Genomic DNA, 52,320 nt, shown 5'->3' with positions numbered 1-52,320 from the left:
GCACTAGGGTGCTGCCCCAGGCAGTGCATAAAGGAAGGACCCCGCCGCGGCGGGGTCCTTCCTTTATGCACTGCCTGGGGGTGGGCCCGTTTTTCAGTTCAGGCGGCGATGTTGCCGTAGGACATGATAAGTCCCAGCCCAATGATGACGGCTCCCCAAACAACGCCCAGGATCACCGTGAAACGGTTCAGGTTCCGCTCGGCCACACCTGAGGAGCCAAGGCTGGAGCTCATGCCGCCGCCAAACATGTCGGAGAGTCCGCCGCCACGGCCCTTGTGGAGCAGAATCAGCAGGGTCAGCAGCAGGCTGGTGACTCCCAAAAGGATCTGCAGGGCAATTTGTAATGCTTCCACGTGTGGCCTTTCAGCATGGTGAGGGTTGATGCAAAAAAAGTTTGCTCGTTGTACCGCACCCCAGTCTAACCGGGTGCGCACGTGCGGAGCGAATGGACACGTGCCGGGGGAAGATAACCGCTAGTGGCTCACCAGGTGCTGTTCGAAGCGTGCAATGTTGGCAAATTCCCCTGCATCCAGGCTCGCTCCGCCCACCAGCACGCCGTCGACGTCGCGTTCGGCCATGATGGCGCCAACATTGTTGGCCTTGACCGAGCCGCCGTAGAGCAGGCGGGTCTTGTCGGCGGTGGCGGCGTCGAACAAGTCCGCCAGCTCCGCACGGATGGCGGCGCACATTTCCTGTGCATCCTGCGGTCCGGCAACTTCACCGGTGCCGATGGCCCAGACGGGCTCGTAGGCGATGACCAGCTGCGCTGCCTGCTCGGCAGTGAGTCCGGCGACGCCGCCGCGGACCTGGGCGAGGGTGTGCTCAACGTGGTTCCCGGCCTTGCGGACCTCCAGGCCTTCACCGGCGCACAGCACGGGGGTGACCTCGTGGCGGAAGGCCGCCTTCACCTTGGCGTTGAGCAGCTCGTCGCCCTCGTGGTGGAATTCGCGGCGTTCACTGTGGCCCACCAGCACGTAGCTACAGCCCAGCTTGTTCAAAAAGGCTCCGGAAATGTCCCCGGTGTAGGCTCCGGAGTCCTTGTCGGAGAGGTCCTGGCCGCCGTAGACGAGGTTGAGCTTGTCGCCCTGGACCAGTGTCTGCACGCCGCGCAGGTCGGTGAACGGGGGGAATACGGCTACTTCAACGCGGTCGAAGTCGTGGCGGGCGTCGGAAAGCGTCCAGGCCAGCTTTTGCAGCAGTGTGATGCCCTGGACGTGGTCCATGTTCATCTTCCAGTTGCCGGCAATCAGCGGTGTCCGGTCAAATGCCCCGTTGGTTGAAGTCGTCATTGTTCTCTCGTTTCTTGCGTCACTGTTATTCCAACAGCTGTGGATCGGGTGCCGGCTGCGTGCCGGCACGAAAGGTGGCGGCGGGTTGACACCCGCCGCCACCGTTGCGCTTAGCGGTCCAGCGCCACCAAGCCGGGCAGTTCCTTGCCCTCAAGGTATTCCAGGCTGGCGCCGCCACCGGTGGAAATATGCCCAAAGGCGGTGTCGGCGAAGCCCAGCGAACGCACGGCCGAGGCGGAGTCCCCGCCGCCGACCACCGTGAAGCCGCCGTTGGCACTGTTGGCCTCCAGAGCCGCGGCGACAGCCCGCGTGCCTTCGGCGAAGGCAGCGAACTCAAACACACCCATGGGGCCGTTCCAGAACACCGTCCTGGCGGCCGCAATGGCCGCCGCGAACGCCGCACCGGATGCGGGGCCGATGTCCAGACCGAGGCCCGCGGCACCGAAGGAACTGCCCTCGATGGCGTCCGCGGGCACCACCTCGTGGGCGGCGTCGGCGGCAAAGCCGGCGGCCACGACCACGTCGGTGGGCAGCACGAAGCTGGTTCCGGCGGCTTCCGCGCGGGCCAGATAGTCCTTCACCACGGGGATCTGGTCAACCTCCAGCAGTGAGGCACCCACCTTGTGGCCCTGGGCTGCCAGGAATGTGAACAGCATGCCGCCGCCCACCAGGATGGAGTCGGCCTTGCCCAGCAGGTTGTCAATGACCGCCAGCTTGTCGGAGACCTTGGAACCGCCGAGCACCACCACGTAGGGGCGTTCGGAGTCGGTGGTGAGCTTGCGCAGCACCTCGAGTTCGGTGCGCACCAGGTCACCCTGGTACGACGGCAGTGCCTTGGCAATGTCATAGACGCTGGCATGCTTGCGGTGCACGGCACCGAAGGCGTCGTCCACGTACGCGCCGTTGCTGCCCGTGAGGGCGGCGAGTTCGGCGGCGAAGGCGCCCCGTTCGGCGTCGTCCTTGGAGGTTTCGCGGGCGTCAAAGCGCACGTTTTCCAACACCAGCACCGAACCGTCGGCCAGGGCCGCCGCTGCCGCCTGCGCAGCCGGTCCCGTGGTGTCCGCGGCCAGGACCGCGTTCAGTTCCGGGGCCAGTTCGGCCAGGCGGGCCACGGCCGGCGCCAGGGAGTATTTGGCTTCCGGGGTGCCCTTGGGACGGCCCAGGTGGGCGCTGACCAAAACCCGCGCCCCGGCCCCGGCGAGGGCCGAGATGACGGGCAGGGACGCCTTGATGCGTCCGTCGTCACTGACGTTAGAGCCGTCAAGCGGCACGTTCAGGTCACTGCGGACCAGAACGTACCGCCCACGGACACCTTCATCGAGGAGTTCGCTGAGGGTGTGCAGTGTCATGCTGACGCCTAGCCCAGCTTCGATGCAACGAGTTCGGTCAGATCGACCAGGCGGTTGGAGTAGCCCCACTCGTTGTCGTACCAGGAAACCACCTTGACCTGGTTGCCGATGACCTTGGTCAAGCCCGAGTCGAAGATCGAGGAGGACGGGTCGGTGACAATGTCCGAGGAGACGATCGGGTCTTCGGTGTACGTCAGGTAGCCGGCCAGCTTGCCTTCGGCTGCGGCGGCCTTGTAGGCGGCGTTGACTTCCTCCACGGTGACTTCGCGGCTGACGGTGGCGGTCAGGTCGGTGGCTGAACCTGTGGGGACGGGGACGCGGATGGCGTAGCCGTCGAGCTTGCCCTTGAGTTCGGGCAGGACCAGACCAATGGCCTTGGCGGCACCGGTGGAGGTGGGGACCATGTTGATGGCCGCCGCACGGGCACGGCGGAGGTCCTTGTGCGGGCCGTCCTGCAGGTTCTGGTCGGCGGTGTAGGCGTGGATGGTGGTCATCAGGCCACGCTCCAGGCCGAAGCTGTCGTTGAGGACCTTGGCCAGCGGGCCGAGGCAGTTGGTGGTGCAGGAGGCGTTGGAGATGATGTGGTGCGCGGCCGGGTCGTACAGCTCGTCATTGACGCCCATGACGATCGTGATGTCTTCATCGGAGGCCGGTGCCGAGATCAGGACCTTCTTGGCGCCGGCATCAAGGTGCTTCTGCGCGCCTGCGGCGTTGGTGAAGAAGCCGGTGGACTCGATGACAATGTCAACATTGTGCTCGCCCCAGGGGAGGTTGGCGGGATCGCGCTCGGCGAAGACCTTGATGGTCTTTCCGTCCACCACGAGGTTTCCATCGACGACCTCGACACTGGCGGCCAGACGGCCGGTGACGGAGTCGTACTTGAGCAGGTGCGCCAAGGTTTCGGGGCTGGTCAAGTCATTGACTGCCACAATGTCGAGGTCCGCACCCTGGGCCAGGGCGGCGCGGAAGTAGTTGCGGCCGATGCGGCCAAAGCCGTTAATACCAATACGAGTAGTCACTTGTTCTCTCCTTGGTGCTCAGGTGGAGCACACGTAGTCAAGTTGAAGGTCACCTTCAACCATGGTTTCCCGCACGACGTTGGGCAGAGATTCTTTACATGCACGGCGTCCATTTTCATTCCGACGCCGTGATCCATATTACATTCAGTGGGGCCCGCCCCGGTAATATTGGGAGGCGGGCGTCCACATGATGGTCCACCACGGGTGGCCCACCGGGTTTCCGGGTGCAGCGGCCAGGGGCCGCTGCACCCGGAAGTCTTTCAGCGCAGCTGTTCGAAGCTGTTAGGGCAGGATCAAGCCCGTGGCGTTGGCGCGGGCTGCGTCAAAGCGCTTGGCGACGTCGGCCCAGTTCACAATGTTCCAGAAAGCCTTCACGTAGTCGGCCTTGACGTTGACGTAATCCAGGTAGAAGGCGTGCTCCCACATGTCCAGCATCAACAGGGGCGTGGTGGCCACGGGGACGTTGCCCTGCTGGTCGAAGAGCTGCTCGATGACCATGTTGCCGCCGAGGCCCTCGTAGGACAGCAGCGCCCAGCCGGAGCCCTGGATGCCCATGGCAGCCGCCGTGAAGTGGGCGCGGAAGGCGTCGAAGGAACCGAAAGCGTCGTCGATGGCCGCTGCCAGCTCGCCTGTGGGCTTGTCGCCGCCTTCAGGGGAAAGGTTGTTCCAGAAGATCGTGTGGTTGGTGTGCCCGCCCAGGTGGAATGCCAGGTCCTTGGAGAACCTGTTGATGTTGGCGAAGTTGTTGCTTTCGCGGGCCTCGGCAAGCTGCTCCAGGGCGGTGTTGGCGCCGGCAACGTAGGCTGCGTGGTGCTTGCTGTGGTGCAGTTCCATGATGCGGGCGGAAATGTTCGGTTCCAGCGCAGCATAGTCGTAGCTGAGTTCCGGAAGTGTGTACTTGGTCACGGTTCCTCCATTGCGTTTCTTCTTGGGGTGGGTCGGCGCGAACCGTCCCGGCGGGTCTGCCGGAGGCAGCCCCGCGCTCTACTCTTCCATACTAGGCACTTTAGCCATCGAGCATGTCAAAGGTGACGTTGAACTCAGTGCCGGGAATGCCCAGGTCCTTGGCCTTTTTATCCGCCATGGCCAGCAGGCGCCGGATGCGTCCGGCAATGGCGTCCTTGGTCAGGGGTGGGTCCGCAAGGCGGCCCAGTTCATCGAGGCTGGCCTGCTTGTGGGCCACCCGCAGCGCACCGGCGTACTTGAGGTGCTCGGGCACGTCCTCCCCCAGGATTTCAAGTGCCCGCTCCACCCTGGCTCCGGCGGCCACTGCGGCTTGGGCGGAACGGCGCAGGTTGGCGTCGTCGAAGTTCGCGAGCCGGTTCGCCGTGGCGCGGACCTCCTTGCGCATGCGGCGTTCCTCCCAGATGAGGAAGGTGGCGTGGGCGCCCATGCGCACCAGCAGCTCGCCAATGGTGTCGCCGTCGCGGATCACCACCCTGTCAATGCCGCGCACATCCCTGGCTTTGGCGGCTATGTCCAGCCGGCGGGCAGCGCCCACCAGGGCCAGGGCCGCCTCCGGTCCGGGGCAGGTGACCTCCAGCGCTGAGGAGCGGCCCGGTTCGGTGAGGGAGCCGTGGGCCAGGAACGCCCCGCGCCAGACGGCTTCGGCGTCGGCGCTGGAGCCGTTGACCACCGCCGAGGGCAGGCCGCGCACCGGCCGTCCGCGTCCGTCCAGCAGACCGCTTTGGCGGGCCAGGGCCTCACCGTCACGCACCACCCGCACCACATAGCGACTGCCCCGGCGCAGCCCGCCGCCGGAGACCACCACGATCTCGCTTTGGTGCCCGTACATTTCCGCAATGGCCACCCGGAGCCGGCGCGCCGTGGCGGCGGTGTCCACCTCTGCTTCAATGACTATCCGTCCGGAAATGATGTGCAGGCCCCCGGCAAAGCGCAGCAGCGCCGAGACCTCGGCCTTGCGCACGGACGATTTTTTAACATCAAGCCGGGACAATTCCTCTTTTACCGCCGCCGTCAGCGCCATGGTCTGCCCTTCGCTTTCACGTTCATTTATTGATTCCCAAAAATATCCCTGTAGGCGGCGGCAAGACGCAAGGGGTCATGCACGGCGCTTTCGCCGGAGCTGCCCACTTTACCGAACACCACCCGCGCACCGAGCATTGCCGCCGCTGCCTGGAACTGCCGGGCATCACCAATGGAATCCGGATCGGCAAGCACCACGTCCACCCGGAAATCGGGGGCATACTGGGCAATGACGTGCAGGTGGTCGGCGGCATTCATGCCCGTGGCCTCCAGGTCATTGGTGTCCAAATTCATGGTCAGCAACCGCCGCGCCGTGGTGCTGCACAGGGCCTGGCGCATTTCCGGCAGCAGCAGGTGCGGCAGCACCGAGGTGTACCACGACCCCGGACCCAAAACCACCCAGTCGGCCTGGCAAATGGCGGCCACCGCCTCGGCGCAGGCCGGGGCGTCCTCGGGCAGCAGGCGCACATTGGCCAGTTCACCGGCCTTGGCCAGCCGCGACTGTCCACGGATGAGGGCGCCTTCCCCCGTGCCCTGGCGGACGCTGCCTTCAATGGTCAGCGGAACACTGGCCATGGGCAGCACCTCGCCCCGCGCCCCCAGGAGCGCGCCGGCCCACCGCAGCCCGGCCACGGTGTCGCCCAGCAGCTCCCACAGGGTCACAATGAGCAGGTTGCCCAGGGCATGGTTGTCCAGGGAACCCTTGACGCCGTCGCGGGAGGCGAAACGGTGCTGCATGACATCGCGCCAGGTGCGCCCCCAGTCCGTGTCGTCGCACAGTGCCGACAGCGCCATGCGCAGATCCCCGGGCGGCAGGACATCGAGTTCCTCCCGCAGCCGGCCGGAAGAGCCGCCGTCGTCGGCGACGGTGACAATGGCTGTGACCTCACCTGTCACCAGGCGCAGCGCGGACAGCGACGCGGCCAGCCCGTGCCCGCCGCCGAGTGCGGCGACCCGCACCCCGCTCTCGGGGGCGGACAATTTGCTGGCGGCCGGGATGATCGGCAGGATTCCGGTGTACACGGCTACTCCCGGCCCAAATCACGGTGCCGGATGCTGGCAGTGACGTGCGGCAGCTGTCCCAGCCGCTTGGCCAGTTCAATGGCCACCGCCACGGAGCGGTGCTTGCCGCCCGTGCAGCCCACTGCAATGGTGGCGTAGTGCTTGTTTTCCCGGCGGTAGCCCTCCAGCACCGGCTCCAGGGCGTGGACGTACCGGTCCACAAATCCGGCGGCGCCGTTGTCCTGCAGCACAAAGTTGCTCACTGCCTCGTCCTGGCCCGTGAGCGGACGCAGTTGCGGGATCCAGTGCGGGTTGGGGATGAAGCGCACATCCGCAACATAGTTGGCGTCCATGGGCAGCCCATATTTGAACCCAAAGCTCATCACTGTCAGGCTCAACACCACGGGGCCGGATTCGGAAAAGAGCTCCGTGACGGCGGTGGCCAGTTGGTGGACGTTCATCACGGAGGTGTCCAGCACCATCTCCGCCTGCGCCTTCATATCCGCCAGCAGCAGCCTCTCGGCGGTGATGCCGTCGGTGATGCGCCCGTCGTTTTGCAGCGGGTGCGGGCGCCGGCCCTGCTCAAAGCGGCGCACCAGGGTGTCGTCGCTGGCATCCAGGAACAGCACCCGGTAGGCCACACCGGCGGCGGACAGGGCCTTGAGGGAGTCACGGATGTCGGCGAAGAGCGCCTTGCTGCGCACGTCGACGACGACGGCGAGCTTGGGCAGCGCCGCCGGCATCCGGGACGCGAGGTCGGCAAGGGTGCCAAGCATTTGCGGCGGCAGGTTCTCAATGACATACCAGCCGTGGTCCTCCAGGGCGTTGGCGGCAGTGCTGCGCCCGGCCCCCGACATGCCGGTGATGACCAGCAGCTCCGCCTCCACGGGTTTGACCGGCGTCAAGGCATTGTCCGTTGCGGCCGTGGCGGCCGTTGCGTCGTGCTGTTCAGTCATTGCTCATCCCTGTCCCTAAGTGGCTGTTCCGGTGCCTGCCGTTGCCCGGCATGCGCGCGGGTGGGGCCACCCACCATCCTGCCAGATGCTGCGCCACGGTGGCGGCTGCACCGGCCCGTCCCGCAGCGGCACGGGCCGGCTTCAGTCAAGAATTTCACCCGTGGTCATGTTCACTGCCGGGGCCTGTTCGGGTGCGGCGGCGCCGTCGGCATGCAGGGTGGCGAAAATGGACTGCGCCAGCACCGGGCCCACGCCCTTGGCCTGGCCCAACTCCTCCACGGTGGCGGCGCGCACCTTCTTCAAGGAGCCAAAGTGCTCCAGGAGGGCCTTTTGCTTGGCGGTGCCGAGCCCCGGCACCCCGTCCAGCACCGAAGCGGTCATGGCCTTTCCGCGTTTGGCGCGGTGGAAGGTGATGGCAAAGCGGTGCGCTTCGTCGCGGATCCGCTGCAGCAGGTACAAGCCCTCGGAGGCGCGCGGCAAAATGACGGGGAAGTCGCTGCCTGGAACCCATACCTCCTCCAGCCGCTTGGCCAGGCCCACCACGGCAACATCGGTGATGCCCAGTTCCGCCAGGGCCCGGGAGGCGGCGTTGACCTGGGGGATGCCGCCGTCGACCACCACCAGATTGGGCGGGTAGGCAAACTTGGCCTTGTTGGCCTCCGCGCCGGAGCCTGCCGCCGGGTCGACGCTGCCTGAACCCGGCATGGACTGTGCACGTTCGGCCTTTTCGCTCAGGTAGTTGCGAAAGCGCCTGCTGATGACGTCATACATGGACGCGGTGTCGTCAATGGCGGCTTCACCGGTGATGGCGAACTTGCGGTATTCGCTTTTCTTCGCCAACCCGTCCTCCACCACCACCATGGAGGCCACCACATTGGTGCCCTGGACATGGGAAATGTCAAAACACTCGATGCGCAGCAGCGGCATGGGCAGCTCCAGGGCTTCCTGCAGCTCCTGCAGGGCCAGGGAACGGGTGGTGAGGTCTCCGGCGCGGCGCGATTTATGCAGCACCATGGACTGGCGCGCATTGGCCTGCACGGTGCCCATCAGGGCCGCCTTCTCTCCGCGCTGGGGGACCTTGATGGCCACCTTGCCCCCGCGCAGCACGGCCAGCCAGCTTTCCAGCTGTTCATGGTTGGCCGGCAGCTCGGGCACCAGGATCTGGCGCGGGATGCTGCCCTGCTCGCCGTCTTCGCTGCCGTACACCTGTTGCAGCAGGTGTTCCCACAGTTCGGCGGTGGTGGTGTCCTCCACCTTTTCCACCACCCAGCCGCGCTGTCCGCGGATGCGCCCGCCGCGGACGTGGAAGACCTGCACCGCGGCTTCCAGCTCGTCTTGCTCGACGGCGAACACATCGGCATTGGTTTCCTCCGCCAGCACCACCGCGTTGCGTTCAAACACCTTGCGCAGGGCCACAATGTCATCGCGCAGGCGCGCCGCCTGCTCGTAGTCCAGCTCGGCGACGGCGGCGGCCATTTTCTTCTCCAGCGTGCCAATGAAGCGTTTGGCCTCGCCGTTCATGAAGTCGCAGAAATCCTGCGCCAGATCCCGGTGGTCCTCGGTGCTGATGCGCCCCACGCAGGGCGCTGAGCACTTGTCGATGTAGCCCAGCAGGCAGGGCCGGCCGCTGCGCTCGGCCCGGCGCAGCACGCCCAGGGAGCAGCTGCGCACGGGGAACACCCGCAGCAGGGTGTCCATGGTCTCCCGGATGGCCCCGGCCGTGTAGGGCCCGAAATAGCGGGTGCCTTTGCGCCGCTCGCCACGGACCACCTGCACCCGCGGGTACTTCTCCCCCATGGTCACTGCCAGGTAGGGGTAGGACTTGTCATCGCGGAAGGCCAGGTTGTAGCGCGGGGCAAACTCCTTGATCCAGGTGTATTCAAGCTGCAGCGCCTCCAGCTCGCTGCCCACAATGGTCCACTGCACACTGGCCGCGTGGTGGACCATGGCGAACGTTTTGGGCTGCAGCTTGGCCGGGTTCGCGAAGTAGGAGTTGAGCCTGGCACGCAGGTTCTTGGCCTTGCCCACGTAGATGATGCGCCCGTGCTCGTCACGGAACCTGTACACCCCGGGATCGGTGGGGATTTCCCCGGGCAGGGGACGGTAGCTTGCTGGATTTGCCATGGCCCCTACTCCGCCGGCGGGCTCTGGTTGTACCGGGCGCTGCGGGGCTGGCGCGTCAGTTGCGCAATGGCGTCCATGATGGCGTCGGTGGCAGCCCTGCGGGCGGGCAGGGCATGGTCGGGCCCGGTTTGTGCAAAGGTCAGCGGCGCCCCGTAGCGCAGGGTGAACTTGGCGGGTTTGAAGCCCTTGCTCCCGGCGGGCTGCAATTTTTCGGTGCCGATGATGCCCACTGGAACCACGGGTGCACCAGTGGTCAGGGCCAGCCAGCCCACGCCCGTGCGTCCGCGGTAGAGCACGCCGTCCCGTGAGCGGGTGCCCTCCGGATAAATCCCCACACCCTCATTGCGGCCCAGGATTTCCAGCAGCGTCTTCAACGCCTGCACACTGGCGGCCTGCTCCCCACGTTCCACCGGGATGGAATGCACTGATTCAAAGAACGACTTCATCAACTTGCCTTTGACACCCTTTCCCGTGAAGTATTCGGCCTTGGCAAAGAAGGAGACGGGCCGTGGCGTGAGGGCCTGCACGATCACGGAATCAAAGAACGACAAATGGTTGGGGGCCACAATGAAGGGCCCGTGGGCGGGTATGTTTTCCAGTCCCTGCACTGTGGGCCGGCACAGGGTGGCAATGGTGCCGCGCGTGAGCACACGGGTCGCGTCATACAGCGCCATGGTGCACCTCCTGCGCAGCCGCCCCGGTCAGCAGCCGTGCCAGCTCCGCAATGGAATGGACGACGGCGGCCGCACCTGAGCGCGCCAGCTCGCCATCGAGCGCGAAGCCCCAGGAGACTCCGATGCAGGCCAGGGAGTTGCTGCGGGCGCCCGCCACGTCCTGGTGCCGGTCCCCCACCATGACCGCCTGCACCGGCCGGGCCGGATCCGCCCCGAGGGCGGCTGTGGCGTCGGTGAGGGCGGCGGCAATGATTTCAGCCTTGCCGGGGCGGTAGCCGGGGTCCCCCGCCCGCAGGCCTTCATCGGCATGCGCGCCGCGGATGGTGGTGAAAAATTCCGCCAGCGAATGCCGGGACAGCAGCTCCATGGCCAAGGGTTCGGGCTTTTGGGTGGCGACGGCAAGGATCACGCCACTGTCGCGCAGCTGCGCCAGCAGTTCCCTGACCCCGGGGTACACCCGGGACATGGCCATGCCGCGGGTGGCGTACCAGGCACGGTAGTTGGCAATGACGGCGCCCACCTTGTCCGCCGGGACCCCGGCAATGCCCAGCAGCGCATCGGCCAGCTTGGGACCCACCATGGTGGCCAGGACCGCATCCGCCGGAACGGGCAGCTCCAGGGCGCGCAGGGCCTGCGCTATTCCCCCGGTGATGCCGCCGGCGGGGTCCACCAGCGTGCCGTCAAGGTCGAACAGCACAACGGGGTACGTGCAGGGCCGCACCGGGGCCGGGGAATCAATAATCACGTCCATAGTTTCTCATGGCACCGCGCGCCGCGGCCCATCCATGCCGCAGCGGCCATGGACGGGTCCCCGGGCAGGGGCGTCACAGCACCTCGCGCAGGAACTCCGCCGTATAGCTGTCCTGGCTCTTGGCCACCTTTTCCGGGGTTCCGGTGGCCACCACGCGCCCGCCGCCCGTGCCGCCGTCGGGCCCCATGTCCACGATCCAGTCCGCGCTCTTGATCACATCCAGGTTGTGTTCAATGACAATGACCGTGTTGCCCTTGTCCACCAGGCCCTGCAGCACCAGCAGCAGCTTGCGGATGTCCTCAAAGTGCAGGCCCGTGGTGGGCTCGTCCAACACGTAGATGCTGCGCCCGTTGGAACGCTTTTGCAGTTCCGCCGCCAGCTTCACCCGCTGCGCCTCGCCACCGGAGAGGGTGGTGGAGGCCTGGCCCAGGCGCACATAGCCCAGGCCCACGTCCACCAGCGTGCGCAGGTGCCGGGCAATGGGGGTGAAGGCGGCAAAGAAGTCCGCACCCTCCTCAATGGGCATGTTCAGCACGTCGGCAATGGACTTGCCCTTGTAATGCACCTCCAGCGTTTCGCGGTTGTACCGCGCGCCGTGGCACACCTCGCAGGGCACATAGACGTCGGGCAGGAAGTTCATTTCAATTTTCAAGGTGCCGTCACCGCTGCAGGCCTCACAGCGGCCGCCCTTGACGTTGAAGGAGAAACGGCCCGGCTGGTAGCCGCGCATCTTGGCCTCGTTGGTCTCGGCAAAGAGCTTGCGGATGTTGTCAAACACGCCCGTGTAGGTGGCGGGGTTGGAACGCGGGGTGCGGCCAATGGGGCTTTGATCCACATGCACCACCTTGTCCAGATGCTCCAGCCCGTCCACCCGCAGATGCCGCCCGGCCACCTGCTTGGCGCCGTTGAGCTTGTTGGCCAGCACCTTGTACAGGATCTCGTTGACCAGGGTGGACTTGCCGGAGCCGCTGACGCCCGTCACAGCCGTCAACACGCCCAGGGGGAACTTCACGTCAATTTTGTCCAGGTTGTTTTCCTTTGCCCCCACCACCATCAGCTCACGCTTTTTGTCGTACTTGCGGCGCTTTGCCGGGACGGCAATGGCCTTGCGCCCGGAGAGGTAGTCGCCCGTCAGGGAGCGGGTGTTCGCCAGCAGATCCGCCAGGGACCCGGAATGGACCACCTCGCCGCCGTGCTCGCCGGCGCCGGGACCAATGTCCACGATCCAGTCCGCTTCCTTGATGGTGTCCTCATCGTGTTCCACCACTATCAAGGTGTTCCCGAGGTCCCGCAGCCGGGTCAGGGTTTCAATGAGGCGGCGGTTGTCGCGCTGATGCAGGCCAATGGAGGGCTCATCGAGCACGTACAGCACCCCCACCAGCCCCGAGCCGATCTGCGTGGCCAGGCGGATCCGCTGGGCCTCGCCGCCGGAAAGGGTCGCGGAGGCGCGTTCCAGGTTCAGGTACTCCAGGCCCACATCCAGCAGGAACTTCAGGCGGGCCTGTATTTCCTTCAGCACCTGGCTGGCGATTTGCTCCTCCCGGTGGGAGAGCGTCAAGTTGCTCAGGAAGGCAAAGCAGTCACGCATGGACAGGGCGCAGACCTCGGCAATGGACTTGCCATTGATCAGCACCGAAAGCGACGCCGGGTTCAGACGCGCCCCGCCACAGGCCGGGCAGGCGATCTGGCGCATGTACTCTTCATAGCGGTCGCGGGCATGGTCGGACTCGGTTTCGGCATGCTTGCGCTGAATGTACTGCACGGCGCCTTCAAAGCCCGTGCTGTACTTGCGCTCCCGGCCAAAACGGTTCTTGTACTGCACCACCACCTTGTGGTCCTTGCCGTACAGGATGGCGGTGCGGGCGGCGGTGTCGAGCTTGTTCCACGGCGTTTCCAGAGTGAAGCCCAGCTCATTGGCCAGACCCTCCAGCAGGCGGTTCCAATATTCCGTGGTGGCGGTTCCCAGCGACCAGGGGGCAATGGCGCCGTCCCGCAACGACAGGAACGGGTTGGGAACCACCAGCTCCTCATCGACCTCCAGTTTTGAACCAATGCCGCTGCAGGCGCTGCAGGCGCCAAAGGGGTTGTTGAAGGAAAAGGAGCGCGGCTCAATCTCGTCAATGGCCAGGGGATGTTCGTTCGGGCAGGCCAGGTTCTCCGAGAAGGTGCGCAGGCGTCCGGCGTCGTCGTCGGCAAGGTCGACCAGCTCGGCGACCACGCGCCCCTCGGCCAGGTTCAGCGCCGTCTCCACCGAATCGGTCAGGCGTTGGGTGATGCCGTCCTTGATGACCAGGCGGTCCACCACCACTTCAATGGTGTGTTTGAAGGTCTTCTTCAGTTTGGGCGGATCGGAAAGCTGAATCTGTCCGCCGTCGACCTTGGCGCGGGAATAGCCCTTGGCCGTCAATTCCTTGAAAAGCTCCACAAACTCGCCCTTGCGGTCACGCACCACGGGCGCCAGGATTTGGAAGCGGGTGCCCTCGGGCATTTCCAGCAACTGGTCCACAATCTGCTGCGGGGTCTGCTTGGCAATGGGCTCGCCACAGACGGGGCAGTGCGGTGTCCCCACCCGCGCCCACAGCAGGCGCATGTAGTCGTAGATCTCCGTGATGGTGCCCACGGTGGACCGCGGGTTTTTCGACGTCGACTTTTGATCAATGGACACCGCCGGGGACAATCCCTCAATGAAGTCCACATCCGGCTTGTCCACCTGGCCCAGGAACTGCCGGGCATACGCGGACAGGGACTCCACGTAGCGGCGCTGGCCCTCGGCAAAAATGGTGTCGAAGGCGAGCGAGGATTTTCCGGATCCGGACAGCCCGGTAAAGACGATCATGGAGTCGCGCGGCAAGTCAAGATCAACGTTGCGCAAATTGTTTTCCCGGGCCCCCTTCACCACCAGACGGGACAAATCAGGGCGCTTGGGGAGGGTTTCATGCGTTACTTGCTGGGCCATTGTTTCCTTCACATCCGGGAGTGCCACACCGTGGCTTGGGCGGGCGGGCACTGGCCCCGCACACCCTGCAGACACTAAAAAGTATAATCGAAAGTTCGTTCGAACATGGACCGCGGGGGGCCGTAAAGCCCCTCCGTTCGCTCCCGGCTCAACTGCTCCCCAGGGCAGCCTTGACGATGTTCAGGGCCTGGTTTTGCGGCACGCCAAGTTCGCGCACCACCTCGGCGTAGGCCTCGGCCGCGAGCGCCACCTGGGCGGCGATTTTGTCCCCGCCCGAAGCAATGGCGGTTCCGCTGCGCCCGGCAGTGGCCACAATGCCGGCCTGTTCCAGTTCCCTGTACGCCCGGGCCACCGTATTGGCCGCCACGCCCAAATCACTGGCCAGGGCCCGGACCGAGGGCAGCTTGGTTCCCACGGCCAGTTCACCGGAGGAGGCAAGGTCAAGGATCCGCAATCTGATTTGCTCGAAGGGGGGCACCGTGGAATCCGTATCGAGACGCCAACGCCGCATGAGTTGATCCATGGCATTCATTGCGTGTCCACCTCTTCCGCCGCTGCATCACCACAGCCGCTAGCAACAAGATTGTGCCTAGTTCAAATCGTAGTGGAAAGGCCACGGGCGCGACAGCGTGAGATTGCCCATAGCCGCACCGCGCCAGGGCGCAGGTACGGCCACCGCCGCCTGCCGGGCGGGCTGCGTGCCTATGGCGCGGCGGCGGGCTGGGCTTCCTTGCGCCCCACCATGAAAATCCGGCGGAAGGGAAAGAGCGTGCCAAATTCACCCGGCGGGTAGGCCTTGGCCAGCAGCGCACCGTACTGCCGCTCGAACACCTTTTGGCTCTCTGGATCCAGGGCTGCCAGGATGGGGCGCAGGGCCGCGCCGCGGGTCCACTCCAGCACCGGGTTCCGGCCCTGGAGCAGCTGCTGGTAGGTGGTCTCCCAGACTTCCACGGCGGCTCCGCCGCGCCGGAACAGCCGGTGGTAGTCGCCGGGCGTGCCCACTGCGTCATCGTGGTGCACCACATCCGCCAGCCTGGCGCGCCACGGTGCACTGAGGGCCAGCTCACGCATCAGGGCATGCGATGGGGCGTGGTGGTTCCCGGGGACCTGCACGGCCAGCCACGCGCCGGGGCGCAGCGTCTGCAGCCACGTGCCCATGAGTTCCAAGTGGCCTGGCACCCAGTGCAGGGCCGCATTGGAGACCACCACGTCGGTGTCGGCCTCCGGACGCCAGCTGGCAAGGTCCCCCTCGGCGAAGCCCAGCTTGCCGGCCTGCAGCTGTGCCGCGGTGGCCCGGGCCTGTGCCAGCATGTGCGCGGAGCTGTCGATCCCCAGGACGCGGGCTTGGGGCCAGCGTTGGGCCAGCGTGGCGGTCAGGGTCCCCGGGCCGCAGCCCAGGTCCACCACTGAACGCGGGGCTTCGGCGCGGATGCGTGCGGTGAGGTCAAAGAAGGGGCGGCTGCGGTGGTCGGCAAATTCGCCGTACTTGGCCGGTTCCCAGGGAAAACTTTTGTCAACCATGGCGTTATCCTGCCACAGCTGCGAGCGCCTAAGCTGGAAGGACCATGAATCTTCTTGAACAGCTTGCCACCTTGAACCCGCAAACCTCCTCCGATGACGATGTCCTGGACGCGTTTCTGGAGTGGACCATGGAGCGTGGTTTGGAGCTGTATCCGGCCCAGGAGGAGGCCGCCCTGGAACTGGTCAGCGGCAACAATGTGATCCTTTCCACCCCCACGGGTTCGGGCAAGTCCATGGTGGCCATTGCCGCGCACTTCAATGCCATGGCCCGGGGCGCAGCCAGCTACTACACGGCCCCCATCAAGGCGCTGGTGTCGGAGAAGTTCTTTGCCCTGTGCGAGATCTTTGGGGCGCAAAACGTCGGCATGATCACCGGAGACTCCTCCGTGAACCAGGATGCGCCCATCATTTGCTGCACGGCGGAGATCCTGGCCAACATTGCCCTGCGCGAGGGGGCAGACGCCGATGTGGGCGTGGTGATCATGGACGAGTTCCACTACTACTCGGATCCGCAGCGCGGCTGGGCGTGGCAGCTGCCCCTGTTGGAGCTGCCGCAGTCCCAGTTCCTGCTCATGAGCGCCACCTTGGGGGACGTCAGTCGCTTTGAGCGGGAACTGACCGAACTGACCAACCGGGAGACCACCACCGTCTCCTCCGGCGAGCGCCCCATTCCGCTGCATTACTACTATGTGCAAACGGGCGTCCACGAAAGCCTGGAGGAGCTGCTGGCCACCAAACAGGTGCCGGTCTATGTGGTGCACTTCAGCCAGGCCGAGGCCATTGACCGGGCACAGAACCTGATGAGCATCAATGTGTGCACCCGCGGGGAGAAGGACAAAATTGCTGAGCTCATTGCCGGCTTCCGTTTCTCCGCGGGCTTTGGCAAGACCTTGAACCGGCTGGTCCGCCACGGCATTGGCGTCCACCATGCCGGCATGCTGCCCAAGTACCGCCGCCTGGTGGAGCAGCTGGCGCAGGCGGGGCTGCTGAAGGTCATTTGCGGCACCGACACCCTGGGCGTTGGCATCAATGTCCCCATCCGCACCGTGCTCCTCACGGCCTTGAGCAAGTACGACGGCGTGAAGACCCGCGTTTTGCAGGTGCGTGAGTTCCAGCAAATTGCCGGACGCGCCGGCCGGGCCGGTTATGACACGGCCGGAACAGTCATTGTCCAGGCCCCCGAGCACGTGGTGGAGAACGCCAAGGCCATGGCCAAGGCGGTGGCGAAGTTTGGTGACGACCAAAAGAAGCTGCGGCAGGTGGTGAAGAAGAAGCCACAGCAGGGCTTTGTCAGCTGGGGTGAGCCCACGTTCAAGCGCCTGGCCGAATCCGTGCCGGAGCCGCTGACCTCCAGCTTCACCATCACCCATGCCATGCTGCTGAACCTGCTGGAACGTCCCGGGGACCCCTTCCAGGCCGCCAAGGCGCTGTTGACAGAAAACCACGAGCCCCCCGCCAAGCAGCGCGCCCTGATGCGCAAGGCCATTGGCATGTACCGGGAACTGCTCGGCGCCGGCGTGGTGGAGCGCATCCCGGCGGAGGAACTGGAGGCCGATGGACGCACGGTGCGCCTGACAGTGCACCTGCAAATGAACTTTGCCCTGAACCAGCCGCTCTCCCCCTTCGCGCTCGCAGCCCTGGACCTGTTGGATCTTCAGTCGCCCAGCTACGCCCTGGACGTCATCTCGGTCATTGAGTCCACGCTGGAGAAGCCGCGGCAGATCCTCTCCGCCCAGCTCAAGCGCGAACGCACCGAAAAAATCACCGACATGAAGGCGCAGGGCATCGAGTATGACGAGCGAATGGCGATCCTGGACGAGGTCAGCTACCCGCAGCCGCTGCAGGAGCTGCTCTTTGACGCCTTTGAGGTGTACCGCAGGGCCGCGCCGTGGATGGGCGACTTTGAACTGAGCCCCAAGTCCATCATCCGTGACATGTATGAGCGGGCCATGAACTTTGGCGAGTACGTCCAGTACTACTCCCTGGCCCGTTCCGAAGGCATTGTGCTGCGCTACCTCACCGACGCCTACAAGGCCCTGCGCCAGACGGTCCCCCAGGATGCCCTGCGTGAAGACCTGGAAGACATCATCCTGTGGCTCGGTGAGCTGGTCCGCCAGGTGGATTCGAGCCTGCTGGACGAATGGGAGAAGATGACCAGCGGGGAGGATTCGGCCACCTTGGCCGAAGCCGCGGAGCCGGCCCTGCCCCCCGCTCCCCCGCGCCTGAGCGACAATACCCGCGCCTTCCGGGTGATGGTCCGCAATGAAATGTTCCGCCGGGTGGAACTGGCTGCCGACGATGACTTTGAGGAGCTGGGCAGGCTCGACGGCGAACACGGCTGGGATGCCGACCGTTGGGCCGATGCGCTGGACGGGTACTGGGACGAACACGAATACCTGGAGTCCGGTCCTGCCGCCCGGGGCCCGGCGCTGCTGCAGATCACCATGGGCGATGACAGCTGGGAGGTGCGCCAGGGCCTCATGGACCCGGCAGGCAACAACGACTGGTACATGCTGGCCACCGTGGATCTGGAGGCGTCAAACGAGGCCGGTGCCGCCGTCGTCCGCTTCCAGGAATTCAGCCGGATGTAGGGCGGGCACTAAGCTGGCGTCATGACTTTGCTGCGCACCGCGACCCCCGCCGACGTTCCCGCCATCTTGGGCATGATCCATGATCTGGCCGTGTATGAAAAAGAGCCGGAGGCGGTGAAAAACACGCCGCAGATGCTCCAGGCCAGCCTGTTTGGCGCCAATCCGCAGGTTTTCGCCCATGTGGTGGATTCCCCGGTGGCCGGCGATCCCATTGTGGGCTTTGCGCTGTGGTTTTTGAACTACTCCACCTGGGAGGGCACGCACGGGATTTATTTGGAGGACCTGTACGTCCGCCCGGAGGCCCGTGGCGGCGGCTATGGCAAAATGCTGCTGCAGAATTTGGCGCGCATTGCCGTGGAGCGCGGGTATGCGCGGGTGGAGTGGAGCGTGTTGGATTGGAACGAGCCCTCCATCAACTTCTACAAAAAGCTCGGTGCGGCGCCCATGGACGGCTGGCATGTTTTCCGGCTGGACGGCCCGGAGCTGTCCTCCTTTGGTGCCTGCTCCACCGTGGAGGCAGCATCATGAAATCCGGCGAACCGTTTCAGGTGCGGGGATTGTTCCTGCGCGATCACCGTTTTCAGGTGCCCCTGGACCATGCGGATCCGCAGGGGCCCACCATCACCGTCTTTGCCCGGGAAATGCGCGACGCCGCGCTGGAGCACGCGGCGGAACTGCCGTGGCTGCTGTTCCTGCAGGGCGGCCCCGGCGGCAAGGGCAACCGGCCGGCGGGGCTCTCCGGCTGGCTCAAGGAAGCGGCCCGGCACTTCCGCATCCTGATGCTCGACCAGCGCGGCACCGGACTTTCCACCCCGGTGAACCGGCAGACGCTGCCGCTGGTGGGTGGTGTTGCGGAGCAGGCGGATTATTTGTCCCATTTCCGCGCCACTGACATTGTGGCCGACGCCGAATTCATCCGGGCGGCCCTGGGCAGCGGACCCTGGAGCATTTTTGGCCAAAGCTACGGCGGCTTTTGTGCCCTGACGTACCTCTCCTTCGCCCCGCAGGGGCTGAAGGAGGCGCTGATCACCGGTGGGCTTGGGCCGCTGGCCGGGCCGGCCGACCAGGTCTATGCGGCCACCTTTGCCCGGCTGCGGGCGCGCAATGCCGAATATTTCGCCAAGTATCCCGCCGACCGGGCCCTGGTGACGGGCCTGATGCGCCACGTGGCGCACGTGCCCGAACATCTTCCCACCGGTGAGCGGCTCACAGCCGAACGGCTGCAAATGTTGGGCAACTTCCTGGGCGGCAACACCCGCTTTGACGCGCTGCACTTCCTGCTGGAGGAAGCCTTCACCGACACGGCCGACGGCGTGCGTCTTTCCGACACCTTCCTGGCCAATGTGGGCGCAGTGGTGAACCGCGCCCCCAATCCGCTGTATGCGTTGATGCATGAATCCATTTACGTCCAAGGCGAGCCCAGCGCCTGGGCCGCCGCGCGCGTCCTGGAGGCCAACCCGGACTTCCGAGCGGAGGCGCCCGAACCGCTGCTGACGGGTGAAGCCATTTACCCGTGGTACTTCGAGCAGGACCCCGCGCTCATTCCCTTGCGGGAGCTGGCGCACCTGCTGGCACACCGGGTTCAGGGCTGGGGCGCGCTGTACGACCAAGAACAGCTGGGCCGCAACACGGTACCCGTGGCCGCGGCCGTGTACAGCGACGACATCTATGTGGACCGTGGGATTTCCCTGGCCACAGCCGCCGCCGTGCAGGGCCTGCAGCTCTGGGAAAGTGCCGACTTCCACCACGATGGCATTGCCGACGACGGCGAGGGCATCTTCGCACGCCTGCTGCACCTGGTGCGCCCAGCGTAGCCGGTACGCTGCGGGCCGGCAGCGTCCCAGCCCGCAGCTGCCCCAGGCGGCCAGCTGCCTCCCTGACGAGGCTCAGCCGTGGCCGGCCTCGCGCATGTGGCGCAGTTCCTTCTTCAAGTCACCCACCTCGTCACGCAAACGCCCGGCGAGTTCAAAGTGCAGCTCGGCGGCCGCACCATGCATTTGCGCCGTCAGTTCCTCAATGAGGGTGACCAGTTCAGCTGCCGGGCGCGACACCGCAGCGGCGCCGGCACCCTTGTTCCTGCCCTTCTTGCCGGACCCCTCGCGCCGCAGCCGGGCTTCTTCGAGCAGGGCTGCGGTGTCTGCGTCCTCACGGGCCAACTGGTCAGTGATGTCGGCAATTCTCTTGCGCAGCGGCTGCGGGTCAATGCCGTGCTTGGTGTTGTAGGCAACTTGGATCTCGCGGCGCCGGTTTGTCTCGTCAATGGCGAACTGCATGGAGGCCGTGATGCGGTCGGCATACATGTGCACCTCACCCGAGACGTTTCGGGCGGCCCGGCCAATGGTCTGAATCAAGGACGTGGAGGAACGCAGGAAACCCTCCTTGTCGGCGTCGAGAATGCTGACCAGGGACACCTCGGGCAGGTCCAGGCCTTCACGCAGCAGGTTGATGCCCACCAACACGTCAAAGACCCCCATCCGCAGTTCACGCAGCAACTCCACCCGCCGCAGGGTGTCCACATCCGAGTGCAGGTACTGCACCTTAATGCCATTGCTGAGCAGGTAGTCGGTCAGATCCTCCGACATCCGCTTGGTCAAAGTGGTCACCAGCACGCGTTCGTTCTTCGCTGTGCGCTTGCGGATTTCACCGAGCAGGTCATTGATTTGATCCTGGGAGGGCTTGACAATGATTTCCGGGTCAATAAGCCCGGTGGGGCGAATGATCTGCTGGACGAAGCCGTCCGAGACGCCCAGCTCGTACTTTCCGGGGGTGGCGGAGAGGTACACGGTCTGACCAATGCGTTCCAGGAATTCGTCCCATTTCAGCGGCCTGTTGTCCATCGCGGACGGCAGCCGGAAGCCGTGATCCACCAGGGTGCGCTTGCGGGACATGTCACCTTCATACATGGCCCCGATTTGGGGCACCGTCACATGGGACTCATCAATGACCAGCAGGAAATCATCCGGGAAATAATCCAGCAGGCAGTGCGGGGCGCTGCCGGGGCCACGGCCGTCAATGTGGCGCGAGTAGTTCTCAATGCCATTGCAGAACCCCATCTGCTCCATCATTTCCAGGTCATAGGTGGTGCGCATGCGCAGGCGCTGGGCCTCCAGAAGTTTGTTTTGGCTCTCCAGCTCCTTAATGCGGGCAGCGAGTTCATCTTCAATTTGCTTCATGGCCCGGTTCATCCGGTCAGGTCCGGCAACATAGTGCGAGGCCGGGAAGACATACATTTCGTTTTCTTCCCGGATGATTTCCCCGGTCAACGGGTGCAGCGTGTAAATGTTCTCAATCTCATCACCAAAGAACTCCACCCGGATGGCCTGCTCTTCATACATGGGGATGATCTCCACCGTGTCCCCGCGCACCCGGAAGGTGCCGCGGTGGAAGTCAATGTCATTGCGGGCGTACTGCATGCTGACGAATTTGCGCAGCAGATCATCACGGTTCATTTGCTGACCGCGCGTCAAGGTCACCATCCCCGCCACATACTCCTCGGGGGTGCCGAGTCCATAAATGCAGGAAACAGTAGCCACCACAATGACGTCGCGCCGGGTCAGCAGGGTGTTGGTGGCTGAGTGCCGCAGCCTTTCAACCTCCTCGTTGACGGAGGAATCCTTTTCAATGAAGGTGTCCGACTGCGGCACATAGGCTTCCGGCTGGTAATAGTCGTAGTACGAGACAAAATACTCCACGGCATTATTGGGCAAAAGTTCGCGAAACTCGTTGGCCAGCTGCGCGGCCAAGGTCTTGTTCTGCACCAGCACCAGGGTGGGACGCTGCACCTGTTCAATCAACCACGCCGTGGTGGCCGACTTTCCGGTGCCGGTGGCACCGAGCAGCACCACGTCCTTCTCACCATTGTTAATGCGCTCCGTCAGTTCCTTAATGGCCGCCGGCTGGTCACCGGCAGGCTTGAACTCACTAATCACTTCAAAGGGCGCCACTACACGATTAATCTCTTGGGCAAGACTCATGGTTACAACGCTACTCCTAGACACTGACAGTTGCGTCCACGGCAAAGCAGGACATGGGTAGTACTCCCCACGAAACAACAGCCCATTGCGCGCCAATCCATGTGATTATGGATAGCAGAGATCATCACACTCCACTGTTTAGTTCATCCTTTGAAAGGGAACCATGACGCAGAACCCGGAAAACCAGTACGACAAGCCCGCCACGCAGTACGGCCAGCCCCAGGAAACGGCCACGCAGCAGCCCTATGGCCAGCCCGCCTACGGTGGCGCCCCCTATGGCGCACCGGCCGAGGACCCCGCGAAGACCCTGGGCATCGTTGGCCTGGTGCTGAGCATTCTGGTGCCCATTGCCGGCCTCATTGTCTCCATCATTGCCAAGAAGAAGTCAGAGGCTGCCGGGTTCACCAACAACACCCCGGCCAAGGTGGGTGTGATCCTGGGTTGGATCTTGACCATCCTGGGCGTCATCGGCACCATCATCTACATCATTGCCATCGTTGCCCTGCTCAACAGCGGCGCCTACGACAGCATGTAGGACCACCACGCCAAGAGGGCCCGCTCCCTGGGGAGCGGGCCCTCTTGGCGTTTAACGGCACCGGTCAAGCAACGTTCGGCCGGTGCCGTGCCGGGGCTCAGGCTCCGGCTCCCGCTCCGGCTCCGGGCATGATCCTCACCCCGGCCACCACGGCCGGATCTGCCGAATACAACACTTCCGGACCGCTTGGCGGCATGGGCTTGGGAAAGAAGCCCGCCCCGGCCAAGGCAGTGGTCAATTCCTCACCGGGGGCCACTGCCTCCGGCCGTTGCCGGATCGTGAACACCAGGCCGCCGGCGTCGGATTCCACAGCGCAGTCCAAGCCGTCCACCACATGCTCAAGCCGTGCCGCCAGCCTAACCCGTGCCGCTTCCGCGCCGCCGTTCCCTGCGGCCCCGGGCTTGCCAGCTACGTGGTCCGCCGGCCGGCGGGCGGCCATGTTGGCCGCAAAGGGCAGCAGCCGCTCCCGCCACAGGGCATCCAGTTCCGCCACGGCCTGCTCCGGGGAGCCATTGTTGGAAATCACCACATCGGCCGCCGCCGCCCTTTGCTCATCACTGGCTTGGGCGGACATACGGGCCACCGCATCCTCCCGCGTCATGCCACGGTCAAGGACCATGCGCGCAATCCGTTCCTCGGCACGGGCCTGAACCACCAGCACCAGGTGGAAACTGGCCTGCTGACCGGATTCGACCAGCAGTGGGATGTCCTGCACCACAATGGAACCTTCCCCGGCGTCGCGCTTCAACGCATTGGCGGCCCGCCTGACCCGGGGGTGCACAATGGCGTTCAAGGACTCCCTGGCGGACTGGTCGGCAAAAACCAGGGAACCGAGCTTGGCGCGGTGCAGGGAACCGTCTGGCTGCAAAATGCGGTCGCCAAAGTTGGCCACGATCGCGGCCAGGCCCGGCGTGCCCGGGGCAACAACATCGCGGGCCAGCCGGTCCGCATCGATGACCACCGCCCCCAGCTCGCGCAAGCGCGTGGTGAGCAATGATTTGCCGGCTGCAATGCCGCCGGTGAGCCCCAGTGAAAGCATGTCACCATCCTAACCAGTGCAGCTGCACGCAAAGGCCCGGCGATATGCTGGTTGCGTGACACTCCCATCAGCCACGCACGGCCTGTCCGGCGCCACCAGCTACACGGTGCTCGCCGGCGGTGCCGATTTCCGCCACGAGCTCACCATTAAACGTTCCCGGTTCATTACGGTGCTGCGGCGGGTGGAGACCGAGTCCGCGGCGCGGGAACTGGTGACGGAGCTGCGCCGGGAGTTTTATGATGCCCGGCACCACTGCTCCGCGCTGGTCATTGGCTTCTCCCGCGGGCTGCAAAGGTCCCATGATGACGGTGAGCCCTCCGGCACTGCCGGCGCGCCGATGCTCGATGCCCTGCTCAAGCGCCAAACGCGCCCCGGGGGGCCAACTGCGGAATCCCGCACCGACCTCAGTGACGTGTGCGCGGTGGTGGTGCGGTACTTTGGCGGGGTCCTGCTGGGCGCTGGAGGTTTGGTGCGCGCCTACTCCGAGTCCGTCAGCGCAGCGTTGGCCCTGGCGCCCCTGGTCCGCCGCCAGCGGCTTCGGCTCTTCACCGTGGCGGTGCCCCATGGGGATGCCGGCCGTCTGGAGCATGAGCTGCGCAACGCCGGCTTCACCCTCACGGGCAACAGCTACGACGCCGTGGCCACCCATCTGGGTTTGGCCCTGGACGACGACGGCGCCGTAATCGCCGCCGCTGTTGACCGGCTGGCCGCATTGACCGCGGGACGTTTCACCTTGGCGGAAGCCGGAGCCGACCAGGACGGCACCATTTGGATCGATGCCCCAATTCCGCCGGCACAGCTGCACATCCCTGCGGTTCAGTAGCCGCCTGGGCCGTACGGCAGCTGCGGGGCTGGGGCCTTGTCAAAGCGGGCACCTTGGGCCTTGCTGGGCAACAGGGTGAAGACCAGCAGCGTCACCGGCCCCACCAACGGCAGGAACGAAAGCAGGATGAACCAGCCACTGAGATTGGCGTCGTGCAAACGCCGAAAGCTGATGGCCAGGTTGGGGACAATGATGCCAAGAAAACAAATCACGAAAATGAACATGACGAACGAGCCAAAGGCGGACAGTTCGTCGCTTTGCCGGTCTGCACCCAGCTGCGCCAGGAACATGAAGGCGACGAGGCCGGCACCAAGGAACAGCCGGGACCACCAGTATTCACTCAGGCTTGCCCGGCCGGCAAAGCTGGCGTACTTGATAAAAAAGCGTTTAAAAGCCTGGACCGGTCCGGCCCCATACAGTGGCCCCGCCAGGGACTCCTGCGGCTGAGGCTGCGGGGGCTGAGGCTGCGGGGAGGGATTGGGCGGTGCGAAGTAGCCTGCCGGGATGTGCACGTCCTCGGGAGCCACGTAGTCAGAGGGAATGTGCCGTGGGCCGTTGTTGGGCTGTGTCATGGAGTACCTCATCGTCAGAGCAAAGTGTGGCGTCCCGGAATGCTGGAAATTGCCGTACGGCGCTCCGGAGCGAAGGTCTTCCGGTTTAATCCGGCAGCAGGATGCAAACCGCTCTTTCGAGCATAGCTGCAACGGCCTGTCCGCTGGACAACGCGCGTCAGAAAGCACAAAGCGGGCCCCCACCGAAGTGGGGGCCCGCTTTGTATTACGCCAATTCAGCGGGACGGAAATTAGTTTCCGGTCAGCTTTTCGCGCAGTGCGGCAAGTGCCTCATCCGATGCCAAGGTGCCGGCACCGGTTTCAGCAACAGCAGGCTCGGAGGAGTAGGAAGTCCCTGCAGACTCGCCACCTTCACCGGCGCCATCGGCAGCTGCATCTTCTGCGGCGTGCTCGGCAACCTGCTTCTTGTGGGCTTCCCAGCGGGTCTGGGCGTCAGCGTACTGCTGCTCCCATACGGCGCGCTGGGTCTCGTAGCCTTCGAGCCATTCGTTGGACTCGGAGTCGAAGCCCTCGGGGTACTTGTAGTTGCCCTCTTCGTCGTACTCGGCAACCATGCCGTACAGTGCCGGATCGAACTCGGTGGAGTCGACGTCGACACCCTCGTTGGCCTGCTTGAGGGACAGCGAGATGCGGCGGCGTTCCAGGTCGATGTCGATGACCTTGACGAACAGCTCATCCCCAACTGAGACAACCTGCTCGGCCAGCTCAACGTGGCGCACTGCCAGCTCGGAGATGTGGACCAGGCCTTCGATGCCGTCTTCAACGCGGACGAACGCACCGAAGGGAACGAGCTTGGTGACCTTACCCGGAACAACCTGCCCGAGGGCGTGGGTGCGGGCGAAGGTCTGCCACGGATCTTCCTGCGTAGCCTTGAGCGAGAGCGAAACACGCTCGCGGTCCAGATCCACTTCGAGAACCTCGACGGTGACTTCCTGGCCAACTTCGACAACCTCGGAGGGGTGGTCGATGTGCTTCCAGGACAGTTCGGAAACGTGGACGAGGCCGTCTACGCCGCCAAGGTCCACGAAGGCACCGAAGTTGACGATGGAGGAAACGACGCCGGGACGAACCTGGCCCTTTTCCAGCTTGTTGAGGAACGTGGAGCGGACCTCGGACTGGGTCTGCTCGAGCCAGGCACGGCGGGACAGGACCACGTTGTTGCGGTTCTTGTCCAGCTCGATGATCTTGGCTTCGATCTGCTGACCGATGTAGGGAGCCAGGTCGCGCACGCGGCGCATCTCGACCAGCGATGCGGGCAGGAAGCCGCGCAGGCCGATGTCGAGGATAAGACCACCCTTGACCACTTCGATGACGGTACCGGTGACGACGCCGTCTTCTTCCTTGACCTTCTCGATGTCGCCCCAGGCACGCTCGTACTGTGCGCGCTTCTTGGACAGGATCAGGCGGCCTTCTTTGTCTTCCTTGGTGAGCACCAAAGCTTCCACCTGATCTCCCACGGAGACAACGTCTCCGGGATCAACGTCGTGCTTGATGGAGAGCTCGCGGGAAGGGATGACACCTTCGGTCTTGTAACCGATGTCGAGCAGAACCTCGTCGCGGTCAACCTTGACAACTACACCTTCGACGAGATCGCCGTCGTTGAAGTACTTGATGGTTGCGTCCACTGCGGCGAGAAATTCTTCAGCAGTACCAATGTCGTTGATTGCGACAACAGGGGTACTTGTCTTCTCGGGGGTCGTGATGGTCATGTAGTAGGGGCTCCGATGTGGATAGTTGGTTTCGCCGTATATGGTCAAGGCCGCAATCAACCGCTGCCGTGCCAAATCCGGAATTATTAGGGGTGCAGGGGTTCCTGCGGATCAAAATCTGCCCATAATGCCTTGCCATGGCCGAGAAAACGGCCCAGTTCACGCATTACATGCCCGTTTAGTCTAGTTGCTTGGGCCTGACAGCGCAAAAATCCGCCGCAACGTGCCGTTATGCGCCTGGGGGCCAGCCAGTTTGGCGCATGGCCTTGCTGGGCCAATTTTCCCGCTCCCCCTGCGCCAAACCCGCACCCAATTCAACGCATACGGCAGCGGCCCCCGCCCTGCCAGATTTCCCGGCCCCCCATGCGCCAAACCCGACCCTGGCATGGCGCATGAGGCCCCCATGCGCCAAACCCGCACCCAATTCAACGCATATGGCAGCGGCCAGACAGACGCCACCCGCGCTGCCAGACTGGCTGGCACCCCGTGCGCCAAACCCGCACCCAATTCAACGCATACGGCAGCGGCCAGTGGTTAAAAGTTCGTCATGCTGTGCGGTGTGACAGCGGCGGCAAACATGGCATCGAACAATGCCAGGGCGCCGGGCTGTTCCTCACGGATCCGGCCGGCGGCATGCATGGTCCTGGCGCTTACAGCCCCCAGATACAGGCTGGAGAGTTCGCTGACGCCCAAACTCAGCTGCGCGGCGACGGAACCGTCCTCCACACAGCGGGCCACGGTTGCCAGCCCATGCACCACGGTGATGCGGAACAACCCGGATCCATGTCCCAGGGGATCCCCCACATGGATGGTCAAGCTGCCGTCCACGGCGTAGCTGCGGGCGGCGAGCGCGGCGGGCACATCCAGGATCCGGAGCCAGAGGTGGTCCTCCGTGTCGGTGCGCTTGTAGTGCCGCTTGGCGGCAATGGCCCACTCCAGGGGATCGTCCACCGGTGCCATGGACCAGCTCACTTCATCAATGAGGTCCAGCTGGCCCAGAAAGTTCCACAGTGCCAGGTAGGCCGCATCCGTCACGGCCAGCAGGTCCACAATTTCAACGGTGGAGCGGCTGTCGTCCCGCACGGGCTTGTAGCTCACATAGCCGTCCACGGTGCCGGATTCGTCGTAGTGCAGTGCGGCGCGAATGTTCAAAACGGGTTCCGGCTCCGCATAGCCGCCTTGACCCGAGGCCAGGAAGCGGTACATGTCCTGACGGTCAATGGATCCGTAGCGGGCGGCATGCACCCGCTCAAAGACTTGGTGGTGCAGACCCTTCACCACCAGCGGGTCGGCTATTTCCACCACTCCGTGTCCGGCAGCTGTTGGCACGATGAACTCCAGGCCACCTCGGACGGCGACTTCAATCCGGCAGGCATGCGTGGCCACGCCGAAGCCAAAGCGCCCGTAAATGGTGGCCTCGGAAGCCGTCAGGGCAGCCATGGGCAGTCCGGCCGCCTTGGCCTGGGCCAGATCCGAGCTCATCATGGCCCGCAGCAGTCCACGACGGCGGTGGCTGGAGCGCACCGTGACGGCGGTGATTTGATGCACCGGAAGCAGCGTTCCGCCGCCGACGTTCAGGCTCTTGCGATGGTAGGCGTAGGTGGCCACGGGATATTCCGGGCCCCAGGCACCGGCGGGGGTGGTGACGTCCTTGACGTAGGCGCCGGTCATCATGCGCCCATCCACCTCTTCGGAAACAACATACTTTTCCATGTCGCGCTCCAGCGGGGCATTGCCGTGAAAACCCAGCGAAACCGCGTGCTGCCATTTGACTACTTCATCGGGCACCTTCCCCTCCGCCAGGCGTGAGGGGAAGGTGCGCAGCTCATAGGGGAAGGACCGGGGGTTGCGCTCACTGGCCATGAATCTTTACTTTCCGTAGTGATGACTAAACCATGCAGGACGCGGAGGGGACGGGCCGCTAGTGCCCGGCGTCATTCCAGCTGTTGCCAACTCCCACCTGCACCTCAAGCGGCACTTTAAGTTCCGCCGCAGCGCCCATCTGCTCAATGACCAAGGCCTTGGCGGCCGCCAGTTCACCCGGCGCGACTTCCAGGATCAATTCATCATGGACCTGCAGCAGCATCCGGGTCTTCATGCCGCGCTCTTCCAGGGCGGTGGCGACGCCCAGCATGGCCTCCTTGATGATGTCCGCCGCGGAGCCCTGGATGGGTGAATTCAAGGCCACCCGTTCTGCCAGTTCCCGCAGCTGCCGGTCGGAGCTGGAGAGGTCGGGCAGGTAGCGCCTGCGGCCTTCAATGGTGGAGGTGTAGCCGTCAATGCGGGCCTGTTCCACCACGCCGCGAAGGTAGTCGCGCACGCCGCCAAAACGGTCAAAATAGTCCTTGACCAGGGTGCGGGCCTCATCGACGGAAATTTCCAGCTGCTTGGACAAGCCAAAGCTCGTCAAACCGTAGGCCAGTCCATAGGACATTGCCTTGACCTTGGAGCGCATGGCGGACGTGACATCCGCCGGGGCCACGCCAAAGACGTGCGAACCCACATAACGGTGCAGGTCCTCGCCGTTCGCATAGGCCTCTATGAGGCCGGCGTCACCTGACAGGTGGGCCATGATGCGCATTTCAATTTGTGAATAGTCCGCTGCGAGCAGGCACTCAAAGCCTTCACTGACCACAAAGACGTCCCGCACCCGGCGCCCCTCCTCCGTGCGGATGGGGATGTTTTGCAGGTTGGGGTTGTTGGAGGACAGGCGTCCCGTGGCGGCTATGTTTTGCACATAGGTGGTGTGGATCCGTCCGTCGTCAGCCACGGACTTCTTCAGCGTCTCAGCCATCTGCTTGAGCTTGGACGCCTCCCGGTGGGCCATGAGTTGGGCCAGAAATTCGTGGCCCGTCTTCTCCAGCAGGGCTTTGAGGGAGGCGGCATCGGTGGTGTAGCCGGTCTTGATTTTTTTGGTCTTGGGCAGCCCCAACTCTTCAAAAAGAACTTCCTGCAGCTGTTTGGGCGAGCCCAGGTTGACCTCGTGGCCAATGGCGGCGTAGGCGCCCTGCTGCGCGGCGTTCACCGCGGCGGTGAAGTCGGCCATCAAGGTTGCCAGCCGCTCCTGGGAAATGCCAATGCCCGTCAGTTCCATTTTTGCCAAAACGGCGGCCAGCGGCAGTTCCAGTTCGCGCAACAGCCGTGCCGCGCCGCGTTCCACCAGCAGGGGCGCCAGGTATTCGCTGAGTTGGCGCACCACGTGTGCCCGCAGCACCGCGGCGGTGTAGTCCGCTCCGCCGTCCAGACCCAGCTCAAGCTGCCCTGCGGTGGCTGCGGTGTCCGATTCCAGTGAGATGCGCAAATGCACCTGGCTGAGTTCGGCCAGCTCGTAGCTGCGCCGGTCCGGCTGGATCAAGTACGCCGACAGGGCAGTGTCGTCGACAACCCCGCCCAGGGCAAGGCCGCGCACCGACAGCGCCTTGATGGCCTCCTTGTATTCGTGGACCAGCTTGGGTGCGTCCGAGGCCAGCCAGGCGGCAAGTACGGATTCGAGCCCTTGCCCGGCGGTGGCCAGGTCAACCACGACGGCGGAATCCGCACGCGCCAGCGCCACGGCCACGGCCTCGCGGGACGTGCCGGCCTTCTCGGTCACCACTTCCACGGCGGTGGACGGGGCATCGGTGGACAACCACGCCTCAAGCACGGACCCCTCCGTGAGGACCTGGTGGGACGGCGCCTGGTGCACATCTGAGGCGTCGGGCGTCTCGTCTTCGGCGAACATGTCAAAGAGCCGCTTGCGCAGGGTGTTGAACTGGAGGGAGTCGAACAGTTCCTCCACGGCCTCACGGTCCGGTGCCTGCAAGGTGGTGTCGGTGATGGCCACGGGCAGTTCCATGTCGCGCAGCAGGTGGTTCAGGCGGCGGTTGCGTTTCACGTTGTCCACGTGGGCCCGCAGGGCTTCGCCCACCTTTCCGCCAATGGCATCCAGGTTTTCCCAGATTCCATCGAGGCTGCCGTACAGTTTCAGCCATTTCGCGGCCGTCTTGGGCCCCACCCCGGGAACACCGGGGAGGTTGTCGGCGGTCTCCCCCACCAATGCGGCCAGGTCCGAGTAGCGGTTCGGCGGCACAAAGTATTTTGCTTCCACGGCAGCGGCGTCCATGGGCGGAATGTCGGAAATGCCCTTTTTGGGGTACAGCACGGAAACCTTGTCGGTGATGAGCTGGAAGGCGTCCCTGTCACCGGAAACCACCAACACCTCCCATCCGGCGGCTTCGCCCTGTGCGGCCAGGGTGGCAATGATGTCATCGGCTTCGAAGCCATCGACGGAAATGGTCGGGATGCGCATGGCGGCCATGACCTTGATGATCAGGTCGATCTGGCCAAAAAACTCTTCCGGCGTCTTGTTGCGTCCGCCCTTGTATTCGGTGTATTCCAGGGAACGGAAGGTGGGTGTGTCCAGGTCGAAGGCCACCACCACATGGCTGGGCTTCTGCTGGCGGATCATGGTCAGCAACATGGAGGTGAAGCCGTGGACGGCGTTGGTGTACTGGCCGGCGTCGGTGCTGAAGTTCTCCGGCGGCAGGGCATAAAAGGCGCGGAAGGCCATGGAGTGTCCGTCAATGACGAGCAGCCGGGGTGTTTGGCCGTCGGGGACACTGGATCCCGGCTTCAGGGTGGGGCTTGCTGGGTTCGGGGCGGCCGTCTTGGCAGATTCACTCACAGGTGCCAGCCTAGTCACCATGAGCAATAATTTCACACCGCATCCACAAAGCCCCCAACTCCTTGCCGCGGGGGTTCCGGTGGAGTATCACCGCCTCCTGGGCCCCCATGGCGTGGGCGAACTGGTGGAGAAGATGGGGATAGTATTCACCCACATGTCCGTGGAGTCCATGGTGGCCACCATGCCCGTGGCGGGAAACACCCAGGTGGCGGGCCTGCTGCACGGCGGCGCCCACGTGGTCCTGGCCGAAACGCTGGGCTCCTTCGCGGCCGCCTTTCACGCCGGTCCCGGCCGGCATGCGGTGGGGATTGAGATCAACGCCACGCATCACCGCAGCGTCACCGGCGGGCTGGTCACCGGCACTGCCACTGCCGTGCACCTGGGCCGGACGCTGACCAGCCATGAAGTCATCATGCGGGATGAATCCGGCCGCCGCCTGTCCACCTGCCGCATCACCAACATGATCATGGCCAATCCCAAAGGCGCACAGGAAGCCAGCTGACTTAACGACGCCGGCCACGTACCTGTGCGGTACGTGGCCGGTGGCGTGCCTGCGGGCGGGGGTTAGAAGATATTGCCCAGGATGTCCGCTGCCGCTTCGCTCAGGAACGGCACAATCAAGACGATGCCGCTGAGCACTGCCAGGATGCACAAGGCAAAGCAGATGTAGGAGCCCCACTTGGCCGCCTGGTTGATGCGGCCCACGTCATCGCCACTGATGGCGGTGAACCTGATGCCCAACGAATACGTGACGACGACGAAGCCGGCACCGAGCAGTGTGGTGAGGGCAACTGTGAGGAAGCCAAACCAGTCAATCACTTGTTCCCCCTCGTGGGTTCGTTGGATGGCCCGGCAGATCCGGGCATATTCGCACTGCCGGGCGTCCCGGGCGTGCCGGCTGCCCCAGGCGTCCCGGGCGTGCCGGGCGTGCCAGGCGTGCCAGGCGTGCCAGGCGTGCCGGCTGCCCCGGGCGTGCCGGCTGCCCCGGGCGTGCGGGGTGTGCCGGGCGTGGCTGCGGCAGCGCTGGAGGAGTTGGCGGCTGCCTTGGTCATGGCCTTGAGTGCGGCTGTGTCCGCCTGGTCCAGCGCCGCTTGGGCCCTGGCACGTGCGGCGTCGGTTTCAGCGGCCCGCCGGGCGGCCTTGTCAGCGGTCTTCTGGGCAGTGCGGGCCTTCGCAGCCAGCTTTTCCCGTTCCTTTTTGCTGGGAATGTGCAGCGCCTCGCCCACGGCATCCACGTCGCTGATGGCGTTGCTGTGGTCCACCACCTCGCGCTGGGAAACGACGAACATGAACAGGATTGCGCTAAGGCCCAGCACGGCCACGATGATGATTCCGATCGTGCCGGTGCGGATCAACAGGGCCGCCAGGCCACCCACCAGTGCCGCGGAGGGCAGCGTCAGGAGCCAGGCAAGGGCAATTTTGCCAATCGCACCCCACCGGACCGTGGAACCCTTGCGGCCCAGGCCCGAGCCAATCACCGAGCCGGAGGCGGTGTGGGTGGTGGACAGGGCAAAGCCGAGGTGGCTGGAGGCCAGGATGGCTGCGGCCGTGCTGGTCTCAGCGGCGAAGCCCTGGGCGGGCTTCACATCCGTCAGACCGGAGCCCAGGGTGCGGATGATGCGCCAGCCGCCGGCGTAGGTGCCGCCGGCAATGGCCAGGGCACAGGTGGCAATGACCCAAAGGTGCGGCCCGGTGCCGGGTTCCTGCAGTCCTTGGGCCACGAGCACCAAGGTGATGACACCCATTGTTTTCTGGGCGTCGTTCGTGCCGTGGGCCAGGGCCACCAGCGAGGAGCTGAAGACCTGGCCGCGGCGGAAGCCACCGCGCTTCTGGGTCAGTTTGTCACCGGAATCCGGATCGCTGCGGCGGGTGATGCTGTACGCCAGTTTGGTGCACAGGAAGGCGACCAGGCCGGCAATGGCTGGAGCCAGGACGGCCGGCAGCAGGACCTTGGACACCACCACCAGGAAATTCACCGCACCAAAGGACCAGGTCCCCACGAGCGCTGCACCAATGAGGCCGCCAAACAAGGCGTGGGAGGAGCTGGAGGGCAGCCCCTTCAGCCAGGTGAACAAGTTCCACAACACCGCGCCCATCAAACCGGCAAAGATCATTTCCGGGGTGATGGCCACTCCGTTGGGCCCGCCTTCATTGATGATGCCGCCGGAGATGGTCTTGGCCACCTCCGTGGAGAGGAATGCGCCCACCAGGTTCAAAACGGCGGCGAGGGCAACGGCTGTCTTGGGCTTGATGGCGCCGGTGGCAATGGGTGTGGCCATGGCGTTGGCTGTGTCGTGAAAGCCGTTTGTAAAGTCAAAGAAAAGGGCCAGTGCTATGACAAGCACGACCATGAAGGTGAGATCCACCCGCGATCCAATCTAGAGGGGGCATGGTGCAAGATTGTGAATGTGGTTGGAACGGGGCCCTTGAGGCACGTGACATGACAGCCGCCGCAAAGCGCTGGCAATCCAACCTGTGCAATCCTACGACTATTTCCCGGCCCCTGTCTGCTTCACGGCCGGGTCCGTCCCAACACGGCAGGATTAACGCCACCGCCCCGTGGGGTTAACATCCGGTGGACAGTGCCGTAACAAAGAACCCCCACAGCCGGCAGTGCGGGAAATCACGTTTGGACCGGCCGCCCGGACCGTCGGCGCCGCGAAGCTCCCGTCCCCTGTTTTCAGCCCGGCCACCGGCTTCGCGCCGCTCAGCCCCGGCTGAGGTTTTCCCTGACCCGCGGCGCCACCTCGGTGGCATACAATTCAATGCTTTTGAGCATGGCGGCATGCGGGAGGGTGCCGTGGCTGTACTTCAGGTCAAAACGGGAAAGGCCCAACTGCTGCGCGGTGCGGGTGATCTTCCTGGCCACCGTCTCCGGCGAGCCCACCATGAGCGCGCCATTGGGGCCGGCGGTGGCGTCGAACTCGGCGCGGGTGAGCGCGGGCCAGCCACGGTCGCGTCCAATGCGGCCATGCATGAGTGCGTAGTGTGGCCACAGTTCATCCATGGCCTGCTGGTCGGTGGCGGCCACGTGGCCGGGCGAATGCACGCCGATGGGCTGGTCCGCATGGCCAAATTCCTTCAGGGCACGGTGGTACAGCTCGGTAAACGGCGCAAACTGGCGCGGCTCTCCCCCAATGATGGCCAGCATCAGCGGCATGCCGTAGTGCGCCGCGCGGACCACCGACTGGGGACTGCCGCCGACGGCGATCCACGTTTTCAGGTTTCCGCCCTCCGTGGGGGGATGGACCGTTTGCCCGTGCAGGGGCTTGCGGGTGTTGCCCTGCCAGCTCACCGGCCCCTCCTTGCGCAGTTCATGGAAAAGGCCCAGCTTTTCCTCGAACAACTCCTCATAGTCCGCCAGGTCGTGGCCAAAAAGCGGGAATGATTCCGTGAACGAGCCCCTGCCAAGGATGACTTCCGCCCGGCCATGGGAAACGGCGTCGAGCGTGGCAAAGCGCTGGAACACGCGGATGGGGTCATCGGAGCTCAGCACCGTCACGGCCGAGCCCAGCCGGATGCGCGTGGTCCGCGAGGCAATGGCTGCCAGCACCACATCCGGGGCCGAGACCGCATAGTCGTCGCGGTGGTGCTCGCCGACGCCGAAGTAGTCCAGGCCCAGCCCATCGGCCAGCACGGCTTGTTCGACGACGTCGCGGATCACCTGGGCGGCGTGGTGGGGCGCACCGTCCGGACCCAAGGTGATGTCGCCAAAAGTGTCCAAACCCAACTCAATGCCGCCGGGTGCTGTGGTGGTGCTGTTCATGGCGCCGTCCCTTCTCAAAGTTAATATGCGTATGCATCTACTTTGGGAACTGTGCCCCGCCCGCTTCTATTCCCCGCCCGGCAGCCGCTGGGAATTGGCCAGCTGCGCGGCCTTCCGGCGGTACACCGTAAGGAAGCGGGAAATGCGGCGCACGGCTTCCTCAATGTCGCTGACCGAGGGCAGGATCACGAAGCGGAAGTGGTCCGGCGTGGGCCAGTGGAAGGCGGTCCCGTGGCTGACCAGAATCTTTTGGTCCTGCAGCAGCTCAATGACGAACTTTTCATCGGACTCGATGGGGTAGACGTCCGGATCGAGCTTGACGAACAGGTACATGGCCCCGGCAGCCGGGACGCAGGAGACCCCGGCCAGTTCATTGAGCAGGCGCGCCGCCAGATCCCGCTGCTCGCGCAGGCGTCCGCCGGGTTTAATGAGGTCATTGATGCTCTGGTAGCCGCCCAGCGACGTCTGGATGGCGTGCTGGGCGGGGACATTGGCGCACAAACGCAGCGACGCCAACAGCTCCAGGGACTCCTTGTAGCCGGCCATGGCGGCGCGGGGACCCGACAACGCCACCCAGCCGGCACGGTACCCGGGCATCCGGTAGGCCTTGGACAGGCCGCTGAAGGTGAGCGTGGCGACGTCGTCGGACAGGCCCGCAACATGAATGTGGGTGTTGGCGTCGTACAGGATCTTTTCGTAGATCTCATCAGAGAACAACACCAGATCATGTTTGCGGGCCAAATCCACAAACGCCGCCAAAATGTGCCGCGGGTAAACGGCCCCGGTGGGGTTGTTGGGGTTGATGATGACAATGGCCCGCGTGCGCGGGGTGATTTTCGCCTCGACGTCGGCCATGTCAGGCCACCACTGCGCATCCTCGTCGCAGAGGTAGTGCACGGGCACGCCGCCGGTGAGGGTGACCGAGGCAGTCCACAGCGGATAGTCCGGGGCGGGAATGAGCACCTCGTCGCCGTTTTCCAAAAAGGCCTGCAGCGTCATGGAGATCAGTTCGCTGACACCGTTGCCGACAAAAATGTCGTCCACGCCAATGTTCAGCAGCCCCCGCGTCTGGTAGTACTGGGAAATGGCCGTCCGGGCCGAAAAGATGCCCTTGGAGTCGCTGTAGCCCTGCGCGCCCCGCAGGTGGTGGATCATGTCCACCACAATGGATTCCGGGGCCTCCAGGCCAAAGGGGGCCGTGTCCCCCAGGTTCATGCGCAGGATCCGGTGGCCCTCCGCCTCCATTTTTTGGGCCGCGTGCAGGATCGGGCCCCGGAGTTCGTAGCGGACATTGGCTAATTTGCTGGAGTGTTGCATCAGGCGCATGCAGTCCATTTTTACACAGGCATCCGCACTCCGGCCGGGGCCATCCACATCGCGGTCAGCGCCGGCGCCGCTCTACAGCAGCGGCAGCGACTGCTCCTTGACCTGCTTGCGGAGAATCTTTCCCAGCATGGACCGTGGCATGTCCTTGACTTCCAGGATGCGCACCGGCACCTTGTAGCCGGCGAGCTGTTCCTTGCCGAACTTCCGCAGCCCCGCCTCATCAAGGGTGGCGCCGGCTTCCAGCTGCACTGCCGCCACCACCATTTCCCCGCCGCGGTCCGCAGCCGTGCCAAAGACTGCCGCGTCCGCCACATCCGGATGCCTGCGCAGCACCGCCTCCACCTCCGAGGGTGAAACATTGAAGCCGCCGGTGATGATCAGCTCCTTGGCCCTGTCCACAATGGTGGTGAAGCCGTCGGCGTCGACAGTGACAATGTCACCGGTGCGCAGCCAGCCGTCGGCCGTGAGCGTGGCCGCCGTCTCCTGGGGGTTGTTCCAGTAGCCCTGAAAGATTTGCGGACCCTTAAGCAGCAGCTCCCCCGGCTGGCCCTGGGCCACCTCCCTGGCCGGGTCGCCGCCGTCGGCCACCTTCATGAGTGTGGAGGGGAAGGGCACACCGATGGTTCCAGTGCGCCGGCTTTGGTGGAAGGGGTTGCCCAGGGCCACGGGTGAGGATTCAGTCATGCCGTAGCCTTCCACCAGCAGGCCGCCGGAGACCGATTCCCATAGTTTGACCACGTGGTCAGGCAAATTCATGGCCCCGGAAATGCAGTACCTGCACGAGCGCAGGGACACACCCCTGGCCTTGGCCGCCCGGGCGGTGCGCTCGTAAATGGGCGGCACGGCGCAGTAGACGGTGGCCGGGGAATTTTTCATCGCCGCCAAAACCAGATCCACGTCGAACTTGGGGAACAGCACCAGCAATCCCTGTTTCTTGATGCCAAAGGTCAAATACAGTGTCATGCCAAAGGCGTGGAACATGGGAAGGACGGCGTAGAGGACCTCCTTGCGCAGTTGCGCACCATGCATCCAGGCCTCACCCTGGAGCGCATTGGCGTGCAGATTGAAGTGGCTGAGCATGGCACCTTTGGGCTGGCCGGTGGTCCCGGAAGTGTAGCCAATGACTGCCAGGTCGTTGACGCCTGGCCGGGGGTGGGCCGTGTCCAAGGGTCCGGTGGCGAGGAGTTTGGCCCAGGGCATGGCACCGGGGGCGGGTGCGCTGAGGGCTGCCCGGGCGGCCCGCAGCTTGGGCAGGGGCAGCTTCAGGGCCAGGTTTTTGGCCGCCGGAAGGCTTGTCAGCAGGTCCACGGCAATGATGGTCTCCACTGCCACGTCGGCGGGGAATTCCTGCAGGGCCGGGACGGTCTTGTTCCAGGCAATGGCTATGCGGGCCCCATGGTCTTGAAATTGGTGCCGCAGTTCCCGTGAGGTGTACAGCGGATTGTGCTCCACCACCACGGCCCCCAGACGCAGCACCGCATAGAAGGCCACCACATGTTCCGGGCAGTTGGGCAGGATCAGGGCCACCCGGTCCCCGGCCCGCACGCCAAGGCGGCGCAGGCCCTCGGCGGCACGCAGCACCTGTTCGCCCAGTTCCCGGTAGCTGGTGCGGCGGCCGAAAAACTCCAGGGCCGGATGGCCGCCGCCTTCGCGCACCGAACGCTCAAACATGGCAATCAGGGATTCGGTGGGCAGCTGGATTTCCGCCGGCACGCCCGGCTGGTAATTGTGGATCCATTCCGGCTGGACAGTTGGAGCCGGCTGCTCCTGCCGTGAGGTGGCGGGGGTGGGGCCGGGCTGGGATTCTTCGATGGGCATGGGTTCATTTTGCCGCCCGTGCACAGCGCTGTCGAATGCACCCGCAGGCAACGGGACACGGGCGGGCGCTGCCGCCGGTTCCGGTATTGTTACCGTAAAACGGCCCCCACAGGCGCCGGCGAAGGGTGCGGGCCGGCAGCAGCGGAGCACCCAGGGCAGACTGCAAGCAAGGGCGGGACATGAAAACAGCACGGGACACCGTAATAGGCTTGGACGGCGCACCGGGATCGGCTGCACGCAGGGATGGTTCCCCGGAGCCGGAGGACGTGCGCAAACCGCAGAACCCCAGTGATTTGCCCGCCGTCTCCTGGAAGTATGTGGCCCGGCGGGCGGCCGGAAAATTCACTGCCGACGGCAGCACCGACCTGGCAGCGGCCTTGACCTACTACAGCGTGCTGTCCCTGTTTCCCGCGGTCCTGGCCCTGGTGTCGATTGTGGGACTGGTGGGCCAGGCCGAGCAGACCACCGCCTTGATCCTGGATTTGGTCGGCAGGGCCGCCGGGGCCGACACGGTGGAAACCCTCCGCGGACCGCTGGAGCAGTTGACGCAGTCCCGGGCCGCCGGCTGGGCCTTGCTGCTGGGGCTGGGCACGGCGCTGTGGTCGGCCTCGGCCTACGTTGGTGCGTTCAGCCGTGCCATGAACAAGATTTACGGGGTGGATGAGGGCAGGCCGGTGTGGAAGCTGCGCCCTGCCCTGCTGTTGGTGACACTGTCGGCCGTGTTGATGGTGGCCACCATGGCCGTCCTGCTGGTGGTCTCAGGACCCATTGCCCAAGCCATAGGCGACGTTGTTGGACTCGGTGATGCCACCATCAAGGCCTGGAACATTGGCAAGTGGCCAGTGGTGGGACTGCTGGCGGTTGTGCTCATTGCCGTGCTCTACTACTTCACACCCAATGTCCGCCAACCCAAATTCCGGTGGATCAGCCTGGGGGCGGGCTTTGCTTTGCTGGCCATTGTCGTTTCCTCGGCGGCCTTTGGCCTGTACGTGGCGAACTTCTCCAAGTATGAGCAGACCTATGGCGCCATTGCCGGCATCATCGTGCTGCTGCTGTGGCTGTGGATTGTGAACTTGATGCTGTTGTTTGGCGCCGAAGTGGACGCGGAGTTGGAACGTGCCCGCGAGCTGCGCGCGGGCATCAAGGCCGAGGTGCAGTTGCAGCTTCCGCCCCGTGACAGCACCGCCAGCATCAAGCGCCTGGGCAAGGAGCAGCTCCTGGTGGCACAGGGCCGGCAGTTGCGCCGCCAGGGGCAGGAGGAGACGGCCCAGCCCCTGGGCCGGTCCGCCGAGGCCCACACCCTGTGGGTGGTGACCGGGCTGGGTGCGGCGGCGGCCATGGTGGCCGCAATCTCACGGCGGCGCCGGGAGAAGGCCGGGGACACCCGCTAGGGTCCCTGCCCTGCCCGGCGGCAGCTCCGCAGCGCCCTGTTGTTTTTCTCACAATGGTCCTTTTCCGGGCGCCTCCTAGCACATGCCACACGGCACCACCACCGGTGAACAATTGCTAAGGTGGTAAGTCGGCCCAGTCTCCAAAGGGACTGCTGCCACCTTATTCAACTTTCCTGCAAGGAGATCTGCGCCTCAATGACATCCGTTGCCACCGAATCACTGCGTGACCAGCTTTGGAACCGCCGCTACGACGAGAACATTGCTCCCGTCACCGAGTTGTGCGACGCTTTGGCCCAGGCCAAACCACAGCAGCAGGTGGCCTACGTTGATCCCGTGCACGACGTCGATGAATGCCGCATCATCAGCTTGTTCTCCAATGTGGGCGAAATTGACGACTCCGGCTTCATTACCGCCGGAGACGAGCAGGCCGCCACCCGGCTGCTCGGCATCCACTGGCAGCTGGGACTGCGTCCGAGCGTTTTCATGCCCTGGAACGTCCACCCCTGGTTTACCCCCGGTGAAGCGAACGGCCGCCTCAGCGCCCCCCAAATTGAGCAGGGGTTGCGTCCGCTGGTCAAGTTCGTCAACCTGGTCCCCCGTGCCTCGGCCATTGTGGCGCACGGCACCGAGGCGCACCGCTTGGCCGATCAGCTGCTGAAGGCCCAGGGCCCCATGCTGTACAAGCGCGGATTTGGCATTTACAAGGTCCGCTCCTTGTCCGGACGCAGCTTTGCCGGTTCCCCCGAGCGCCAGGAACAGTGGCTGTTGGAATCCGCCAAGGCCTACGCGGAGTCAATGACGCGCAACGGCATTCCGGTCAAGGGCCGCTAAGGCGGTCTCCACCGCCCTTTCCGGCCCGCAGCCCGCGCCCTTGCGCAGCGGCTGCGGGCCACTTTTTTTACAGGAACAACGACGCCGGCCCTGCCCTTGCGCCGCCCGCGGCGGTACGCTGGGCCCATGGATGCCGGCCCGGTGGTGAGCGCCGTTTCACCCGTGCCTGCACGGGCGGGGTCCGGCCGGATGGCAGTGCTGCTGGCGTTTGCCGCCGCCCTGTCCTTGAGTTCCTGCCAGGCACCGGCGCCTGGAGCCGAAGCCCCTGGCTCCCCGCCGGGCACGGTGCTGGCCAGCCATTTGCAGGCGCCGTGGTCCATGGTGCCGCTGGCCGATGGCACCCTCCTTGTGAGCGAACGCGGCTCCGCCCGCCTGGTGGCCGTGGCGCCGGACGGGCGGAGCCGGACGGTGGGCCAGGTGGACGGCGTCGTGCCCCAGGGTGAGGGCGGCCTGTTGGGCCTGGCCGTGGGCCCGGACCCATGCGCGGGCGCCGAAACGGCAGCTCCAGAGTCCGCATGCCAGCTGATCTATGCCTACTTCACGGCGGCGGAGGGCAACACCATAGTGCGCATGGAACTTTCCGGCACCGGGGAAAACATGGTGCTCGGTGCCGCCACGGTGCTTGTGGCCGGGATCCCCAAGGCCGGCACCCACAACGGCGGCCGGATCGCCTTTGGCCCGGACGGCATGCTGTACGCCACCACCGGGGATGCCGGACACCGTGAGGCAGCCCAGGATCCGGATTCCCTGGCCGGGAAGATCCTGCGCCTGCGCGCCGACGGCACCATACCTGGGGACAATCCCTTCCCCGGCAGCCCGGTGTGGACCCTGGGCCACCGCAATCCCCAAGGGATTGCGTGGGACGGGCAGGGCCGCATGTGGGCGTCGGAATTCGGCCAAAACACCTGGGATGAACTGAACCGCATCCAGCGCGGCGGAAACTACGGCTGGCCGGTGGTGGAGGGCAAGGGTGCGGACCGGCGTTTCCAGGACCCGGTGCTGCAGTGGACCACCGGGGAAGCCAGTCCCAGCGGCATAGCCATTGACGGCACCACGCTGTACATGGCCGCACTGCGCGGAGAAAAACTGTGGCGCATTTCCCTCTCCGGTGAACCGCAGGCGCAGGTGCTGGTGGACCGTGCGTTGGGACGCCTGCGTGATGTGGCCGTGGTGTCCGGCGGCCGCGTGCTGGTGTTGACCAACAACACCGACGGCCGGGGCACGCCGGCCGCCGGTGACGACAAAATAGTGCAGCTCCAACGCTGACGGCACCGGGATGGGGCATAATCGCAGCATGAGCAGCGATGAGAACCCCGGCGTCAACATGAGCGCGGCGGAAGCGTGGAAGTTTCTTGAACACACCCACCTGGCCCGCCTGGCACTGAGCGTGGCGAATGTGCCCGATATTTTCCCGATCAACTATCTGGCGCATGAGGGGAAGCTGCTCATGCGCACCAACCCCGGCACCAAACTTGCCGAATTGACCATCAACGACTCCGTCGCCCTGGAAATTGACGGGGTGGCCGAATCGGAGGCGTGGAGCGTGGTGGTCCAGGGCACCGCCCGCGTCCTTGAATCCCAACGTGAAATTGACCGGGCCAGTGAGCTGCCCCTGACACCCTGGCTGCAGACCCGCAAGTACACCTTTGTGGAAATCATCCCGCGCAGCATCCGCGGCATCCGGTTCCCCCTGGGCACCGAACCCGAAAGGTACTAATGGTCCACCCGCCGGGGCCGGAAGCGGGAAAATGCGCCGCGGCCACGGTTGATCCGGCCCCCGCCCTTGACCCGGGCGCGGTTTGAGCCTGCAATGGAGTATGGCCGCGTTCGCCGCACCCCGGTGGCAGCTGCCACCGGGGCCTGCCGGACCGCGTTTGAAAAAAGGGGGTAGCGCAATGCTGATGCTGTTACTGGCCGCCGCCGTCATGGCCACCTCCGCGGCCACCGTCTGGCTGGCCGGCACGCACGGCGGACGGCAAGGCGATCCCGATGCCCCTTTCTGGTACGCCTTCACAGGATTTTGCGCACTGGCCCCAATGATCCTGGGACCTGCGCCGAACAACAGGGCGCTGTCGGTGGCCTTGCTGCTCCTGGCGGCTGCCACGGCTCTGGTGGTGCACCTGGCCGTGCGGCGGCGGCGCGTGCGGGCTCTTGCCGCGGCCGCACATGCCCGCCACATGGCCGAGACGGCCGACATTGGGCAAAGGCATGGCGCATTGCTGGCGCGCTGGAGCCGCTATGAACTGGACCCGGCCGCCGCCATTGATTTCCCCGGCATGAGCGATGTCCGGGTTCCGGAAACCTCAGCCTTGATCCGGGCGGTGCAGGCAGCGGCCCGGCTGGAGGGGTCCGTGCGCGGGTTGGGGGCGTCCCCCACGGCCGGCGTCGTCGACGAGTACCGCCGGGCCGTGGGCAATCTGGCCCTGGCCCTGGAGACGGCCGAACAGGCTGCGTTTGCACAACGCCGGCTGTAGCGGCCCCGGACCAGGGCTGCACCGGTCCCGGGCCGCTACTGCACCACGAGCACGGGCACCGGAGACTGCTGCACCACTGCGGTGCTGACCGAACCCAACAGCAGTCCCCTGATCCCTCCGTGGCCGCGCCTGCCCACAATAAGCATCCGGGCGCCCTGGGCGCTGTGCGCCAGTGCCCGGGCCGCCTGCCCCTGAACGAGGCGGGCAGACACCGTGGCGGGCACTGCCTCGCCGAAGGCCTGGAACAGCGCATCCTGGAGGATCCTGCGGGCGCCATCTTCAAAGCCGTCAATGCCCATGGCCGCATAGTTGGCCTGCTGGGCAGGGGCTTCCCACACCGCCACGGCCTCCACGACGCCGCCAAGTTCGGCGGCAAATTTAGCGCCTTCCCGCAGGGCGTTGATGGACGCTGCGGAGCCATCCACTCCGACAACAATGCGAACCGTGGATGTAGTTTCAGACACTGGGTGCTCCTTTGACCGGTGGGGACTTCCAGGGGCTCATTCTTCCGCACAAAACCGCCACGTGGGAATCTGCACGCGCTAAGCTCGGAGCATGGCCAAATTCTTCGATATCCACCCAGCCGATCCACAGACCCGCGCCGTCAGCCAGGTCGTGGCCATCCTGAGATCCGGCGGCCTCATTGCCTACCCCACCGACTCCTGTTATGCCTTGGGCGCCCAGCTGGGCAACAGGGAGGCCTTGGACCGGATCCGTGCCATCCGCAATCTCGACAGCAAGCACCATTTCACCCTGGTGTGCAGCGAATTTGCGCAGCTGGGGCAGTTCGTGAACATGGACAATGACGTCTTCCGCAGCATCAAGGCCGTCACTCCCGGCCCCTACACCTTCATCCTGCCCGCCACCAAGGAAGTTCCCAAGCGGCTGGCGCATCCCAAGAAGAAGACAGTGGGTGTGCGCATCCCCAACAGCCGCCTCATCCACGACATCCTGGCAGAACTTGGCGAACCCATGCTCTCCAGCACGCTGCTGCTCCCCGGGGAGGAGGAACCGCTGACGCAGGGCTGGGAAATCAAGGAGGCCCTGGACCACGTGGTCGACGCCGTCATCGACTCAGGTGAGGTGGGGGCCGAGCCCACCACCGTGGTGGACTTCTCCAGCGGGGATGCCGAAGTGGTGCGCCGCGGCATGGGGGATCCGTCCCGCTTTGAATGAGCCGGCCGTGGCGGCTTTCGCAGCCTGGCCTGCCTTGCCGCCAACGCTGGCACTTGTCCATGGATGTGGTTAGCGTGGAAGCTGCCCGGCACCGTGGGGCGCAGCCCACACTCGAAGGGTTGCCGGCAGGAACGTAGATGAAGGAGCAACAATGGCCGCGAAGGAAACCGCACGCTACACAGTGCCCGGACTGACACTTCAAAACGGGCAGCAGACGGCAGCTTTGCTGCAGCCGCGCCTGCACGCGCTCAATGACCTCCAACTCACGCTCAAGCACGCCCACTGGAATGTGGTGGGGAGGGACTTCATTGCCGTCCATGAAATGCTCGATCCACAAATTGAGCTGGTCCGGGCCATGGTGGATGAGACCGCTGAACGCATGGCCACGCTGGGACTCTCCCCCAACGGCCTGCCCGGAGCACTCGCCGCCAGCCGCAGCTGGGACGACTACTCCCTTGGCCGCGCGCATACTTCGGCGCACCTGGCGGCGCTGGATGTGGTGTACCGGGGATTTCTGCAAAGCCATCGTGCCACCCTGAGCCAGGTGGCGGAGCTGGACCCCGTCACCGAAAACATGCTCCTTGGCCAGTGCGGCCAACTGGAGTTGTTCCAATGGTTCCTGCGCGCCCATCTGGCCGGCGAGACAGGGGAACTTTCCACTGCCGGAACCACCACCGAACGCTCCGCTGCAAAGAGCGCCCGGTGACCGGCGGCCTGCAGCACGCCACAGCACCGGCCCGCACCGCCATTGTCACCGGAGCCGACAGCGGCATTGGCAAGGCCACGGCCTTGGCCCTGGCGCGGGACGGCCACGACGTCGGCTTCACCTGGCATGACAGTGCCGAAGGCGCCGCGGACACGGCTGCGCAGATCGAGTCCCTGGGGCGCCGCGCGCACAGGCTCTGGCTGGACACCACGGATCTGCCCAGCTGCGCACCGGCCATTGGGCAGTTGGCCGCTTCGCTGGGGTCCCTGGACGTGTTTGTGAACAATGTGGGCGTGGGCCTGATGGCGTCGGTGGTGGAGACCACATACGAAGATTGGCAGCGGATCCTTGACACCAATCTCAATGGCGCGTTCCTATGCCTGCAGACGGCCGCCCGGCTGCTTCAGGCCGGCGGCAGGGGCGGGCGCATGGTGGTGGTCACCAGCATCCACGCCCACCAGCCCCGGGTGGGCTATGGGGCTTATTGTGCCTCCAAGTTCGGCTTGGATGGCCTGGTGAAAACGCTGGCCCTGGAACTCTCCGGCGACGCCATCACTGTCAACGCCGTGGCTCCGGGCGAAATTGCCACCCACCTGCCGCCGGAGGAAACCCGGCATCCACACCAGATCCCGCGCCCCGGCCTTCCCCTGGGCCACCCCGGCACCGCTGCGGAGATCGCCGACGTCATAGCCTTCCTGGCCTCCCCCTCGGCCAGCTACGTCACCGGCGCCAGCTGGGAGGTCGACGGCGGCATGGCCCAGATGGGTGCCCAGGCCAGCTCGCATTTGACGTCCAACCGCTGGCGCGAGGCCCGGCGTTAGGGCTGCGCAAGGCCCGCGTCGAAGCCGGGGATCAGGGGTGCCCGGCAGCGTCGGGGCCCCGGACCGCCGGGGCGGCCCAGGGGGCCCGGGCGCCCCCACTGCCGCTAAGCTCGGGGGGTGACTGAAAAGAAAAGCCGGACAGTTCTTTACACCCTGGCGGCCGACACCGTGCTGGTGGCGGCCTTTGCGCTCGCAGGGCGTGACACCCATGGCGGGTCCCTCACCGCCGCAGGGCTCTGGGAGACGGCGTGGCCGTTCCTGGGCGCCCTGGCAGCCGCCTGGCTGCTGTGCCGTGCCTGGCGTTCACCCCTGCGGTTGTGGCCCACTGGGGTGTGCCTGTGGCTGATCACGGTCTCCGGCGGCATGGTTTTGCGCCTCGTGTCCAACCACACCGCCGCGTGGCCCTTTGTGATTGTGGCATTTTTGGTCCTGGGCCTTTTCCTGCTGGGACATCGGCTTGTTGCCGCACGCATCGCCCGGGGCAAACGCCCCGAACCCAGCCCGGCAGCTAGGCTACGATCAAAGTGATGCAATCCCCCCCCCCCCCCCCCGGGCACAACAAACACAAGGAAGCAACGCCAGTGATCACTGCTTTTGTTCTCATTAAGACCGACGCCACCCGCATTCCGGAATCCGCCCAGGAAATCTCCGAGCTGGATGGGATCAGCGAGGTCTACTCGGTGACGGGCGAATGGGACCTCATTGCCATTGCCCGCGTGGCCAAGCATGAAGATTTGGCCGATGTCATTGCCGACAAGCTCTCCAAGGTCCAATCAGTGGTCTCCACCACAACCCAGATTTCCTTCCGCGCCTACTCCCAGCACGATCTGGACGCCGCCTTTGCCCTGGGCTTCGACCACTGACTAGCTGGCGCCCAGTTCAACCCAGTTCTTCAGGACATTGCCTGCGGCACCGCCATCAATGGCAGCCTCCGCCCGCGCATAGGCAAAACCGAGCCGCTCCAGCAGGCTGCCGGAGGCGGAAGGGTCATAGGCCACCAGCCCCGCCGCCGCGTTGAGCAGCACCGCGTCCCTGATGGCAGAACGCTCCCCGTCAAGGATGCGCCGCACCACCTCGGCGTTGTACTGCGCATTTTTGCCCCGCAGATCCTCAATGGAAGCCCGTGCAATGCCCAGATCCAAGGGGTCAAAAACGCTTTCAGTGACCAAATTGTCCCGGACCTCCCAAATCGCGGAAGGGCCTGTGGTGGTTAGTTCGTCCAGTCCGTCGCTGCCACGGAACACCAGCGCCCTGATGTTCCGCGCCGCCAGCACCCCCGCCATCAGCGGTGCCATGCGCGCGTCGGCCACCCCAATGGCCGAGGCCACCACCCGTGCCGGGTTGGTCAGCGGACCCAGAAAATTAAAGGCCGTGGGCACGCCAATCTCCTTGCGCGCAATGGCTGCGTAGCGCATGGACGGGTGGAAGAAGTTGGCAAAGCAAAAGGTGATGCCCACTTCCGAGGCCGCCCGCGCGACGGTCTCCAGCGGCAGGTCCAGCCGGACACCGAGCTTCTCCAGCACATCCGCCGAACCCGCCGCGGAGGACGACGCCCGGTTGCCGTGCTTGACCACCGTGGCGCCTGCCCCGGCACACACCAGCGCTGCCATGGTGGAAATGTTCACGGTGTTGAGCCTGTCGCCGCCCGTACCCACAATGTCCAGCGCGTCGCCGGCAATGTGCAGGGGCCGGGCGTTGTCCAGCATGGCCTCCACCAGACCCGTGACCTCGGCCACCGTCTCACCCTTGGCACGCAGGGCCACCAGGAAACCGGCGATCTGCACATCGGTGGCATTGCCGGACATGATCGTGTTCATGGCCCACTCCGTGGCTTCCTGACCGAGGTCCTCCCCTGAAATCAGGGCTGCGATCAAGTTGGGCCAGGTAAATGCGCCGGGGGCGTCATGGAGAGGTTTCACGATCCCGAGTTTAGACGAACCGGATCCCCCTGAAGTCATTGTGACCATTGACACACCGGCGCCCTTGTGCAGGTCTATCTGGGTTAAAGCTGTGAAACCGCCGGAATTTCGCAAGTTTGTAGAAAAAGATCCTGGATTTGGAGTTTTGCATTGGGAACTCAGCCGTTTTATAGACATAATGACTATGTGACAACTGCGACCCATGCCCCCAGTACCCCGGCGCATCCGACGCTGAATCGGCCGAACATGGTTTCTGTAGGAACCGTCGTTTGGCTGTCCAGCGAGCTGATGTTCTTTGCCGGCCTTTTTGCCATGTACTTCACCCTTCGTTCCACCACTGGTGGAATGTGGGCGGAAGAAACGGCCAAGCTGAACTTCCCGTTCGCCCTGGTCAACACCCTCATCCTGGTTTCTAGCTCCTTTAGCTGCCAAATGGGTGTGTTCACTGCGGAGAACCTTCGGCCGCGCCGCACAGGACGCCTCCTTCAGTTCTCCAAGTGGGGAATGACTGAGTGGTTCCTGCTGACCTTCGTCCTCGGATCCATCTTCGTGGCCGGCCAGACGGCCGAATACGCCATGCTGACCTCCGAGCACGTGACCTTGAATTCCAACCCCTATGGATCCGCCTTCTACATGACAACGGGTTTCCACGGCCTGCACGTCCTGGGTGGACTCATTGCATTCCTGCTCATCATTGGACGCGCGTACGCCGCCAAGAAGTTTGGACACTTTGAAGCGACCAGCGCGATCGTGACCTCGTACTACTGGCACTTCGTGGATGTTGTGTGGATTGGCCTGTTCTTGGTCATCTACGTGCTGAAATAGGCTGACCACCAGCCCGCTTCATACAAGGTACGAATTAGCTTTTGCGGTCCCCAACAGGGGCTGCCGAATACAGATCAAAGGAACCACCAAGTGAAGGCACTCTCGCAGAAGCGACGTCATCCGCTGGCTGCACTAGCGCTGCTAGTGCTGGGGCTCATGCTGACAGGCGGGCTATACGCCGTTGTCACAAACGTCAGTGAAGCCAAGGCGGACACCACCACCTTTACGGCGCAGCAGGTGGAGGAGGGCGAGAAGTTGTTCGTCGCCAACTGCGCCACTTGCCACGGCATTGGCGCCAGCGGAACAGACGCCGGCCCCTCCCTTGCCGGCGTAGGTGCCGCGGCCGTCGACTTCCAGGTCGGCACCGGCCGCATGCCCATGCAGATGCAGGGACCCCAGGCACAGGCGAAGCCGCAGCAGTTCAATGCCGAGCAGACCCGGGAAATGGCAGCCTATGTCGCCACCCTCGGTGACGGCCCGGCACTGCCGGCAGAGGAATACCTTGACGGCGGCGGCGATGCTGCTGCCGGCGGCGAGCTCTTCCGCGTCAACTGCGCCATGTGCCACAATGCCGCCGCTGCCGGCGGCGCGCTGACACGCGGCAAGTACGCTCCGTCACTGGAAGGCGTGGCGAACAACCACATCTACGGTGCCATGGTCACCGGCCCGCAGAACATGCCGGTGTTCAATGATGCAAACATCACCCCCGAAGGCAAGCGCGACATCATCACCTTCCTGAACACCATTGAGGAGCAGGGCGCCCCGGGTGGTGCCAAGCTCGGCTCGCTGGGACCCGTATCTGAAGGCTTGTTCCTCTGGACGGCAGTTCTCGGAGTGATCGTTGGATTCACCATCTGGTTGACCTCCCGCACGTCCTAGGCACTACGCAGCCCAAGATTTGGCCGCTCAAGCGGCCGCAGAAACATACATTACGACCCCGGGAAGTCACCGGGATAAGAGAAGGATTGAGGGGATTATGGGCAACCATAGTGACGGCTCACCGACAAGCTCGGACGCCGTAGCTAAGGCTGGTCTCAATGAGGTGGACAAGTTCCAAGACCCGGGACTTCCTCCACATCGTCTGCGACTGGCTGACACCGACCCCAAGGCGGCCAAGCGGGCCGAACGCCAGGTGGCTTGGCTATTTATCATTTCCATTGTGGGCACGGTGCTGTTCTTCGTGGGGTACTTTGGCGTACGTCTCGATGACACCATTGCCACCCTCCGCCTGCAGAACATCTTCCTAGGCACCGGCGTGGCCTTCGCCATGTTGGGAATTGGTACCGGCATTGTGCACTGGGCACGTGCCCTCATGCCCGATCACGAAGTCTCCGAGGAGCGCCACGCCATCCGTTCCGAAGAGGACCGCGTGGCTGCCGTAAAGATCATCGATGACATTGTCGATGAAACAGGCATCAAGCGCCGCCCGCTGATCCGCAACACCCTCATTGGTGCCGTGGCACTGGCACCGCTTCCCGCGGTCGCCATCTTCCGTGACCTGGGCCCGCTGCCCGGCAACGCCCTCCGCCACACCATGTGGAAGGAAGGCGAGCGTCTGGCCCGCGATCCCGACGGGACGCCCATCAAGGCCTCGGATGTCACCATCGGCTCCGCCTTCCATGTGATTCCCGAATCACTGAATGACCTTGAAGAAGGAAAACTCAACGAAAAGGCCAAGGCAGTTGTACTGCTGATGCGCCTGAATCCCGAGGACCTCAACCCCTCCGAGGGCCGCGAAGACTGGGGTTACAACGGCATCGTTGCCTACTCCAAGATTTGCACCCACGTAGGCTGCCCCGTGGCACTCTACGAACAGCAGACACACCACCTGCTGTGCCCCTGTCACCAGTCGACCTTTGACCTCACGCAGGAATGCAAGGTCATCTTCGGTCCTGCCGTGCGTCCCCTGCCGCAGCTGCCGATCACCGTCGACGCCGAAGGTTACCTGGTTGCGCAAAGCGACTTCCTGGAACCTGTCGGACCGAGCTTTTGGGAGCGTGGCTAAACCATGTCAACTGCAGCGCAAGCGCCGTACACGCCCAAGACCTCCACTGGCCGCATCACCAACTTTGTTGATGAGCGTGTTGGCGGATCCGGAATCCTGCGTGAATTCGGCCGTAAGGTCTTCCCCGACCACTGGTCCTTTATGTTTGGCGAGGTGGCACTGTACTCCTTCGTCATCCTGCTTCTCTCCGGCACCTTCCTGACGTTCTTCTTTGACCCGTCCATGGCGGAGACCCACTACCACGGCCCCTACGTCCCGCTCAACGGCGTGGAAATGTCAGTGGCTTACGACTCCACTTTGAAACTGTCCTTTGAGGTTCGTGGCGGTCTTTTCATGCGCCAGGTCCACCACTGGTCAGCCTTGTTGTTTGTCGCCTCCGTGGCAGTGCACATGTTGCGCGTCTTCTTTACCGGCGCCTTCCGCAAGCCCCGTGAACTGAACTGGGTGGTGGGCAGCGTCCTGCTGATCCTCTCCCTCGCAGCAGGCTTCACCGGCTACTCACTCCCTGATGATCTGCTCTCCGGCAACGGCCTGCGCATCATTGACGGCGTGGTCAAGTCAGTTCCCATTGTGGGCACGTACATCTCCTTCTTCCTCTTTGGCGGCGAGTTCCCGGGCACGGCCATCATTGGCCGCCTGTACATGCTCCACATCATGCTGGTGCCGGCCATGATCCTGTTGATGATTGCCATCCACCTGTTCATGGTCGTGGTTCACAAGCACACGCAGTACCCCGGTCCGGGACGCAACGACCGCAACGTGGTTGGCTACCCCCTCGGACCTGTATACGCCGCGAAGGCCGGTGGATTCTTCTTCATCGTCTTCGGTGTCATTGCAGCAATCTCCGCGTTCTTCCAGATCAACCCGGTCTGGAACTACGGTCCGTATGACCCCTCACCGGTCTCTGCCGGCACCCAGCCTGACTGGTACATCGGCTTTGTGGATGGCGCCCTGCGCCTGATGCCCGGCTGGTGGTTCAACCTTCCCATGGAGTGGGTCATCCCCATGCCTTGGGGTGACAACACGCTGTCCTTCAATGTGCTGGGTCCGGCGCTCTTGCCGGCAGGTCTGCTCTTTGCAGTCATGTTCGCCTACCCGTGGATTGAGCGTTGGGTGACCCGCGACAACCGCGAACACCACGTGCTGGACCGACCGCGCAACGCCCCCACACGCACCGCCATTGGTGTTGCCGGCCTGATCTTCTACTGCGTCATGTGGGCAGCTGCAAGCTCCGACTTGATTGCCACGCACTTCGAAGTCTCACTCAATGACGTCACCTACTGGCTCCGGGCGTTGATCTTCTTCGGACCCATCCTGGGCTTCATTGTCTCCAAGCGGGTGTCCCTGGCCCTGCAGCGCAAGGACCGTGAAATTGCCCTGCACGGCCGTGAGACGGGACGCATTGTGCGCCTGCCCCACGGCGAGTTCCAGGAAATCCACGCCCAGCTCGATGACTACAAGCGTTACGCGCTGGTTGGCTTCGAGTCGCCCGTGGCCGAGGAAGGCATTCCGAACGAACTTGGCATTGTCACCCGGAAGGAGCGCCTGCGCTCCAAGCTCAGTGGCTTCTTCTTTGAGGACCGGGTTGCCCCGGCAAAGCCGTCCGAATTGGCGGCCGGCCATCACCACGAAGAGCTCACGGCGGCGGATGAAAACAAGGCTGTGACGCACTAGCTTTGCAGTAGTTCACACAGCACCATGACAAGAGGCGGCTCCCGGTTCCGGGAGC

47 protein-coding genes are annotated in these 52,320 nt (G+C 64.5%); 20 read left to right on the top strand and 27 right to left on the bottom strand.

The genetic code is table 11. The annotated features are described in order from the left end of the window. Nucleotides 1-98: 98 nt before the first annotated feature. The 14 genes from secG to ACFUCV_RS12890 all read right to left on the bottom strand — a co-directional run bounded on the left by secG (nucleotide 99) and on the right by ACFUCV_RS12890 (nucleotide 15,627). A complete protein-coding gene (gene secG / locus ACFUCV_RS12955) occupies nucleotides 99-353 on the bottom strand; it encodes a preprotein translocase subunit SecG (RefSeq protein WP_380816337.1) in 255 nt (84 codons plus the stop codon). A 120-nt stretch (nucleotides 354-473) separates the two neighbouring features. Continuing rightward, entirely contained in the window at nucleotides 474-1,289 is an 816-nt protein-coding gene (gene tpiA / locus ACFUCV_RS12950; protein WP_380816335.1) for a triose-phosphate isomerase, read from the bottom strand. A gap of 110 nt (nucleotides 1,290-1,399) precedes the next feature. Continuing rightward, on the bottom strand, nucleotides 1,400-2,638 hold the full coding sequence (locus tag ACFUCV_RS12945) for a phosphoglycerate kinase (protein ID WP_380816332.1): 1,239 nt from the start codon (nucleotides 2,636-2,638) through the stop codon (nucleotides 1,400-1,402). 8 nt (nucleotides 2,639-2,646) lie between these two features. Further along, the gene (gene gap, locus ACFUCV_RS12940; RefSeq protein ID WP_380816330.1) at nucleotides 2,647-3,657 is read right to left on the bottom strand and encodes a type I glyceraldehyde-3-phosphate dehydrogenase; all 1,011 of its coding nucleotides are present in this window, start codon (nucleotides 3,655-3,657) and stop codon (nucleotides 2,647-2,649) included. 282 nt (nucleotides 3,658-3,939) lie between these two features. Next, nucleotides 3,940-4,563, bottom strand: coding sequence for a superoxide dismutase (locus ACFUCV_RS12935; RefSeq protein ID WP_380816328.1), 624 nt, complete (start codon nucleotides 4,561-4,563; stop codon nucleotides 3,940-3,942). 100 nt (nucleotides 4,564-4,663) lie between these two features. Continuing rightward, nucleotides 4,664-5,644 (bottom strand): DNA-binding protein WhiA, encoded by a 981-nt coding sequence (gene whiA / locus ACFUCV_RS12930; RefSeq protein ID WP_380816326.1) that lies wholly within the window; start codon nucleotides 5,642-5,644, stop codon nucleotides 4,664-4,666. A gap of 26 nt (nucleotides 5,645-5,670) precedes the next feature. Beyond that, complete coding sequence (gene yvcK, locus ACFUCV_RS12925) at nucleotides 5,671-6,666, bottom strand: uridine diphosphate-N-acetylglucosamine-binding protein YvcK (protein WP_380816324.1); 996 nt, start codon at nucleotides 6,664-6,666, stop codon at nucleotides 5,671-5,673. Between the two features lie 2 nt (nucleotides 6,667-6,668). Beyond that, nucleotides 6,669-7,601, bottom strand: a complete 933-nt coding sequence (gene rapZ, locus ACFUCV_RS12920) for an RNase adapter RapZ (protein WP_380816322.1) — start codon at nucleotides 7,599-7,601, stop codon at nucleotides 6,669-6,671. Nucleotides 7,602-7,742: 141 nt separating this feature from the next. Continuing rightward, entirely contained in the window at nucleotides 7,743-9,725 is a 1,983-nt protein-coding gene (uvrC, locus tag ACFUCV_RS12915) for an excinuclease ABC subunit UvrC (protein ID WP_380816320.1), read from the bottom strand. Between the two features lie 5 nt (nucleotides 9,726-9,730). Next, entirely contained in the window at nucleotides 9,731-10,399 is a 669-nt protein-coding gene (locus ACFUCV_RS12910; protein WP_380816318.1) for a lysophospholipid acyltransferase family protein, read from the bottom strand. Next, a complete protein-coding gene (locus ACFUCV_RS12905) occupies nucleotides 10,386-11,144 on the bottom strand; it encodes an HAD hydrolase-like protein (RefSeq protein WP_380816316.1) in 759 nt (252 codons plus the stop codon). The genes ACFUCV_RS12910 and ACFUCV_RS12905 overlap by 14 nt, the downstream gene beginning before the upstream one ends. Before the next feature lie 79 nt (nucleotides 11,145-11,223). After that, nucleotides 11,224-14,106: an excinuclease ABC subunit UvrA gene (uvrA, locus tag ACFUCV_RS12900; RefSeq protein WP_380816314.1), complete on the bottom strand. Its 2,883-nt coding sequence runs from the start codon at nucleotides 14,104-14,106 to the stop codon at nucleotides 11,224-11,226. Nucleotides 14,107-14,254: 148 nt separating this feature from the next. Beyond that, nucleotides 14,255-14,629 carry a GntR family transcriptional regulator gene (locus ACFUCV_RS12895; RefSeq protein WP_380816312.1) on the bottom strand — a complete coding sequence of 125 codons (375 nt, stop codon included), beginning with the start codon at nucleotides 14,627-14,629 and terminating at the stop codon, nucleotides 14,255-14,257. A 179-nt stretch (nucleotides 14,630-14,808) separates the two neighbouring features. Further along, nucleotides 14,809-15,627 (bottom strand): trans-aconitate 2-methyltransferase, encoded by an 819-nt coding sequence (locus ACFUCV_RS12890; protein WP_380816311.1) that lies wholly within the window; start codon nucleotides 15,625-15,627, stop codon nucleotides 14,809-14,811. Between the two features lie 44 nt (nucleotides 15,628-15,671). On the opposite strand from ACFUCV_RS12890, the gene ACFUCV_RS12885 reads away from it, so the two are divergent. Genes ACFUCV_RS12885 through ACFUCV_RS12875 form a run of 3 tightly spaced genes read left to right on the top strand, consistent with a single transcriptional unit; the run spans nucleotide 15,672 to nucleotide 20,032 of the window. Continuing rightward, complete coding sequence (locus ACFUCV_RS12885) at nucleotides 15,672-18,218, top strand: DEAD/DEAH box helicase (RefSeq protein WP_380816309.1); 2,547 nt, start codon at nucleotides 15,672-15,674, stop codon at nucleotides 18,216-18,218. Nucleotides 18,219-18,239: 21 nt separating this feature from the next. Next, complete coding sequence (locus ACFUCV_RS12880) at nucleotides 18,240-18,746, top strand: GNAT family N-acetyltransferase (protein ID WP_380816307.1); 507 nt, start codon at nucleotides 18,240-18,242, stop codon at nucleotides 18,744-18,746. Then, entirely contained in the window at nucleotides 18,743-20,032 is a 1,290-nt protein-coding gene (locus ACFUCV_RS12875; protein WP_380816306.1) for an alpha/beta fold hydrolase, read from the top strand. Before ACFUCV_RS12880 ends, ACFUCV_RS12875 begins: the two co-directional genes overlap by 4 nt. Before the next feature lie 72 nt (nucleotides 20,033-20,104). On the opposite strand, the gene uvrB is transcribed toward ACFUCV_RS12875, so the two are convergent. After that, the gene (gene uvrB, locus ACFUCV_RS12870) at nucleotides 20,105-22,192 is read right to left on the bottom strand and encodes an excinuclease ABC subunit UvrB (RefSeq protein ID WP_380816304.1); all 2,088 of its coding nucleotides are present in this window, start codon (nucleotides 22,190-22,192) and stop codon (nucleotides 20,105-20,107) included. Nucleotides 22,193-22,355: 163 nt separating this feature from the next. Between uvrB and ACFUCV_RS12865 the strand changes: the two genes are divergently transcribed. After that, nucleotides 22,356-22,727 carry a DUF4190 domain-containing protein gene (locus tag ACFUCV_RS12865; RefSeq protein ID WP_380816302.1) on the top strand — a complete coding sequence of 124 codons (372 nt, stop codon included), beginning with the start codon at nucleotides 22,356-22,358 and terminating at the stop codon, nucleotides 22,725-22,727. 97 nt (nucleotides 22,728-22,824) lie between these two features. Here ACFUCV_RS12865 and coaE read toward each other — a convergent pair whose 3' ends face one another. Further along, nucleotides 22,825-23,766: a dephospho-CoA kinase gene (gene coaE / locus ACFUCV_RS12860; RefSeq protein WP_380816300.1), complete on the bottom strand. Its 942-nt coding sequence runs from the start codon at nucleotides 23,764-23,766 to the stop codon at nucleotides 22,825-22,827. 55 nt (nucleotides 23,767-23,821) lie between these two features. Here coaE and ACFUCV_RS12855 point away from each other — a divergent pair, with 55 nt between their 5' ends. Beyond that, nucleotides 23,822-24,589, top strand: a complete 768-nt coding sequence (locus ACFUCV_RS12855; RefSeq protein ID WP_380816298.1) for an IMPACT family protein — start codon at nucleotides 23,822-23,824, stop codon at nucleotides 24,587-24,589. On the opposite strand, the gene ACFUCV_RS12850 is transcribed toward ACFUCV_RS12855, so the two are convergent. The 4 genes from ACFUCV_RS12850 to polA all read right to left on the bottom strand — a co-directional run bounded on the left by ACFUCV_RS12850 (nucleotide 24,583) and on the right by polA (nucleotide 31,554). Further along, on the bottom strand, nucleotides 24,583-25,161 hold the full coding sequence (locus ACFUCV_RS12850; protein WP_380816296.1) for a DUF805 domain-containing protein: 579 nt from the start codon (nucleotides 25,159-25,161) through the stop codon (nucleotides 24,583-24,585). The two genes, ACFUCV_RS12855 and ACFUCV_RS12850, sit on opposite strands and share 7 nt — an antisense overlap. A 230-nt stretch (nucleotides 25,162-25,391) precedes the next feature. Next, nucleotides 25,392-26,870, bottom strand: coding sequence for a 30S ribosomal protein S1 (rpsA, locus tag ACFUCV_RS12845; RefSeq protein WP_380816294.1), 1,479 nt, complete (start codon nucleotides 26,868-26,870; stop codon nucleotides 25,392-25,394). Nucleotides 26,871-27,404: 534 nt separating this feature from the next. Further along, nucleotides 27,405-28,733, bottom strand: coding sequence for a GNAT family N-acetyltransferase (locus ACFUCV_RS12840; RefSeq protein WP_380816292.1), 1,329 nt, complete (start codon nucleotides 28,731-28,733; stop codon nucleotides 27,405-27,407). Between the two features lie 58 nt (nucleotides 28,734-28,791). Beyond that, complete coding sequence (gene polA, locus ACFUCV_RS12835) at nucleotides 28,792-31,554, bottom strand: DNA polymerase I (protein ID WP_380816291.1); 2,763 nt, start codon at nucleotides 31,552-31,554, stop codon at nucleotides 28,792-28,794. Here polA and ACFUCV_RS12830 point away from each other — a divergent pair. After that, complete coding sequence (locus ACFUCV_RS12830) at nucleotides 31,553-32,035, top strand: hotdog fold thioesterase (RefSeq protein WP_380816289.1); 483 nt, start codon at nucleotides 31,553-31,555, stop codon at nucleotides 32,033-32,035. The genes polA and ACFUCV_RS12830 overlap by 2 nt on opposite strands. A gap of 62 nt (nucleotides 32,036-32,097) precedes the next feature. Here ACFUCV_RS12830 and ACFUCV_RS12825 read toward each other — a convergent pair whose 3' ends face one another. The 5 genes from ACFUCV_RS12825 to ACFUCV_RS12805 all read right to left on the bottom strand — a co-directional run bounded on the left by ACFUCV_RS12825 (nucleotide 32,098) and on the right by ACFUCV_RS12805 (nucleotide 38,443). Continuing rightward, nucleotides 32,098-32,352, bottom strand: coding sequence for a hypothetical protein (locus ACFUCV_RS12825; protein WP_380816287.1), 255 nt, complete (start codon nucleotides 32,350-32,352; stop codon nucleotides 32,098-32,100). After that, nucleotides 32,349-33,884, bottom strand: coding sequence for an anion permease (locus tag ACFUCV_RS12820; protein WP_380816342.1), 1,536 nt, complete (start codon nucleotides 33,882-33,884; stop codon nucleotides 32,349-32,351). The genes ACFUCV_RS12825 and ACFUCV_RS12820 overlap by 4 nt, the downstream gene beginning before the upstream one ends. A 356-nt stretch (nucleotides 33,885-34,240) precedes the next feature. Beyond that, nucleotides 34,241-35,299, bottom strand: a complete 1,059-nt coding sequence (locus tag ACFUCV_RS12815) for an LLM class flavin-dependent oxidoreductase (RefSeq protein ID WP_380816285.1) — start codon at nucleotides 35,297-35,299, stop codon at nucleotides 34,241-34,243. 66 nt (nucleotides 35,300-35,365) lie between these two features. Continuing rightward, nucleotides 35,366-36,625 (bottom strand): pyridoxal phosphate-dependent aminotransferase, encoded by a 1,260-nt coding sequence (locus ACFUCV_RS12810; protein WP_380816282.1) that lies wholly within the window; start codon nucleotides 36,623-36,625, stop codon nucleotides 35,366-35,368. Between the two features lie 72 nt (nucleotides 36,626-36,697). After that, a complete protein-coding gene (locus ACFUCV_RS12805) occupies nucleotides 36,698-38,443 on the bottom strand; it encodes a long-chain-fatty-acid--CoA ligase (protein WP_380816280.1) in 1,746 nt (581 codons plus the stop codon). 179 nt (nucleotides 38,444-38,622) lie between these two features. On the opposite strand from ACFUCV_RS12805, the gene ACFUCV_RS12800 reads away from it, so the two are divergent. From ACFUCV_RS12800 to ACFUCV_RS12780, 5 genes are all read left to right on the top strand, one after another. Next, nucleotides 38,623-39,834, top strand: a complete 1,212-nt coding sequence (locus ACFUCV_RS12800) for a YihY/virulence factor BrkB family protein (protein WP_380816278.1) — start codon at nucleotides 38,623-38,625, stop codon at nucleotides 39,832-39,834. 195 nt (nucleotides 39,835-40,029) lie between these two features. Then, a complete protein-coding gene (locus ACFUCV_RS12795; RefSeq protein WP_380816276.1) occupies nucleotides 40,030-40,665 on the top strand; it encodes a uracil-DNA glycosylase in 636 nt (211 codons plus the stop codon). A gap of 126 nt (nucleotides 40,666-40,791) precedes the next feature. Next, nucleotides 40,792-41,931 carry a PQQ-dependent sugar dehydrogenase gene (locus ACFUCV_RS12790; protein ID WP_380816275.1) on the top strand — a complete coding sequence of 380 codons (1,140 nt, stop codon included), beginning with the start codon at nucleotides 40,792-40,794 and terminating at the stop codon, nucleotides 41,929-41,931. 28 nt (nucleotides 41,932-41,959) lie between these two features. Continuing rightward, on the top strand, nucleotides 41,960-42,382 hold the full coding sequence (locus tag ACFUCV_RS12785) for a pyridoxamine 5'-phosphate oxidase family protein (protein ID WP_380816273.1): 423 nt from the start codon (nucleotides 41,960-41,962) through the stop codon (nucleotides 42,380-42,382). A gap of 178 nt (nucleotides 42,383-42,560) precedes the next feature. Next, entirely contained in the window at nucleotides 42,561-43,139 is a 579-nt protein-coding gene (locus tag ACFUCV_RS12780) for a hypothetical protein (RefSeq protein ID WP_380816271.1), read from the top strand. Between the two features lie 35 nt (nucleotides 43,140-43,174). Here ACFUCV_RS12780 and ACFUCV_RS12775 read toward each other — a convergent pair whose 3' ends face one another. Then, on the bottom strand, nucleotides 43,175-43,603 hold the full coding sequence (locus tag ACFUCV_RS12775; RefSeq protein WP_380816269.1) for a universal stress protein: 429 nt from the start codon (nucleotides 43,601-43,603) through the stop codon (nucleotides 43,175-43,177). 91 nt (nucleotides 43,604-43,694) lie between these two features. Between ACFUCV_RS12775 and ACFUCV_RS12770 the strand changes: the two genes are divergently transcribed. The 5 genes from ACFUCV_RS12770 to ACFUCV_RS12750 all read left to right on the top strand — a co-directional run bounded on the left by ACFUCV_RS12770 (nucleotide 43,695) and on the right by ACFUCV_RS12750 (nucleotide 46,705). After that, on the top strand, nucleotides 43,695-44,315 hold the full coding sequence (locus ACFUCV_RS12770; RefSeq protein ID WP_380816267.1) for an L-threonylcarbamoyladenylate synthase: 621 nt from the start codon (nucleotides 43,695-43,697) through the stop codon (nucleotides 44,313-44,315). 151 nt (nucleotides 44,316-44,466) lie between these two features. Then, a complete protein-coding gene (locus tag ACFUCV_RS12765) occupies nucleotides 44,467-45,021 on the top strand; it encodes a Dps family protein (protein WP_380816266.1) in 555 nt (184 codons plus the stop codon). Then, on the top strand, nucleotides 45,018-45,842 hold the full coding sequence (locus ACFUCV_RS12760; RefSeq protein ID WP_380816264.1) for an SDR family oxidoreductase: 825 nt from the start codon (nucleotides 45,018-45,020) through the stop codon (nucleotides 45,840-45,842). The genes ACFUCV_RS12765 and ACFUCV_RS12760 overlap by 4 nt, the downstream gene beginning before the upstream one ends. Nucleotides 45,843-45,959: 117 nt before the next feature. Then, nucleotides 45,960-46,370: a DUF3054 domain-containing protein gene (locus ACFUCV_RS12755; protein WP_380816262.1), complete on the top strand. Its 411-nt coding sequence runs from the start codon at nucleotides 45,960-45,962 to the stop codon at nucleotides 46,368-46,370. Between the two features lie 53 nt (nucleotides 46,371-46,423). Further along, a complete protein-coding gene (locus ACFUCV_RS12750; RefSeq protein ID WP_380816260.1) occupies nucleotides 46,424-46,705 on the top strand; it encodes an Lrp/AsnC family transcriptional regulator in 282 nt (93 codons plus the stop codon). On the opposite strand, the gene trpD is transcribed toward ACFUCV_RS12750, so the two are convergent. Further along, on the bottom strand, nucleotides 46,706-47,764 hold the full coding sequence (gene trpD, locus ACFUCV_RS12745; RefSeq protein WP_380816339.1) for an anthranilate phosphoribosyltransferase: 1,059 nt from the start codon (nucleotides 47,762-47,764) through the stop codon (nucleotides 46,706-46,708). A gap of 243 nt (nucleotides 47,765-48,007) precedes the next feature. Between trpD and ACFUCV_RS12740 the strand changes: the two genes are divergently transcribed. The 4 genes from ACFUCV_RS12740 to ACFUCV_RS12725 all read left to right on the top strand — a co-directional run bounded on the left by ACFUCV_RS12740 (nucleotide 48,008) and on the right by ACFUCV_RS12725 (nucleotide 52,265). After that, nucleotides 48,008-48,586: a heme-copper oxidase subunit III gene (locus ACFUCV_RS12740; protein WP_380816257.1), complete on the top strand. Its 579-nt coding sequence runs from the start codon at nucleotides 48,008-48,010 to the stop codon at nucleotides 48,584-48,586. Nucleotides 48,587-48,676: 90 nt separating this feature from the next. Beyond that, nucleotides 48,677-49,465, top strand: coding sequence for a cytochrome c (locus tag ACFUCV_RS12735; protein ID WP_380816255.1), 789 nt, complete (start codon nucleotides 48,677-48,679; stop codon nucleotides 49,463-49,465). A gap of 97 nt (nucleotides 49,466-49,562) precedes the next feature. After that, nucleotides 49,563-50,591 (top strand): Rieske 2Fe-2S domain-containing protein, encoded by a 1,029-nt coding sequence (locus ACFUCV_RS12730; protein ID WP_380816253.1) that lies wholly within the window; start codon nucleotides 49,563-49,565, stop codon nucleotides 50,589-50,591. Nucleotides 50,592-50,594: 3 nt separating this feature from the next. Further along, a complete protein-coding gene (locus tag ACFUCV_RS12725) occupies nucleotides 50,595-52,265 on the top strand; it encodes a cytochrome bc complex cytochrome b subunit (protein WP_380816252.1) in 1,671 nt (556 codons plus the stop codon). The last annotated feature ends 55 nt before the right edge of the window (nucleotides 52,266-52,320 follow it).

The sequence above is a fragment of the Specibacter sp. NPDC057265 genome (assembly GCF_042668835.1).
Classification (GTDB): Bacteria; Actinomycetota; Actinomycetes; order Actinomycetales; family Micrococcaceae; genus Specibacter.
Note: the sequence above shows the minus strand (reverse complement) of the source record. Positions and strands in the feature narration are given on the sequence as shown.

What these genes read in the sequence shown, in the direction of transcription:
- ACFUCV_RS12820 (WP_380816342.1), bottom strand. Translation starts at nt 33,884, where the DNA reads ATGGTCGTGCTTGTCATAGCACTGGCCCTTTTCTTTGACTTTACAAAC.
- ACFUCV_RS12890 (WP_380816311.1), bottom strand. Translation starts at nt 15,627, where the DNA reads ATGGTTGACAAAAGTTTTCCCTGGGAACCGGCCAAGTACGGCGAATTT.
- ACFUCV_RS12875 (WP_380816306.1), top strand. Translation starts at nt 18,743, where the DNA reads ATGAAATCCGGCGAACCGTTTCAGGTGCGGGGATTGTTCCTGCGCGAT.
- rapZ (WP_380816322.1), bottom strand. Translation starts at nt 7,601, where the DNA reads ATGACTGAACAGCACGACGCAACGGCCGCCACGGCCGCAACGGACAAT.
- ACFUCV_RS12790 (WP_380816275.1), top strand. Translation starts at nt 40,792, where the DNA reads ATGGATGCCGGCCCGGTGGTGAGCGCCGTTTCACCCGTGCCTGCACGG.
- ACFUCV_RS12945 (WP_380816332.1), bottom strand. Translation starts at nt 2,638, where the DNA reads ATGACACTGCACACCCTCAGCGAACTCCTCGATGAAGGTGTCCGTGGG.
- ACFUCV_RS12770 (WP_380816267.1), top strand. Translation starts at nt 43,695, where the DNA reads ATGGCCAAATTCTTCGATATCCACCCAGCCGATCCACAGACCCGCGCC.
- ACFUCV_RS12725 (WP_380816252.1), top strand. Translation starts at nt 50,595, where the DNA reads ATGTCAACTGCAGCGCAAGCGCCGTACACGCCCAAGACCTCCACTGGC.
- ACFUCV_RS12795 (WP_380816276.1), top strand. Translation starts at nt 40,030, where the DNA reads ATGACATCCGTTGCCACCGAATCACTGCGTGACCAGCTTTGGAACCGC.
- ACFUCV_RS12740 (WP_380816257.1), top strand. Translation starts at nt 48,008, where the DNA reads ATGGTTTCTGTAGGAACCGTCGTTTGGCTGTCCAGCGAGCTGATGTTC.
- ACFUCV_RS12805 (WP_380816280.1), bottom strand. Translation starts at nt 38,443, where the DNA reads ATGCCCATCGAAGAATCCCAGCCCGGCCCCACCCCCGCCACCTCACGG.
- polA (WP_380816291.1), bottom strand. Translation starts at nt 31,554, where the DNA reads ATGGTGACTAGGCTGGCACCTGTGAGTGAATCTGCCAAGACGGCCGCC.
- whiA (WP_380816326.1), bottom strand. Translation starts at nt 5,644, where the DNA reads ATGGCGCTGACGGCGGCGGTAAAAGAGGAATTGTCCCGGCTTGATGTT.
- uvrA (WP_380816314.1), bottom strand. Translation starts at nt 14,106, where the DNA reads ATGGCCCAGCAAGTAACGCATGAAACCCTCCCCAAGCGCCCTGATTTG.
- ACFUCV_RS12895 (WP_380816312.1), bottom strand. Translation starts at nt 14,629, where the DNA reads ATGGATCAACTCATGCGGCGTTGGCGTCTCGATACGGATTCCACGGTG.
- ACFUCV_RS12880 (WP_380816307.1), top strand. Translation starts at nt 18,240, where the DNA reads ATGACTTTGCTGCGCACCGCGACCCCCGCCGACGTTCCCGCCATCTTG.
- ACFUCV_RS12765 (WP_380816266.1), top strand. Translation starts at nt 44,467, where the DNA reads ATGGCCGCGAAGGAAACCGCACGCTACACAGTGCCCGGACTGACACTT.
- ACFUCV_RS12910 (WP_380816318.1), bottom strand. Translation starts at nt 10,399, where the DNA reads ATGGCGCTGTATGACGCGACCCGTGTGCTCACGCGCGGCACCATTGCC.
- ACFUCV_RS12840 (WP_380816292.1), bottom strand. Translation starts at nt 28,733, where the DNA reads ATGGCCAGTGAGCGCAACCCCCGGTCCTTCCCCTATGAGCTGCGCACC.
- ACFUCV_RS12885 (WP_380816309.1), top strand. Translation starts at nt 15,672, where the DNA reads ATGAATCTTCTTGAACAGCTTGCCACCTTGAACCCGCAAACCTCCTCC.
- coaE (WP_380816300.1), bottom strand. Translation starts at nt 23,766, where the DNA reads ATGCTTTCACTGGGGCTCACCGGCGGCATTGCAGCCGGCAAATCATTG.
- uvrC (WP_380816320.1), bottom strand. Translation starts at nt 9,725, where the DNA reads ATGGCAAATCCAGCAAGCTACCGTCCCCTGCCCGGGGAAATCCCCACC.
- ACFUCV_RS12785 (WP_380816273.1), top strand. Translation starts at nt 41,960, where the DNA reads ATGAGCAGCGATGAGAACCCCGGCGTCAACATGAGCGCGGCGGAAGCG.
- uvrB (WP_380816304.1), bottom strand. Translation starts at nt 22,192, where the DNA reads ATGAGTCTTGCCCAAGAGATTAATCGTGTAGTGGCGCCCTTTGAAGTG.
- ACFUCV_RS12800 (WP_380816278.1), top strand. Translation starts at nt 38,623, where the DNA reads ATGAAAACAGCACGGGACACCGTAATAGGCTTGGACGGCGCACCGGGA.
- ACFUCV_RS12850 (WP_380816296.1), bottom strand. Translation starts at nt 25,161, where the DNA reads ATGACACAGCCCAACAACGGCCCACGGCACATTCCCTCTGACTACGTG.
- ACFUCV_RS12810 (WP_380816282.1), bottom strand. Translation starts at nt 36,625, where the DNA reads ATGCGCCTGATGCAACACTCCAGCAAATTAGCCAATGTCCGCTACGAA.
- tpiA (WP_380816335.1), bottom strand. Translation starts at nt 1,289, where the DNA reads ATGACGACTTCAACCAACGGGGCATTTGACCGGACACCGCTGATTGCC.
- ACFUCV_RS12780 (WP_380816271.1), top strand. Translation starts at nt 42,561, where the DNA reads ATGCTGATGCTGTTACTGGCCGCCGCCGTCATGGCCACCTCCGCGGCC.
- ACFUCV_RS12730 (WP_380816253.1), top strand. Translation starts at nt 49,563, where the DNA reads ATGGGCAACCATAGTGACGGCTCACCGACAAGCTCGGACGCCGTAGCT.
- ACFUCV_RS12830 (WP_380816289.1), top strand. Translation starts at nt 31,553, where the DNA reads ATGAGCAATAATTTCACACCGCATCCACAAAGCCCCCAACTCCTTGCC.
- rpsA (WP_380816294.1), bottom strand. Translation starts at nt 26,870, where the DNA reads ATGACCATCACGACCCCCGAGAAGACAAGTACCCCTGTTGTCGCAATC.
- ACFUCV_RS12865 (WP_380816302.1), top strand. Translation starts at nt 22,356, where the DNA reads ATGACGCAGAACCCGGAAAACCAGTACGACAAGCCCGCCACGCAGTAC.
- ACFUCV_RS12815 (WP_380816285.1), bottom strand. Translation starts at nt 35,299, where the DNA reads ATGAACAGCACCACCACAGCACCCGGCGGCATTGAGTTGGGTTTGGAC.